Source organism: Cedecea davisae (assembly GCF_044095835.1).
GTDB lineage: Bacteria > Pseudomonadota > Gammaproteobacteria > Enterobacterales > Enterobacteriaceae > Cedecea > Cedecea davisae.
Map to the genome: position 1 here is coordinate 622,706 of NZ_CP172054.1, position 55,691 is coordinate 678,396.

The following is a 55,691-nucleotide window of genomic DNA, read 5'->3' on the forward strand; positions in this document are numbered from 1 at the left end:
CACGCCATCCCGCACGAGCGGGCCAAGCGCTGGCTTAAAAAATTCGACCACTGCGCTATCTATCTGTTGATAGCAGGAACCTATACGCCATTTTTGCTGGTAGGGCTGAATTCGCCGCTATCAAAAGGGCTGATGATTGTTATCTGGAGCCTGGCGCTGGCCGGTATTCTGTTTAAGCTCACCATAGCGCATCGTTTTAAAGTGCTGTCGCTGGTGACCTATTTATTGATGGGCTGGCTGTCGCTGGTAGTTATCTACCAGATGGTTATCAAGCTGGCACCGGGTAGCGTGACCCTGCTGGCAATTGGCGGGATAGTCTATTCTCTCGGGGTGATTTTCTACGTCTGCAAACGTATTCCGTACAACCATGCTATCTGGCACGGCTTTGTGCTCGGCGGCAGCGTCTGCCACTTCCTCGCAATCTATCTCTACATTCGCTAAATAACGGCGCCCCGCTAAAGGGGGCGCTTCGTTTTGAATTAACTCTCTTCCAGAGAATAGGGCAGCGGCTCGAGTGCGAGCTTCCCGCTTGCATCGTCGCGCACGCGCAGCACGCTATCCGGTTCCAGATCGTTGTTCATCACCACCTGCACCAGAATACGGCCGTCGTCCAGCGGGCTGGCTGCCAGCACGCTGCCGGTGCGACGCCAGTTTTCGCCCATTTGCAGCTCAAGGTCTTCTCCGGCTTCCGGCACGCGGCCTGCGTGACCCGCCAGATACCAGAGCGCACGTTTGTTTGCCCCGCGGAATTTTGCACGGGCGACCATTTCCTGCCCGGTGTAACAGCCTTTTTTAAAGCTGATGCCGCCCAGCGCCTGAATATTGGTGGCCTGGGGAATGAACTGAGCGCTGTTGGCGCTATCAATAACCGGCAAGCCGCCTTCAATATCCAGCGCCAGCCACTGCTGGCTGTCGTTTAGCTCCGCCTGGCCGCGTAGTTTCCCGCTCAGGTTCGCGGCACCTTCTTCATCGGTCACAATCAGGAAACGCTCCGCAGGCAGGTTTAGCCACAGCAAAGTGCTTGCTCCCTGTTGCACAACCGGGGTTTCTTCATCAGGCAGCGTGTCGAACACGGTTGCCAGCGCCGCGCGCGCCTGGAAACCAGCCAGGCCAAGCAGCACGCTGGCATCGTCAGCGCTGATGGTGACCTTTGAAAACACGGCATATTTTTTTAGCTCGGCCAGTTGGGCATCGCGCAGGCTGCGGCGTTCAATAAAAGCAAAGCCCTCGCCGCGATGGAACAGGCGCAGGTTGCTCCACATTTTCCCTTTTGCATCACAATGGGCGCACAGCACATGCTGGCTGGCGTCCAGTTTAGCGACATCGGCGGTGACCTGGCCCTGAAGGTATTTTTCAGCGTCTGCGCCAACGGCGGTGGCGACAGCCCAGTCATCAAGCGTCATCAGCGTCAGCGGAAGGCGAGCTGAGGCGCTGGGCTGGCGCGGAGGAAACGGATTAAAAGCCATAACAGAGATCCCGGGTTATCCAACGGTTTAATCTCTCAATGGTAAAAGAGACACAGGGCAATGCAAGCAGTTTAATGACGCCATTTGTGTGTTTGCGAGCTTCCCCGAAGGCTGTCGTGCAAACCGGCTTGTTGCATCAATTTGTGCCGGGAAAGTGCGCACAACAAAACATTCCGGTAATCCCGCTGACGAAAACACGTTACACTAATCCGGTACCCAACTTGATGGCTAAGCAGGAAAGTGCACATGGATATCAATAATAAAGCCCGAATTCACTGGGCATGCCGCCGCGGAATGCGCGAGCTGGATATTTCGATTATGCCGTTCTTTGAACACGAATATGAAACGTTGAGCGACAGCGACAAGCAGCTGTTTGTACGTCTGCTGGAAAGTGACGATCCGGACTTATTTAACTGGTTGATGAACCATGGTAAGCCGGATGATGCGGAACTTCAGCGTATGGTAGCCCTGATCCAGACTCGGAATAAAGAACGTGGTCCTGTGGCAATCTGATCTCCGTGTCTCCTGGCGAGCGCAGTGGCTCTCATTACTGGCTCACGGCCTGGTGGCGCTGTTTGTGCTGCTGATGCCGTGGCCGATGAGCTACACGCTTGTCTGGATGCTGCTGCTGTCGCTGGTGGTTTTTGACAGCGTACGCAGCCAGCGCCGCATTCACGCCCGGCAGGGAGAGGTCAAACTGCTGACGGATTTCCGTCTACGCTGGCAGGGGCATGATTGGGAAATTGTCGGCAACCCGTGGGTTACCGCGAGCGGTATTATGCTGAGGCTGCGTCGCCCGGCGAAGCATCGCTGCCAGCACTTGTGGCTGGCGTCAGACAGTATGGATGTTGGGGAATGGCGCGATTTACGCCGCCTGCTGTTGCAACAACAGGCGAGCGGGAACGGTCAGGCCTGAGGCCTGGCCGATTCAGGCAAAGCGTTCCGCCATTTCACCGAGGATCTGCTCGCACCAGTTTTGAATGCGTTCGTCGCTCAAGTCGTACTGATTGGTTTCATCCAGCGCCAGGCCTACAAACAGCTGGCCGTCGGCGATGACCGGCTTAGGGCTGGTGAACTCGTAGCCTTCGGTCGGCCAGTAGCCAATAAACTGAGCGCCGCGCGGAGCCAGCTTATCGTGCAGCATGCCGAGCGCATCCAGGAACCATTCACCGTAGCCAAGCTGGTCGCCCATACCGTACAGCGCGACGAGTTTGCCTTCCAGATTCAGGTTATCCAGCTGCGGCCAAACGGCTTCCCAGTCTTCCTGCAGTTCGCCGAAATCCCAGGTCGGGATGCCAAGGATCAGTACGTCGTACTGTTCCATTTTTGCGGGGGCATCGTCTTTCAGGTTATGCAGCGTGACCAGCTCCGGGCCAATGATGTCGCGAATTTTTTCGGCAGCCATCTCGGTGTAGCAGGTGCTGGAGCCGTAAAAAAGACCAATGTTCATAGCAATAACAACTCATTTTAATAACGTGCAGATGGCCAAGTGTACCAGATCCCGTTCGCCATCATGCATAATGGACACAATTCGCCAAAGTGGGAGCCCAGAGTGGAGCAGGACCTGGCCCGTATTGAACAATTTCTGGACGCGTTATGGCTGGAGAGAAATCTGGCTGAAAATACGCTCAGTTCTTATCGCCGCGACCTCACCATGGTGGCCGAATGGCTTCAACATCAGCAGCTGAGTTTTTTAACCGCTCAGGCTGCGGACCTGCAGGCGCTGCTTGCCGAGCGCCTCGAGGGCGGTTATAAAGCCACCAGCTCCGCGCGGCTGCTGAGCGCGATGCGGCGGATGTTCCAATATCTGTACCGCGAAAAGATGCGTGACGATGACCCCAGCGCGTTGCTCTCATCGCCCAAGTTGCCGCAGCGTTTGCCAAAGGATTTAAGCGAAGCGCAGGTCGAACGCCTCTTACAGGCCCCTTGTACCGACCAGCCGATTGAAATGCGCGATAAAGCGATGCTTGAAGTGCTGTACGCAACCGGGTTGCGCGTGTCTGAACTTGTTGGGCTGACGATGAGCGATATCAGCCTGCGTCAGGGCGTGGTGCGGGTTATCGGCAAAGGCAATAAAGAGCGGCTGGTTCCTCTGGGCGAAGAGGCGGTTTACTGGATTGAGCAATATCTGAAGTATGGCCGCCCGGAGTTGCTAAACGGGCAGTCGCTGGACGTGCTATTTCCCAGTAATCGGGCCCAACAGATGACGCGCCAGACTTTCTGGCACCGCATCAAACACTATGCGGTACTGGCCGGTATCGACAGCGAAAAGCTTTCGCCGCACGTGTTGCGTCATGCTTTTGCCACGCATCTGCTGAACCATGGCGCGGATCTCCGTGTCGTACAGATGCTGTTGGGCCATAGCGATTTGTCCACCACACAGATTTATACTCATGTAGCGACGGCGCGTTTACGCCAGCTGCATCAACAGCACCACCCTCGGGCGTGAGTGCCACAAGATAGATAAAGGAATCATCATGAAAAAAGGTTTTTGGCTGCTTCCGCTGCTGGCCGCTTCCATTTCCGGTTTTGCCCACGCGGATGACGCCGCAATTAAACAATCGCTGGCGAAGCTGGGCGTTCAGGGGGCTGACATTCAGTCTGCTCCGGTTGCAGGAATGAAGACCGTACTGACCGACAGCGGCGTGCTTTACGTTACCGAAGACGGCAAACATGTCATCCAGGGGCCGCTTTATGATGTCAGCGGCGCACAGCCGATCAACGTTACTAACCAGCTGCTAACGGGCAAACTGAACGCGCTGGAAAAAGAGATGATTATCTATAAGGCGCCGAAGGAGCAGCACGTCATTACGGTGTTTACCGACATCACCTGCGGCTATTGCCACAAGCTGCATGAAGAGATTAGCGACTACAACGCGCTCGGGATAACCGTGCGCTATCTGGCCTTCCCGCGCCAGGGGCTGCAAAGCCAGGCTGAAAGCGATATGAAGTCTATCTGGTGCGCTAAAGACCGTAATAAAGCATTTGATGCGGCCATGAAAGGCGGGAACGTCGCTCCGGCAAGCTGCGACATCAACCTTGCCAATCACTACAACCTCGGCGTGCAGTTCGGCGTTCAGGGTACGCCAGCCATTGTGCTGAGCAACGGCACCATGATCCCTGGTTACCAGGGACCGAAAGAGATGAAGCAGATGCTGGATGCCCACAAACAGCTGATGAAGACGGGTGGTTAATCGCGGGTGAAACAGCAAACGCAACTTCGCCGCCGGGCCGTGGATAGCTCGGTGGCGCTTCCGGCTTCTCTGCCGCCTTTGTTACAGCGGCTGTATGCCAGCCGCGGCATCCGCGGTGAACAGGATCTGGAGCGCGGCGTAAAAGGCATGCTGCCGTGGCAGCAGCTTAGCGGGATGGAGCAGGCGGTTGCCTTACTCTACGGCGCACTGCGTGAAGGCCTGCGTATCATGGTTGTTGGTGATTTCGATGCCGATGGGGCGACCAGCACAGCGCTTAGCGTGCTGGCGCTGCGCAGCATGGGGGGCGAGAACATTGCCTACCTTGTGCCGAACCGTTTTGAAGACGGCTACGGGCTTAGCCCGGAGGTTGTCGATCAGGCCCACGCTCGCGGCGCGCAGATGATTCTGACCGTAGATAACGGCATCTCTTCCCACTCTGGCGTAGAGCGGGCGCACCAGTTGGGTATTCCCGTGCTGGTGACCGATCACCACCTGCCGGGAGAAACCCTGCCTGCGGCTGAAGCCATTATCAACCCGAACCTGGACGACTGTGAGTTCCCGTCTAAGTCTCTGGCTGGCGTTGGCGTAGCGTTTTATCTGATGCTTGCGCTGCGCACCCACCTGCGGGACAACGGCTGGTTTGAACAGCGTGGGCTTGCCATTCCAAACCTGGCGGAACTGCTGGATTTGGTTGCGCTCGGCACCGTAGCGGACGTCGTCCCGTTGGATGCCAATAACCGTATTCTTACCTGGCAGGGGCTGAGCCGCATTCGCGCCGGTAAATGCCGTCCCGGTATTCGGGCGCTGCTTGAAGTGGCTAACCGTGAACCGCATAAAATCGCTGCCAGCGACCTCGGATTTGCGCTTGGCCCGCGTCTTAATGCCGCCGGGCGGCTGGACGATATGTCCGTCGGCGTGGCGCTGCTGCTGAGCGATAATCTCGGTGAAGCGCGCATGCTGGCTAACGAACTCGATGCTCTGAACCAGACCCGTAAAGAGATTGAGCAGGGTATGCAGGTCGAAGCCCTGACCCTGTGCGAGCAGCTGGAGCGCAGCAGCGAAGAGCTGCCTTACGGCCTGGCGATGTACCATCCCGAGTGGCATCAGGGCGTGGTCGGCATTCTGGCCTCCCGCATCAAAGAGCGTTTTCATCGCCCGGTAATTACGTTTGCTCCCGCCGGAGATGGCACCCTGAAAGGTTCGGGGCGTTCGGTACAGGGCCTGCATATGCGAGACGCGCTGGAACGCCTGGACACGCTCTACCCGGGTATGATGCTGAAGTTCGGCGGTCACGCAATGGCGGCAGGGTTGTCGCTGGAAGAGGCTCGTTTTGACGAGTTCCGTCAGCGCTTTGGCGCTCTGGTTGGTGAATGGCTGGACCCGGCGCTGTTACAGGGCGAAATCTGGTCTGATGGCCCGCTTTCCGCTCAGGAGATGACGCTGGAAGTTGCCGAGATGCTGAGAGATGCCGGTCCGTGGGGGCAAATGTTCCCGGAGCCGCTGTTTGACGGCAAATTCCGCATCCTCCAGCAGCGGCTGGTGGGCGAGCGCCACTTGAAGGTTATGGTTGAGCCGCTTGGCGGCGGGCCATTGCTGGACGGGATTGCTTTTAACATTGATACCAGCCGCTGGCCGGACCCCGGCGTGCGCGAAGTTGAGCTGGCTTACAAGCTGGATGTTAATGAGTTTCGCGGTAACCGAAGCGTGCAGCTGCTTATCGAAAATCTCTGGCCGATATAGCCTGCGTTGTGAACGCCGCTGCAACTTTAATTACTTGGCTATATGCCCGGGACAAGGCTACAAAATGTGGCGTAAATCCGGTAAACTTTCCGGTTTACGACCGCATTTCATCTTCTGAAATCAACATAAGAAATTAAGCATGTTTGAAATTAACCCGGTAAAAAGCCGCATCCAGGACCTCACAGAGCGCAGCGACGTTCTTAGGGGGTATCTTTGACTATGATGCCAAGAAAGAGCGCCTCGAAGAAGTAAACGCCGAGCTGGAACAGCCCGATGTCTGGAACGAACCTGAACGCGCACAGGCGCTGGGTAAAGAACGTTCCGCGCTGGAAGCGATTGTCGACACGCTGGACCAGATGGCTCAGGGGCTGGAAGATGTTTCCGGTTTGCTGGAACTGGCTATAGAAGCCGACGACGAAGAGACCTTTAACGAGGCCGTTGCCGAGCTGGATCAGCTGGACGCCAAATTGGCTCAGCTTGAGTTCCGCCGCATGTTCTCTGGCCAGTACGACAGCGCCGACTGCTACATCGACATTCAGGCGGGTTCCGGCGGTACGGAAGCGCAAGACTGGGCTAGCATGCTGGAGCGTATGTACCTGCGCTGGGCAGAAGCGCGTGGTTTTAAAACCGAAATTATCGAAGAGTCGGAAGGCGACGTTGCGGGGATTAAATCCGTAACTATCCGTATTCAGGGCGATTATGCCTTTGGCTGGCTGCGTACCGAAACCGGCGTTCACCGCCTGGTGCGTAAGAGTCCGTTTGACTCCGGTGGCCGCCGCCATACCTCGTTCAGCTCCGCGTTTGTTTACCCGGAAGTGGACGATGATATTGATATCGAAATCAACCCGGCGGACTTACGCATCGACGTATATCGCGCGTCCGGCGCGGGTGGTCAGCACGTTAACCGTACGGAATCTGCGGTGCGTATTACCCACATTCCAACCGGAACCGTGACCCAGTGCCAGAACGACCGTTCGCAGCATAAGAACAAAGATCAGGCCATGAAGCAGATGAAGGCGAAGCTGTACGAGCTGGAAATGCAGAAAAAGAATGCTGAGAAGCAGGCGCTGGAAGACAACAAATCGGATATCGGCTGGGGCAGCCAGATTCGTTCTTACGTCCTCGACGACTCTCGTATCAAAGATTTGCGTACCGGGGTTGAAACCCGCAACACGCAGGCGGTACTGGACGGCGATCTGGACAAATTTATCGAAGCAAGTTTGAAAGCAGGGTTATGAGGAACCAACATGTCTGAACAACAAGCACAGGGCGTAGACGCGGCAGCCGATCTTAATAATGAACTGAAAGCGCGCCGCGAGAAGCTGGCTGCTCTGCGCGAGCAGGGCATTGCCTTCCCGAACGATTTCCGTCGTGACAGCACCTCAGACCAACTGCACGCAGACTTCGACGCGAAAGAGAACGAAGAGCTGGAAGCGTTGGGCATTGAGGTCACCGTTGCTGGCCGTATGATGACCCGCCGTATCATGGGGAAAGCTTCCTTCGTGACCCTGCAGGACGTTGGCGGCCGCATTCAGCTGTACGTCTCCCGCGATGACCTGCCGGAAGGTATCTATAACGAGCAGTTTAAGAAGTGGGATCTCGGGGATATCCTGGGCGCGCGCGGTAAGCTGTTCAAAACCAAAACCGGCGAGCTGTCCATCCACTGTACCGAACTGCGCCTGCTGACTAAAGCTCTGCGCCCGCTGCCGGATAAATTCCACGGCCTGGCGGATCAGGAAACCCGCTACCGTCAGCGTTATCTGGATCTCATCTCTAACGATGAATCCCGTAACACCTTTAAAGTCCGTTCTCAGATCATGGCCGGTATCCGTAAGTTCATGGTTGGCCGTGACTTTATGGAAGTTGAAACCCCGATGATGCAGGTGATCCCTGGCGGCGCGTCCGCTCGCCCGTTCATCACCCACCACAATGCGCTGGATATCGATATGTACCTGCGTATTGCGCCGGAACTGTATCTGAAGCGTCTGGTGGTTGGCGGTTTCGATCGCGTATTCGAGATCAACCGTAACTTCCGTAACGAAGGGATCTCTCCGCGCCATAACCCAGAGTTCACCATGATGGAACTCTACATGGCGTATGCGGATTATAAAGATCTGATTGAGCTGACCGAGTCCCTGTTCCGCACCCTGGCACAGGACGTTCTGGGCACCACCGAAGTGAAATACGGTGAAGAGATCTTCGACTTCGGCAAGCCGTTCGAAAAACTCACCATGCGCGAAGCTATCAAAAAACACCGTCCTGAAACCAACATCGCCGACCTCGACGATATGGATAAAGCGGTGGCCATTGCCCAGTCTATCGGTATTAAAATCGAGAAGAGCTGGGGCCTGGGCCGCGTAGTGACCGAGATCTTCGAAGAAGTGGCTGAAAGCCATCTGATTCAGCCGACTTTCATTACCGAATACCCGGCAGAAGTCTCTCCGCTGGCACGTCGTAACGACCAGAATCCTGAAATCACCGACCGCTTTGAATTCTTCATCGGCGGCCGTGAAATCGGCAACGGCTTCTCCGAGCTGAACGATGCGGAAGACCAGGCTCAGCGCTTTGCTGACCAGGTTGCGGCGAAAGACGCGGGCGATGACGAAGCGATGTTCTTCGACGAAGACTACGTTACCGCTCTGGAGCACGGCCTGCCGCCGACTGCGGGCCTGGGCATTGGTATCGACCGTATGGTTATGCTGTTCACCAACAGCCACACCATCCGCGACGTTATCCTGTTCCCGGCTCTGCGCCCGGTTAAGTAACGCCTCTGTCCCTCCCCGTCGGGGAGGGATCTCTTCTTTGATTAACCCGACGTTCCCGAGGATTGATTTGAGCAAGGAAAGCTTCTTCAAACGCTGGCAGGCTACGGCCCTCATTTTACTGATGAGCTTCCTGCTGACGGCGTGCTCCTCGCAGAAATCAGCCAAAACCTCCCGCAACGAAGGCACCTTCAGCGGTTCCGTCTACACCGTAAAACGCGGCGACACGTTATCCAGAATCTCGCGGATGACCGGCAGCAGCGTGGGTGAGCTGGCACGGCTTAATAATATTTCTGCGCCTTACACTTTACAGGTGGGGCAGCGGGTGCGAGTCAAAGGTTCTGCATCGGCTGCGCGGCCTAAAAATACCGCTACCGCAAAAAATACCTCTACGTCTCGTAGCTCAGGCAGCGGCACTATAGCGAAAGTTGCTCCGCCTCCGGTGGGTTCCCGCTGCTGGTTATGGCCGACAAAAGGCAACATTGTTGAGCCTTTCTCAAACAGCGACGGCGGTAATAAAGGCATCGATATCTCGGGTTCACGCGGGCAGCCAATTTACGCTTCAGCGGCCGGGACGGTGGTCTACGTTGGCAACCAGCTGCGCGGTTACGGTAACCTGGTGATGATTAAGCACAGCGAAGAGTACATTACCGCCTACGCCCATAACGACACGATGCTGGTAAATACCGGAGAGAAAGTTAAGGCCGGGCAGAAGATTGCCACTATGGGAAATAGCGGCGCAGACTCGGTTCGCCTGCATTTCCAGATTCGCTATCGCGCTACCGCAATCGACCCTCAGCGCTACCTCAAACCTTCTTGTTAATGAAAAAGTGCTTGAAAAACCATCACCTGGATGCAAAGGCTCTTGCCAGCGCGGACTGAAAGTCTATAATGCCTAACGCACCTTAAAGCGGGCGTAGTTCAATGGTAGAACGAGAGCTTCCCAAGCTCTATACGAGGGTTCGATTCCCTTCGCCCGCTCCAGTTCCTCTTTCTGCTTGCCCAAAAAATCAGTCCTGCACCTCTTTTTTATCTTTTCCCAATATCACCTTAGCAATAGCAAATTAAAGTTTTTCGCAAATGGCGATATTAACGCGGACGAATTCTTCCCACGAAATAACATTCTGAAGCCGCGCGCGGTAGTAATCCTCCACCCGACAAACTAGCGGGCGAGATTCGTATATCGCGCATAGATGTGTTTCTTCGAGAAAGTTATGGCAAGTCCCGTCCCCGCGATCGAGGAACGCGGTTTCGGGGCTGGCATTGACCCTGCGACAGCATTTGCCGCAGGCGTTACACGGGAAGGGGGTTAAGGCCATTTCACTCATGAAAAGGAACGGAGTTGCGAGGCGAGTTGCTGTACTTCGAATACGGTTTCGCTGATTGCTTCATCCTGCTGAGCCGCCAGGTTCCTGGATGCCTTTACCTTGTCCAGAAGCGCTTTAAACCAGGGGTCCAGTGTTTCACTAAGTAGCTTGCCTGCGTTGGCTTCGAATTGCGCCGCGGTGGTAGAGGCAAAATCCTCGACTTCTTGCTGGAAGCGTTCCCATTCACGGCGATGCTGCTCGCTTTGTTCACGGGCTTTTTTGCTTTCACCGTCTTCGGCAAAAATATCCCATAACGAGCTAATAACGGTAATTGCAGGCCCCACGTAAGGGATCCATTTTCCGACTACTGCCGCACCCCATTTTTCCATGGTTTTTGGCCCAATACCTTTCATTACGGATGGCAGCCAGTCTTTCACAAGTTTCAAAGTGGAAACAACATGCTCTGGTTTCGCGAGTGAGCTGAGCGAGCCGATGGCCTGATTGATCGTTTCGATATTAAGGTCGCTTTTTTCCGGGCTATCGGTATTTGTATCACTGCTCTGGTCAACCGGTGCCTGCGGGAGGGCTCCAGGGGCACTGGTTTTCGACTGGCGTAAGATAGCCGCCTCGAGGGAGTCTACGTCATCCTCAAAGCGTTGGATTAGGTAACCCATTTCGTATTTTTGTACTGCTTCGATTTGCTCGCTTGCTTGAATAAACAGAGCCTCGATTTTAGGCTGTGCGTGCCCGGAGTCCTGGTGAAGTGCCGATTTGCATCCCTGATACATAACTTTGCTCTGACGCTTAATCTCATCAAAAACATTTTTACGACATGCTTGTTGTTGCTCGATGATTTTCTTAAGGAGAGAGTCATAGCTGCGAACGGTTTCGCTGGTGGTATTCCTTTCCAGCGTCAGCAGAACATGGTCGAGGAATTTACTGAGTTCTCCGCTCAGGCGAGCATAAATGTGCTGGCTATCGATGCTGTTAATAAAAGATGTCAGCCCCGCCTCTAATGCAGGGAATCCGCTTAATTGCAGGAGCTTTTCTTTATTTTCTTGTTTGGCTCGCAGTGCCGTTTCTGCGTTAACAAGCATAATGGGAATGTCACCCAGAACATCCTGCATTCCCTTCGCTTCCGCCAGGTCTTGCAGGCGGATACGTATATCATTTTTAAGGCGAGTAAAGGTATCTACATCCGCTTTGTCTTTTTCATTAAGCACCAGAAAAAGCTTCTTTTTTGCCTGTAAAATATCGACCAGAGCTTGCAGGGTTTTCTCTTCTTCTGCCGCGCCTGATGGGTTAGCGACAAAAATAACTGCATCGGCTTTAAGCAATTGCTCACGGGTCACTTTCTCATGAGCCTTCGGGGCATCCACCCCTGGCGTATCGAGGATCGTAACGTTATTCCAGCTGTAGGCATTAATGCTGTTGGTGAGAGGGATATCTCCGGTGGCCGCGACTTGCTGGCCGATAAGTGCGTTGATTAACGTACTTTTCCCGGCGTTGTAAACACCATAAACCATAATGCTGGCATCAGACTGGTTACGTTTATCATCGAACTGGCGTTGAACTGCTTTAAAGTCGGATGCTAATTCAGGATGTTTGCCAACTAGTGCTGCCGCAAGGTCATAGGTTTTAAAGAGTTCTGCTGCTGATATATCCATCATGTTAATCCACCTGGCTGATTAATTTATGTTCCGCGTTTTTTCTGAGCTCGCCCAATACCTTTTCAAAATTTCCAATTTCGTCGCTTATCGTGGCGCAGGCATTTTCCAGATCGATTAACAGGCTCTCAAATTGTGTCTGAACCTCGTCACTAATGATTTTATCTATGGCTTCGTTGTAAGTACTCAACGTCCTGGTGCGCACCTCGTTGAGGTTATCCCCTACTGCAATTTCGATGTCACGGGTATTCTGCCGGGAGCCATCGCCAGCGGCCGCCCCGATCCCTGAACCAATAATTGAACCTGCCGCTGCACCTGCGGGGCCGCCGATCAAAAAGCCGACTCCCGCACCTATTAGCCCGCCCAGACCACTGTTACGGTTCCGTGTCCCTTTGGTATAGCCGTCAGGGATCTGCTGAATAGTTTTTTCTATCGAAAAATGAGGCAGGGATAACGAGGACGAATTCCATGTGGCGGTTACGGTGGATTTAAAATTAGCCATCACATCAGCAAGAATATTTTCCAGCGCTTGACTGATAAGCATATTCAGCTGTTTATCCCACTGCGTTTTAGCCGCTTTCAACGATGCATTAATATTATCTTCGTAATCACGGCTGGCAGACAGCTCGTCGAATTTAGTCTGGATGACTGCCTGCATCGTGAATTGGGCTTCGCGTATTTCCGGTATCGTCTTTTTACTGAGGCTCTGACGGATGCTGTGCAGGTCCTTCGTGAATTTGCCTGTCAGTTCGTGATACTGAGCCACTTCTGTAATGCATAAGTAAAGGAAATTTTTGAAATTTGTCATTGGCACCGCACGTTTCATGCGCACGCCATGCTGCTGTGAAATCTGGTGTAAGGTGGTAAACAGTTGGCCCATACCGCTGTCTTTTATAGCAGCTGGATTATCTGCATTGAGTTCCGCATAACGCGCCGAGACGGACAGGATTGCCACATTTTTAACATCAATATTGGCTTCCTGAAGTTCTTTTCTTACATAGTCACGCTGCAACTGACGATCCTGCTGTGGTTTCATCACCACGCGCTCAATTTCCTCATCGGCCTCGTCGTCCCAGTCGAGTATTTTTTTGTCGCTGCCGGTGAGCAGCAGCATAAGATTTTTCTCTTTACCGCTTAACTCTACAATTTCTTTAAGATCGCTGGCCCGCCCCGGGGCATCTGATTTCATGGTATAGAGAATCAAATCTGCATGGTCGGCATGCTCTTTTGCCAGCTCGCCGTTTTGCATTCTAACCGAGTGCAGTCCCGGAGAGTCTACCCACGTCAGGCCTGGCAGGCGAAAGCTCTGTATAGAGCTGGTTGCTTCCGTGGCATCCACGCGGAATTTTTCCTGCTTTTCTGCTTCATTCTCGCCGTCGCCATTTTCGGCGTTGGAATTTTCATAAGATCTATATTGAAGTTTTGCTCCGCCGCACTGATGCTGTTCCCTTGTCGGGTCAGTATGGCCCCATGCCATATAGTTGCCGAGCGAGCTCTTTCCTGATTTAACTTTTCCATAGACATACACCAGCAGGGAGTCTTCAAAGTTCTTGCGGAAACTCAGCCCCTTGTTCTGATTTTCCAGTCGAGCTTTCCAATCTGCATCCTGCGCCGCCAGCCCGGAGATGAAAGTCGTTAGGGTTTGATTTAGCGGACTGTTTTTCGGCACTTGTGCTCGCGAGTCAGCCAGAAGTCCGGACAGGTTGGAGTGAAACTGCTTGTAGCGTTGAGTGAATTGATTATCCAGCTCTTTGGCTTCCTCCAGAGAGGAATCAAATTGCCGTTGTAGCTCTTGAAAAGAAGCGAGCAGATCCTCGCGCAACATTTCCTGGTTCATGTCTTGTTCCCGTCCGTTTTAGCGACTTAATTCCTGGCGCTTCTGCTCAAGCTTTTTGCGAGAGTCGAGTAATCTCTGCAACTGTTTCTGGTAGCCCAAAATCTCATTGATGGCGTCATTGAGTGCTTCTGACTTAGTGAGCTCAACGTCATAGCACGCTTCAAATTGATTGAGATTTTTGCGGGTGCTATCGGTTAATAAAGAGAGGCCGTGACTCTCTGAGAAGTTTTGTGCCACAACGCGTTTGTACTGTTTACCCGTCTGCAATATAGAGGCCTTGAACGGCGGAGTAGAACGATAGTGCACGTTAACCCAGCCTTGCAGCGTTATCTGGAAATCAACGCTCCGCCGTTTACCTTCTTCTTTTAAAGCCGCTTTAATCGACTGACGCTCTTCTTGTTTCTCTCGCTCATGGCGTTCGCGCTCTGCCTGTTCACGGCGGCGGCGCTCTTCGTCGTCACCGTTTCCGCCTGAATTACTGTTGTCACTGGATGAGGAGGCTATCCATGCGCCAACGCCCAACACTGCTGCGCCAATTAACCAGGGTAATGCCATTTCATTTCTCCTTATATGGCTGGAAATTTTTTCAGGTTACGTTTCATCCATACCTGGAAATCATTCATTGCTTTATCAAAAGGCCGGAAGCCTTCTCGTACTTCCGTTGTCGTTAGCAGATGCTTCTCGCGTAGCGCTAGTTCGGCCTGCTTTAAGGCCTCAATAAGCTCATCAATGGCTATCCCATGGCGCTCGCGTTTCACCGCACCGGAATCGCGCCTTAGTTGATTGAGTTTTTCTACCAGATCGTTAAGGTGGCTGGCGCGCACCAGGCCATCTTTCTTTAGCGTCATACCAGCATGAAAGCGCGAACCAGAAATGGCATAGCAGCGGGGGTTGAAACCCAGGTCATCCCTGCACTGTTCAAGCATTCTTTTTTTAATGGCCTCAATCTTTTCTTCGCTTTCAACGTCAGATTTACTGAGCACTAAAACAATATTCTCTTCGGCGTACTGTCCAAAAGACTCTTTAAGCTTATGCAAAAAGTCGATTTCGATTTTTTCAAGCTCACCCTGTGGTTGGTGAACAAATAATACAATGTCCGCTTTTGCCGCACCCTGCTGAGCTATCAAATCATCACCGGTATTCGCATCGAGACCGGGCGTGTCGAGAAAGATAAACTCGTTGGTTTCAAACTCTTTTAGCTCAGCGGTTTCACGAATATCGTTGGTACGAAAACATTCGGTTTGAATATGGTTGGTTAACATATTCAGCAGAAAGCTTTTTCCGGCATTCATTAATCCCCATGCGGCAACGACAGGTTTGCCAACGGCGATCTCCTGCCTCAATAAAGTCTCTGCCTGCTGCAATAATTTTTCGTGCAGAGGCTCGTTTGAATCAGCCATTAAGCGGTCCCTCATTCAGTTAATAGATTTGTTAAATGAGATGTCTCAGCATCTTTATGTATGTGCGCTGTAGCTACCCGGGACTGAAAGTCCTTATTAAAATCCTCTATCAGCACAGCGGGTGCCACAATGTGAATGTCCGGCAGCCAGTAGCGCAGCCAGCGGAACAGGGTGTGTTTGTCGCTGATGGCTGTTGTTAGCGTCAGGCTGCCGTCTTCGTGGGTTTGTAAGATGCGCTGTGCGGGGAAAAGCGCCCGTCGGGTGACATAGGCCGCGGCATGAGCAGAAACCCAAAGCGTGGCCTCAATACGTTTCCCAAAACGAATACCGGTGGTGGCGTTTAGCTCCTCAATCACTTCCTCATCTAACGCGAAGTGCTTATCAGACAGGCTAAAGCCTTCAATTCGTGCGAGTTCAAAGGCCTTGAGATGGCCATCTTCTACGGCGGCTAAATACCACAAGCCATATTGATTAATCAGGCGGTAGGGCTGTACGGCTCTATTTTTACCGCGGTAGGCATAATGCGTCTCCAGGCGGCCAGAAATTGCTTTATCCAGCTTGTCTATCAGGTCGCTGAATGGGCGATTCTCCCTGCTGCTCGCTCCCTGAATTGTTATGTTCTCTACCTTCTTCATACGCTTACGCAGAGACTGCCCGTCGTTATGCGGGAACAGGTGCGCTACCCCGGCAAAATTAGCGAACTCGGCGAGATGCCCGGCGTGCAGCGAGGGCAGCAGATGCTCGCTCAGTTTGTAACGCCCGTTTGATATTTCATCCAAAACGGGTGCAAGCCGCGCCAGATCGCGGTAGGCCGTTCGTTCCGTTACGCCAAATTGGGCACACAGCCAGTTTTTGTCGATGGCATTGCCTTGATAAAGCGCGCCGAAGGTTTCGCATAGCCGGTTAATAAGCAGGTCGTGTTTCTTGCTGGTGTCGTTTTTCATTTTTGTCCAGGAGCACGCGGTATTGAAAAGCTAACCACCGCAGCGGGAGAAAATTCCTGCTGCCTGATTTGTCTTAAGTGACTCTTTGAGTAGTCATTAACGGCATAAACGGTGAAAACTAAAATCTAAAACACTATCAATTTTGATAGGCCGCATAGGGCTAATGCTACTTCAGAGGTTTGACAGGTGGTGTCAGCGGAACAATCCAGACGAGTATTTCAATAGTTGCCAGGGAGAAAAAGCGTGCGAGGAGTAGACGCTGCATTGCTGCTGCCCATTAGGTTAAAGGCGGACTATTTATAGGTTTTATTGTGGCAGAGGGTAAAGTAGAGGTAATTCTTATTAATTCATTGTTTTCAATGATTATTTTTAAAAATAATGAACTGCTTGATTGTCAATATACAACCCTTCTTTTGTCATCATTTATCGTGAAAAATGCGATTTAAATCGACTTTTCATCTAAAAAGTGGGTAATTGGCAATGAATCCGCTTCGTTACTGAGTGATTTCCTAATGAACTACGCTAAAGTGTCGCTCGCCGCTAATTGTTAGCATTTTGATAAAAACGATACCTGAGTGCTGATGTCGGCGCTTTTATCAACACCGCCTCACAAAAGATAACCAATGGGAGTTCACAGATGAACCATTCTGCGACTAAAACAAAAACCTTTTTCGGGCATCCGTACCCGCTAAGTTCGCTATTCCTCACAGAAATGTGGGAGCGATTCTCCTTCTACGGCGTTCGCCCGCTGCTGATCCTGTTTATGAGCGCCGCGCTCTTACAGGGGGGGATGGGGCTGCCAATCGACCAGGCATCCGCCATTGTCGGGATTTTCGCCGGGGGCGTGTACATAACTTCTTTGCCGGGTGGATGGTTAGCCGATAACTGGCTGGGCCAGCGTCGTGCGGTCTGGTATGGCTCTTTGATCATTGCTCTTGGTCACTTGTCTATCGCCATGTCGGCATTCCTGACCAACACCTTCTTCTTTATTGGCCTGCTGCTGATAGTGCTGGGAACCGGGTTATTCAAAACCTGTATCACGGTGATGGTCGGCACGCTGTACAAAAAAGAAGATACCCGCCGCGACGGTGGTTTCTCGCTGTTTTATATGGGCATTAATATGGGATCGTTTATCGCCCCGTTAATTATCGGCCCGCTGCACGAAAAATATGGCTGGCATATGGGCTTCGGCCTTGGTGGCCTGGGCATGCTGGTCGCTCTGTTTATTTTCCGTTTCTACGCTATTCCACAGATGCGCCGCTATGACAAAGAAGTTGGCCTGGATTCGACCTGGAATCACCCGACCGTTCAGCGCAAAAACGTGGGTAAATGGGTCACGCTGGCGATGGTGCTGCTTGCCGGGCTGGTGGTACTGATTTCTAACGGTACTATTCCGTTTAACCCGACGGTTATCGCCAAAAGCTCCGCTTATATCATCTCAACCTGCGTGGGCATCTATTTTCTGTTTATGTTCTTCTTTGCGGGCTTGACCAGCAGCGAGCGTTCCCGCCTGCTGGCCTGCCTTATTCTGCTGATAGCGGCGGCATTCTTCTGGTCGGCGTTTGAGCAGAAGCCAACCTCTTTTAACATCTTTGCGCGCGATTATACCGACCGCCAGATGGGGGCGTTTGAAATCCCTACTATCTGGTTCCAGTCTATCAACGCCCTGTTTATCATCCTGTTAGCGCCTGTGTTCAGCTGGTTCTGGCCTTCTCTGGCTAAGCGCAATATGAACCCGAGTAGCATGACGAAGTTTGTCATCGGCATTCTGTTTGCCGCTGCGGGATTTGCCGTGATGATGGCGGCTGCAAACCAGGTGCTGGCTACGCAAAGCGGCGTTTCGCCGTTCTGGCTGGTGGGGAGCATCCTGCTGCTAACGCTTGGTGAGCTTTGCCTCAGCCCAATTGGGCTGGCGACCATGACCCTGCTTGCGCCGCAGAAAATGCGTGGACAGGTGATGGGGCTTTGGTTCTGTGCCAGCGCGTTGGGCAACCTTGCTGCCGGTATCATGGGGGGGCACATTAATAAAGAACAGCTAAGCTCGATGCCGGATCTGTTTTCCCATGTTTCTATGGCCCTGGTTATCTGCGCCGTTGTGCTGGCCGCTCTGATTATCCCGGTGAGAAATATGCTGAGAAATGCTGATGCGAATGAAGTGAAATAACGGTTTTTAAGCTTCTCGCCCGGTAGCCTTTGTGGGATACCGGGCTTCTTTCACTCCGCACTATCCGCCGCTATCTGTTTATGCTTCTTTTTGACGAAGACAACCGCATCGCTTACAAGCAGCAGCGCTCGCGTGCTCTCAGTACAGATACTTCTTGTCCAGAATTCGGCAGGTAATAAATGCTCCGGCGGCGCATAGCAGCGTTGGAGCAAAATAACTGTGGTCCATATGGGTAAACTCCATGACCAATGCTACGGCGGTTATCGGCATCTGCATTGATGCCGCAAGGAAGGCCGCGCCGCCAACCAGCGCAAAGCTGCCGATGTCCCCGCCGGGGAACAGCATCTGCCAGAAAATAGCCAGCAGCAAACTCAGCAGGGCGCCAACCGTTAATCCTGGCGTCAGCAGCCCGCCTTCTGCCCCCGCGCGGAGTACGGCAAGAATGACCACCAGTTTCAGGGCCAGCAGAATTGCCGCGGCGTAAAAGCCGAGGCCGTTGCTGATAGCCAGCTGCATCGGACCCTTGCCATTCCCCGGTAACTGAGGGAACCAGAGGCTTAACGCCGCCAGCAGGGAAAATGCCAGCAGGCAAAACGCCGGCATCTGCCAGTTGGTTTTGACCCGGGTCCGCACGCCCGTGGTCGCCTTGCGGAACAGCCAGGCGGCCACGCCAAGCAGCGGGCCTGCGATAATTGCCCAGCCCATAAAGGAATGAGGGAGTGCAAACGAAGTGAAATGATATTGAGATTCGTCGCCTAAACCGAGTGTGGCAACCCATGCCGCCACCGCGGAGGTAATAACCGCCGCCAGCGCTTTTTCCCAGCTAAATGAAAGCAGCAGAACTTCCAGCGTAAACAGCGCGCCCGCCAGCGGAACGTTATAAACCGCCGCCAGCCCGGCCCCGGCACCGCAGGCAATGAGCGTCCTGGCCTCGTTTTCATACAGGCCAAATTTGCGTGCCACAATTCCTGCCGCCAGGGCGCCCATTTCTCGCGGAGCGACCTCGCGCCCGAGCGGGGAGCCGAGCGCTACGGTAATAATTTGCAGCAAGGCGTGAAGGGTCGTTGTGCCAGTGGGCATGGGCGTAGAAGGAGAGGCGACCGCGGCGGTAATCGAAACGCGTTTTTTACCGTATCGCGCCAGCAGCCACCAGCCAAAACCGGCAACCGCCCCACCGCCAATAATGGCCGCCAGCCGCCGCAGATGCTGCGAGCCTGTGACGCCCTCAAGGAAAGTTTCGCTGCTGATGAGCCGATCCAGGCTGTAGCCGAAGGCCAGATGCTGAATAGCATGCAGGATCAGCGCCAGTAACATCCCCGCGATACCGGCCAGCACGCCCGTCAGCAGCACGGCAGCCAGGCGAGCGAGATAGTTTTTGCCGCCAGCCGGTTCAGTTTGCTGAGTCATTATCGGATTCCTTAACGCGGGGAAAGCTGGATGATAAGGGATAAGAATTAAACATTTAGTATAAATGTAGCATTCATCCAGCCGGCGTCATTCAGAGCTTATTTCGCTGCCTGCCGCTCGCCTGTGCACAAGGCAATCAACATGCCGACCAGCGCCGCGCCGCACAAAACGCGGAACACCGCCGCCCAGTCGGTCATAGTCGGGCCGGTGCCAAGAATAACGGAGATAGCGGCCAGCATCATCGCGCCCGCCATATACTGGCTGGTTGCCATCAGCGCGCTGGCGCGTCCCTGCTGCTGGAGCGGAACCGCCGTCAGCCCCACGGCAAACATCGCCGGGAAAATTAAACCGTGGCCCAGGCCGCTCAGGGCAATCCCCACAATAAAGATTACGGAAAGCAGATCGTTCAGCGAGATAGACAGCAACCACAATCCCAGAGCAGAGCAGGCGAAGCCAATACCCAGCACAAGCGCGTTGGAATAACTGGCACTAAGGCGGGTATACAGCGCGTTGCCCGCGACAATCAGCAGCGCCAGAGGTGTGAACATCAACCCGGTGGTGACGGGATCCAGGTGAAGCGTTTGCTGCCAAAGTAGCGTCATGGCGTAAAACTGACTGCCGACGCTTGCCATATAACAGGCGCTGCTGAGCCAGCTGCTTTGCAGGCCCGGTAATGCCCTTAGCGAGCGGGCGAGCAGCGGCCGGGGAGCATAACGCTCATGCAAAACAAAAAGCAGCAGCATGGCAACGGCAAGGCGATTGGCTGAGTAGTCAACTGCGCCGGTTTCGGCATAACGCGTCATCGCCCAAACCAGCGCCCCCGCAGCCGCGCAGCCCACCAGAGCGCCGATCCCGGTGCGGTGCGTTTCTCCGTTCTGGCTCTGCGGCAAATAGTCCCGGCGCACCAGCCACAGCGCAATTAAGCCCGGCGGAACGTTAATAAAGAAGATAGTTCTCCAGTCCAGCGCGGCCAGTAGGCCGCCCAGCATTACGCCTGCCACCAGGCCCAGCGCGCCAACCGAACTCCAGATAGCCAGGGCGCGGCGGTGAGCCTCGCCGTGGAAACGCTGCGCCATCAGCGCCAGGACCGCCGGTTGCAATATTGCGGCGGCGATCCCTTGCCCGCAGCGGGCAATCAGCAGCATCCCGCCGCTTTGTGCCAGGCCACCCAGGACGGATGAAAGCAAAAAAAGCGCCATGCCAATGCTGAAAATACGGCGCGCCCCGAGCCTGTCGCACAGGCTTCCGCCCAATAACAGCAGTGCAGCAAACGTCAAACCATAGAGGGAGACGACCCACTGCATCTCGCTGAGCGAAAGATTCAATTCGTGGGCGAGGGTAGGCAGCGCCACGTACACAATCGCGTAGTCCAGCGCGATCAGCGCCTGAGCAATGCCGGGAGCCAGCAAAGCGATATAGCGCGTGGAGGCGGGCGCTGTCATCGCATTGATTTGAGTCATCGGAGGTTCCTGTTAATCTGTATAGGATGAATAATCCTCATTGGATTATTGCCGTCAGCAACAGGCTACGCCCGGTTTGGTAGGGCAATCAAAATCATATTTTTCAGCAAAAGATGAGTTAAATTCATTCATGAAATTACGCCGATTGCCGCCGCTCTCCGCTATTCGGGCTTTTGACGCCGTTGCCCGCCACGCCAGCTTTAAAGCCGCGGCCGGGGAAATTGGCGTAACGCCAACCGCCATCAGCCACCAAATTCGCGCGCTGGAAGAATCGCTTAATCAGCGGTTGTTTGTCCGTTCCGCGCGCGGCGTGGCTTTAACCGGTGCCGGGGAGATCTTGTTTCGCGCTTCCGGGCATATATTCACTACGCTGCGCGAGGCGGTGGAGGTTATCGATCACACGGCTCTGCCGGGGGCGCTGACGCTCAGCACCACCTCTAATTTTCTCACCAACTGGCTGGTGCCGCGCCTGCCTTCTCTGCATCGCGAGCACCCTGAGCTGGAGCTGCGTTTCCACAGCAGTGTTGAGCTGGCCGACCTGCGCGGGACGATGGCAGACTGCGCGATCCGCTACAGCATGCAGGCGGACAGCGCGCTTGAAAGTACGCTGTTGCATCAGGATAAATTTGTGCTGGTAGCCAGCCCTCAGCTTAAGCTCCACAGCCCGAAGGATTTGGCCGGGCTAACGCTGTTTCATATTGAGAATCGTCATGTACCCAGCCCCGAGCCAAGCTGGCAGCACTGGAAGGAGGTCTTCGGCCCGGCGGATTTAGCCGTGCAGTCGGGGATCCGTTTTGATGATGAAACGCACGCCATCCAGGCCGCCATTGCCGGGCAGGGCGTATTGCTTGCCAGCGAGTTGTTGATTCGCCGGGCGCTGGAGCAGGGGTTGCTGCATATCGCCCTGCCGGGCGCGCTGCCCGGTGCGAATTATTACTTTGTGACCAGCCCTGAAAAAGCCGGCAGGCGGGATGTGCAGGAGTTCAAAGCATGGCTACAGCAGGCGTTTGAAACCGCCAGTTAAAGATACTCCACCCGACGTATAACGCCTCTCCGGGATATCACTGTGCCTGCGGTTTTTTCATCAACGGAACCAGCAGCGCGGCAATTAAAAAACCTATCATTATCAGATAAAAAGCATCCGAGAATGCCTGGGTTCGTGCCTCGCGTAGCGCCAGCGATGAGAGATTCTTCAGCGCCCCCGTGGCGGCGGCATCCGGCGATATCCCCTGGGTGAGCAGGTTTGCCGTACCACGCTGAACAAAATCACTCATCGCCAGGTTGGCGTTATTTAAATGATCCGCCAGGCGGCTGTAATGCAGGTTTGTTCTGTCGTTAAGTACCGTTCCGCACAGGGCGATGCCGATAGCGCCGCCCAGGTTACGCATTAAATTAAACAGGCCGGATGCCAGCTTCAGGCGGGCCGGAGGCAGGCTACCGAGCGTTAAGGTTACGGTTGGCGCGACGGCAAACTGCTGAGCCAGGCCGCGAAAAGCCTGCGGCAGCAGCAACTGATCGGCCCCCCAGTCATGGGTGATCGGCACGAAGCTGTACATTGAGAAAGCAAAGCCCACCAGCCCGGCCATCAGCAGCCAGCGTAGATCGACCCGGTTAGCCAGCCATGAGTAGAAGGGGATAGACATCACCTGGAACAAACCGGTGGAGAAGACCGCCAGGCCAATCTCAAGGGCGCTAAAACCGCGCACCGTGCCGAGATACAGAGGGGTTAAGTAAATGGTGGCAAAAATGCCGACTCCGGCCATAAACGAGAAGTAACAGCCGAGGCTGAAAGTTCTGTCCTGCAGGGCGCGCAGATCCATGACCGGCTGCGGGTGGCGCAGGGTGCGAACAATAAAGGCGATGCCGCACAGCAGCGCTATCCAGCCGGTGGTGGTCAGCGTTGCATCGTCAAACCAGCCCCAGCGCGGGCCTTCTTCAAGGGTATATTCCAGGCAGCCCAGCGAGGCGGCGAGCAGCAGAATACTGAAATAATCCGCCCCCCGCAGAAGGGAGGGATTTGGCGAGTCCACCTTTACCAGTAGCGGCACGGCGATGGCGATATAAATGCCGGGCACGACGTTAATAAAGAATAACCAGTGCCAGTTAAAATTTTCAGTGATCCAGCCGCCGACCGTCGGCCCCAGCGTTGGAGCCAGCGAAGCAAGGCCGCCAATGGTTGCGGCTGCGATCACCCGCTGCTTTCCCTGGAAAAAGGCGAAGGCGGTGGTAAAAACCAGCGGGATCATTGAGCCGCCAGCCAGCCCTTGTAATGCGCGGAAGGCTATCATGCTTTGGATATTCCACGCCCAGCCGCACAGCAGGCTCATCAGGGTAAAGCCCGCGGCCGAAGCGGCAAACAGCCAGCGAGTCGACATCACCCGCGCCAGCCAGCCCGAAAGCGGAATAATAATGATCTCGGCGATCAGGTAGCTGGTTTGCACCCAGACGGTTTCATCGTCGCCTGCTGACAGGCCGCCGCCGATGTCCCGTAGCGAAGCGGAGACAATCTGGATGTCGATAAGCGCAATAAACATCCCCATGCACATACTGGCGAAGGCGAAGATCTTTTTCCCCATCGGCATAGATATGCCCTGAGGCAGCGGAACGGCCTGGGTGCTACTCATCGGGTGCTCTTTTGATCGACTGTGACAATGACCGACAGCCCCGGACGCAGCACGTCAAGTTTCGCCCCATCGCCTTCCAGAGCGATGCGAACCGGCACGCGCTGAACGATTTTGGTGAAGTTGCCGGTGGCGTTTTCAGCCGGAAGAATGCTGAAGCGCGAGCCGGTAGCCGGTGCAAGGCTTGCAATATGGCCTTTAAAAGTGTGGTCTGGCAGCACGTCCGCAACCACGGTTACCGGCTGCCCGGCGCGCATGTGCGCCAGCTGGTTTTCCTTAAAGTTAGCGTCAATCCACAGCCCCCCGGAGGGGACCAGCGAAAGTAATTGCGTGCCGCTGCTGACAAAAGAGCCTGACCAGGCGCGGCGGTTGCCGATTACGCCATCAAACGGGGCGCGGATCTCGGTGTAGCTGAGATTAAGTTTTGCCAGCGCCAGATTAGCCTGTGCCTGCTCCAGCGCGGCCTGGGTTTGTTTTTCGCGAGCGTCGAGCACCGCCAGCTGGCGTTCGGCTACAGCTTTATCCGCCAGGGCTTTGCTTTGTTCGGCTCTGGCGCGGCGGTAATCGGCGGAGGCATTGTCGCGTGTCTGGGCTGAAATAGCGCTCGTCGCCTCCAGCGCGCCGTAGCGGCGGTTATCATTTGCCGATTTCTCCGTTGCCGCTGTTGCTGCTGCAAGCGAAGCAGAAGAACCCATAATTGTGGCCTGCTGTAACTGCCTTGTTGCTGCGATATCCGCCAGCGCTGCCTGTTGGGCCGCAACCTCGCCACGGGCTTTTGCCAGCGCGGCCTGATAATCACGATCGTCAATACGAATCAGCAGGTCGCCTTTTTTCACCGCCATATTGTCCTGCACGGCTAGCTGCTGAATGTACCCAGAAACCTTGGTGGATATGGCGCTGATATCGCCGCCAACGTAGGCATCGTCGGTAGACTGCATATAGCGCCCGGCGTGCCACCAGTGGGCACCATAACCTGCCGCCGCCAGAATCGCCGCGCCGAGTACGGCCAGCGTGAGCATTTTTTTCTTACTGGCCGGATTCATTGTTGGCGTCTCTGTAAGGTTCAGGTTGGAATTTCTGCCCGACTTCGCCCGCGCGCTTGCGCAGCAGGTATTCGTGGCGGTATTTCATCATCGGCGAAGCGGCAGGGCCGGGAACCATGGTGTACTTGCCCGGAACGATAGCCTCCCCGGTTTGCTTATCGACCATTACCGGCTCTACCGGACGCTGGGTTTCATTTTCCACCAGCTGCATCTGGCGGCCTTCCGGTGAGAAGTGGCGGCTACCCCATTCGGCCAGCGCCAGCAGGACTATGCGGAAGTCGCGGCCGCTTTGCGTCAGGTGGTATTCATAGCGAGGCGGCGTGCTGCTGTAGCAGACTTTTTCCAGCAGCCCGTCGTCTACTAACTCCTTCAGGCGGCGCGACAGAATGTTTGGCGCGACGTTGCTGCTCTTCTGGAACTCATCGAAGCGGGTAAATCCGGCGAAGGCATCACGCAGGATCATGATGCTCCAGCTATCACCGATGCGGCCGAGGCTGCGGGCGATGGGGCAGGGAGCGTTGCACAGCGGTTCATTTTTCATGGTCTGGCCTGAGGGCGAATGTCATTTGCCCTCAAATTGACATGGTAACTATCAAAATGCAAGTCACTAATCAGTCGGCTTGTGTACGCGCTCTTGCGTCGGTGGAGAGGCTTTGGATATATTGATAAAGGCGGCGTTCTTAATCTAAAAGTGCGGATTAAAAATCCTTCAAGTTGGCTTACGGAAGCATATAACTTCAATCTTTTTTGGGCGATGGCTTTTCTATCAATCCAGGTAATAAATAATATACCCCCCCGTGCAAGTCACAGGATTACTTATGCTTAAGAATGCCAGCGTTCGCAGCGTTATTTTCTTCTTTTTAGCGATATCGTTTTTAGTCATCGATTTATTGGCGTTCAGTTTATCTGCGAATCTTTATGTTCTGATAATGTTAAATATTGCCTGGGCAATATTGCTGACCTCGCTCTGGACGTATATGACGATATATCTTGTACGGCCGATTAATAACGTTAAAAGAAGCATAGATGAGATAAACTCCGGGAACTTGTCGGTGCATATTCCTGAGTTTGGTAATAATTGCGCCGGGCGCTTAATTCCCGGTATAAATACGCTTTCGGCCGAAATTACTACCCTGGTAATGGATATTCGTAAATCTTCCCAGTCTGCCAATACATTATCTGAAAATCTGGCGCACCAAAGCGCGACGCTGTCGGTGAAAACCGAGCAGCAGTCGGCGATGCTTATCCAGACCGCTGCCAGCATGGAGCAGATTTCGGCGGGTACCAAAAATAATGCTGAAAGCACCCGCCAGCTCAGCGGTATCACCAGCGGAGCGCACCGTTCGGCTAACCACGGCAGCGACCTGATGCAGAAGCTGACCAGCAATATGACCTCGATTACCGACTGCGCCAATAAGATGACGGAAATCATTACCATCATCGACAGCATTGCCTTCCAGACCAATATCCTGGCGCTGAATGCCGCAGTTGAAGCGGCGCGTGCCGGCGAGCATGGAAAAGGTTTTGCGGTGGTAGCGGGCGAAGTAAGAAACCTGGCGCATAAAAGCTCTGAGTCCGCCAAGAATATTAAATCACTGATTGATATTACTAATCAAAACGTATTACAGGGCGCAAGTCTGGTGTCCGAAGCGGAAAAAAATATGAAGGATATTGTTTCCGGGTCGGAAAATATTGATGCGCTAATGGGGCATATATTTATCTCAACAAACGAGCAGGAAAAAGGGATTCAGCAAATTACCAGCGCGCTGTCCGAACTGGAAAAAGCCACCCAGACAAATGTTGCGGTGGTTGAAGAACTGGCCGGTTCTTCCGAAGTGTTGAATAAACAGGTATTTGAGCTGGAAAAAAGAACCAGCACATTACGCCTCGGCGATAATGATGAAGCTAAAATTGTACAATCGGCCCGGCCCGTGCCGCGCAGGGTGCCAAAAAGAGAAGAAGAGGGGCACTGGCAAACATTCTAAAATGCCGTGTCGGATACAATAAAGCCCTGAGTCTCAACACTTCGGGCTTTATTGTTTTATCTGCTGCTTGAGTGTGGCCAGATCGCGCTACAAACGCTTCCTGGCGCAATATGCTGCTTTATCGAACGCTCCCCCCTGGTTTTTCCCTTGCCCATCAGAAAAAATTCTGTCTGTATCGGACTGATAAAACTCATTTTAAATCGCCCCTCCGACTGCCGGGCGAATAAATTTCACCGTCATGTATTGCAAATAAAATCGCCAATCTTATAATTGAGTGAGTGGTCAGTCATTTATTGGTTGGCCGTAATACACCGCACAAAAGCCTTACCGGCAGCGTGCAGCGCCTGATAACTAAGGGGAAAAAGATGACGTCTAAAACTGAAAAGTGGTTTATCACCGGTGCTTCCGGCGGCCTTGGCCTGGCGCTGACCCGTCGCGTACTGGAAGCCGGGCACGCCGTAGTTGCCGCCGTACGTAATCCGGCAGCTCTGGCAGAGCTGAGCCAGCAATTCTCCTCGCAGCTTGTTGTTGAGAAGCTGGACGTAACGGATTTTGCCAGCTTGCCGGAAATCGCTAAAAAGCACGCCGACAGCGAAATTATTGTGAACAACGCGGGCGGCGCGATTATTGGCGCAATGGAAGAGTTTAGCGAGCAGGAAATCGAGCATCAATTTGCTTTAAACCTGCTCTCCCCGGTACACATTACGCGTGCTTTCCTTCCGGCTCTGCGGGCTAAGAAACAGGGACGCCTGATTTACGTTTCCAGCATGGGCGGGCGCGTTGCTTTCCCCGGCGGTGCGTTTTATCACGCGGCTAAATATGGTCTTGAAGGTTTTGCCGAGACAGTTGCCCAGGAGGTTGCTGAATTTAATATCAAGGTGCAAATCATCGAACCTGGCTCGATTAAAACCAACTTCCAGGCCAACGTGCGCTGGACCGAAGAAACCGCGGCCTACAAAGACGGCACCGTGGGTCAACTACGCCGCTGGATTGCCGAGCACGGTGAAGAAAGTAACTCAGGTGACCCGGTTAAAATGGCGAACGCCATCTATACCCTGAGCCAGCAGCCGGAACCGGAATTGCGTACCGTTCTGGGCGCGGACGCCTTCCAGATCCTTAAAGGCAGCTACCAAAAAAGCCTGCAATCTCTGGAGTCGCAGCAGGAGATTTCCGTCTCCGTCGCTATTGAAGGCAAAACCGGGTTTATTCCCGAGTAACACCGTTCCTCCCGCAAACGGCGGGAGGAAAGCAAAGCTAAAATCCAGGCGGCTAAATCTATTACACTGTGCTCACTGAATTTACCGGCCCCGGAGGCGTAATAATGGCAAGACCACTAAGCCCGCAAAAACATGCGGCACTTCTTGAAGCGGCGGTGCAGACGGTTGCCGAAAGTGGTTTATCGGCCACGACGGCCAGCATTGCTAAACGTGCCGGTGTGGCGGTAGGAACGCTGTTTACCTACTTTCCGACCAAAGAGCAGCTGCTTAATGAAGTGTATTTGATGCTGAAGCAGGATATGTCCGACCTGCTGGTCGCCGGTTACCCGAAGGATGCCGAATTTCGCACTCAGATATTGCATATCTGGCGGGGCTACACCGAATGGTCGCTGAGAAATCCTGAAGGGAAGCGGGTGCTCAGGTTGTTGACGGTGTCAGAGCTGCTAACGTCGGAAACCATCGCCAGCACGCCGGAGGCGCTAAACCAGGCGGATAAAATGTTTGATAACGCAATTAAGCAGTCGCTGTTCGTCACCGAAAGCAAAGCGTTTATCTACGCCGTTATCCAGAATATTTCCGATGCTACCAGCGAGCAAATTGCAAAACACCCAGCGGATAAAGAAGCGCTGCTGGAACTGGGCTTTGGAATGATGTGGCGTGCTATTTCTGCCTGACTCTACTTTTTAACAGGTACTGCTGATGAAAATTGTGATTGTTGGTTCTGGCGGCATGGTCGGGCAGGGCGTGCTGCGGGCAAGCCTGGCGGCGAAAGACGTTAGCGAGATTATTTTGCTGGTCAGGAACGAGCCTGAAGGCGTTGCTGACCCGCGTGTGCGCTATATCGTAAATAAAGATCTGCTGACCTTTGATGCATCAGACCCGCTGTTCAGCGACGTTGATGGCTGCTTCTTCTGCGCCGGGATCAGCTCATCCGGCGTCAGCGAAGAGGTTTATCGCCGGGTCACTTACGATATGACGCTGCGCGTTGCGGAACAGCTCAAGGCCAGCAGCCCGCAGATGAAGTTTATTTATGTATCCGGCGCGGGGGCTGACGCCAGCGGCAAGAGTTCACAGATGTGGGCTCGGGTGCGCGGCGAAGTGGAAAACAAGCTACAGGCGTTGTTTACTGGCAATGTCGCCATTTTCCGCCCGGCGTTTATTCTGCCGACGCCGGATGTCCAGTCCCGCACTCCGGCTTATCGGCTGTTATATATCGTCATCGCACCGATAATGCGGCTTATCAGCGCGGTTACCGGGAAGCGCTTTTTATCCATTATCGACATCGGCAACGCGATGCTGAACATTACGCGCTACGGGACCGATAAAGTCATTATGAGCAAGCCGGACATCGTGACCTGCGCCGACAAACACAGCGCGACCTGACTACAGGCGCTGCGGCTGCTCCGCCTGCCTGCTTCTGGTGCCGAGCAGCACCAGCGGCACCGCGACGGCGTACACCACAATCACTGATAACCAGATAGCGCCGGGCCACTGCTTTTGCACCACAAAGTAGAAGCTGGAAAAGCCCAGCGGAGCAATTATCGACGCCAGGCTAACCGACGACGCGAGAATGCCCTGTAATTGCCCCTGGCTGCCGGAATCTACCTTGCGGGTAGCTAAAGCCTGTAGCGCCGGGGTGCCTACTCCGCCGAGGGCAAACAGCGGCATAATCACAAACACCAGCCAGCCTTGCTGAGTAAAAGCCAGCATCGCCAACGCCGCGCAGGAGCTGGCAATCCCGAACAGCACCGCACCCCGCTCGCCCAGCACCCGGGTTACCGGGCCGGGAAGTAGCGCCTGGGTCAGCGTCTGGCAAATGCCGTAAGCCCCCAGCGAAAGCCCAATCCACAGGCCGTTCCAGCCGAAAGTATCAAATCCCCACAGCGCCCAGCAGGTGCCGTAGACCTCGCCGGTGGCGCTTAAAATGAAAAATACCAGCGCAATCGGGATAAGCCCCTTCATGGCGAAAATTTTACGCAGTGGCAGCAGCGGGTTGAGCGTGGCCAGCCTGAAAGGCTGGCGTTCCGGCTGGCGTTCTGGCTGGCGTTCCGGCTGGCGTGATTCCGGCAGCATAAATAGCGCCATCAGCAGATTGCAGCCGTTGAGGACGGCGGCGGCGATAAACGGCAGGCGTACCCAGTAATCCCCAAGCAGCCCACCCAACACCGGGCCGATAATAAAGCCCGCGCCAAACATAGCGTTAAACAGCCCGAAACGGCGAGCGCGTTTATCCTCCGGGGTAACATCGGTGATATAGGCCATCGCGACCGAAACGTTGGCGCTGGTTAGCCCGGCTATGGCGCGGCCGAGCAGCAGCATCCACAGCTGAGGGGCAAAGGCCATAATCAGATAGTTAATGGCCGCACCTGCCAGCGAAATCAGCAGCACCGGGCGGCGACCATAATTGTCGCTTAATGCACCCAGCAAAGGGGCAAAGACAAACTGCATCAGCGCATAAAGCGCGGTCATGATGCCTATCCAGTGGGCAATGTCCTGACTCTGCGTGACCTGTTCCAGCAGCCTGGGAAGGATAGGAAACACCAGACCGATACCAACGGCATCAAGGCAGATGGCGGAGAAAATAACCACAAGGGCTTTGTTCATGGTTTACCTGTACTAAGTACCAATATATACTCAGTACATAATTATCCATCAGCAAGGATTCTGTCAATGTCATCCGATCGTCGAACGCTTAATCGCCTGGCCACCCGGCAAAGAATCTCTAACGTTGCCACCCGGCTGTTTCTGGAAAATGGTTTTGAGCAGGTGACGATTGATGAAATTGCCGCCGAGGCCGGCGTGGGGCGTATGACGGTGTTTAACCATTTCCCGCGTAAAGAAGACATGTTTTTTGACCGTGAAGAAGAGGGGCTGGAGATGCTGCGTAGCGCGCTTAGCCTGCGGGATACGGGCATTGGCCCGGTTGAAGCATTGCGCCGTTTTGCCCATCAACTAGTGGAGCAGGGCAGCCCGCTGGTTGCTTTCTCGGTGGCGGGCCAGGGGTTTGTTTCCACCATCGAAAATAGCGAAGCGCTGAAGGCGCGTGCCAGAGCAATCCGCGATGAATTCACTCAGGCGCTTGCGTGCGAGCTGGCTGGGGGATATTTCCAGAATCCAGAGACCCAGCTTGCAGCCTCTCTGCTGCTGGCTACGTGGAGCGCAGCGCTTATCCAGGCTCATCGCCACTTCAGTAAAAACCAGGATAATGCCGCTGCGGCGAGCGTATTTCTGAACCTGATTGATAGAGGCTCTGCGGGCGTGCTGGCGGCAATGAGCGGCACTGCGTATGGCTGAGTTGTTGGCAGTGGCTTTGTATCACAGCATGCCCGGCGTTTGCCCGGTCAGGCTGCGGTAAAAGTAGATAAAGGCGCTGTCGCTTGAGAAGCCCAGCGCTCCGGCTACGGCGGATATCCGCTCCCCGCTTGCCAACATTTCAACCGCTTTCATCAGCCGCCACTGCTGGCGCCATTGTTGATAAGACAGGCCGGTTTCGCGGCGAAAAATACGGCCGATGGTTCGCTCGCTTGCGCCAGTCACGGCGGCAAGTTCGTGCAACTGCGGTGGCAGCTCATCGCCGCTGAGATGGCGCAGCCGTTTATCCTGCACGAAACGCAGAGTCATCGGCTCTTCTCGGGCGGCCTCAAGCTCGGCGACACAAAGTGCTGCCATGTGCTGAGCGGCTCCCTGCTCCCAGTTTGTTTCCCACGGGCTGGCTGACATTCTCTCCAGCAGTTCGTGAAGCAGCGGCGTAGCGTTGAGCACGATTGCTGCGGCGGGAAGCGTGGGGTAGCGCTCCGGGTCAAACCAGATGGAGCGGTAAGCCACGCTATTTTTCATTTCAGCGCGGTGGCTCACGCCGCCGGGAAGCCAGGCGACTTTACCGGGCGGCAGCAAAGACAGCACCTGGCCTTCATGTATCGTCAGCTTTACGCAGCCTTCACGGGTGAACAGCAACTGGCCCATACGGTGCCGGTGCAGGCCGGAGTCATGGTTACCCAGCTCGGCCTGCACGCCAATGACGCTTTGATTCAGCTCGTCAGGGTTAAATTCGGCGTTCGCGTTCAGCCAGCTCATAATGTCCGATTTCCGCTATAAAATGTCCTGATGTTTATAATGTTCCATTTCGGGTTTGCCTACAATAGCGCCTCTTTTTCAGGAGGACTGAGGGTGAAAACACATCCCGGAATGGCGCTGTTGACCGCGCTGCTGATGTTTCCACAAATTGTGGAAACCCTTTATAGCCCGGCTTTAACCGATATCGCCCGGCACTTTTCCGTAACCGCTCAGGACGCGGCCTGGACGCTCTCGCTCTATTTTGTTGGCTTTGCCGCAGGCGTGCTGTTCTGGGGGCGAGTCAGTGATTTACTCGGACGTAAACCGGCGCTGCTACTGGGGCTGCTTTGCTACGCGGCTGGTGCGGTGGCCGCTTTATTGACCTCGCATTTTTCACTGCTACTTGCGGCCCGAATGCTGGCCGCTTTTGGGGCGGCAACCGGCTCCGTGGTGACCCAAACCGTGCTGCGCGACCGCTACAGCGGCCCGGATCTGGCGAGGATCTTCTCGTTTATGGGCATCGCGCTGGCGGCAAGCCCGGCGCTTGGCCTGTGGTTTGGCGGGCTGATTGTCTCTTTTGGCGGATATCAGGCCGTGTTTTACTCGCTCGCCGGGCTGGCCGCTGCTTTGCTGCTCTGGTGCGCATGGCTGCTGGACGAAACCCGGCCTGAACAGCATCAATGTCCGGCTTTGAGGCAGGTTTCAGGCCGCATGCTGCGGGATATCAAAATCTGGCGGGCAACCGGGCTGGTGGCGTTCTTTAATATTGGGCTGTTCAGCTACTACAGCCAGGCGCCGTTTTTGTTCCAGCAGTTTGGCCTGAAGCCGGCCTCATTCGGGCTGACGGGCGTAGTGCTGGCGTTGGGTTCTCTTGCTGGAGCGCGGCTAAATCATCGGCTGATAAAGCGTGGAGTCGCGGCCAGAATGCTGCTGCTGGTGGCCAGTATCTGCGGTCTTGCGGGAAGTGCGGGCGTTTATTTCATGGAGCACAGTATCTGGTTTCTTGCGCCGATGTTTATGGTGATGGTGGCGTTTTCAATGGCTATTCCGGTGGTGCTCGGCACCGCGCTAAGCGAGTACGGAGACTGCCGTGGAACCGCCGGGGCGCTATTTGGCTTCGCCTACTATTTGCTGATTGGCATTGGGCTGCTGGTTTCGGGCTGCTATCAACAACTGGGCGTCACGCTGGTGCTCAGCGCTGTGGGGATCTGCGTTATCGGGCGTGGCTATCTGCGGAAATAACAAACCCTCTCAGTACTGGATCGAATGATGATCCGCAATGAGCTGCGCGACGGGCTGCTGGTGCCGATGGCTGAACTGGAACTGCAAAGCGGCAACGGCTACTTGCTGGAGATCCCGCAGGGCAAAAGAGACTTGCCGAGGGTGGGTTATTTTCGCGACAAAGTGATGTTTTGTCTTTTGAGGATAAAATAATTGCTGTTCAACCCTGAGAACATCATTCTCTGGATTATAGCCACTTAATGATTGGTATTTCCTATCTGTTTTTTTTGGTGTCTTTTGGTAATTATAGTGATTATCGCTCCAGTAATTTCCCACTATTGACCGCCCCTCTTTGTTTCTCCAGTAATGATGAAAAAACGTGTTTCTAAAAAAATAAACTACAACATTGAGTGGTTGTTTTTAGGAATATTCTTGGGATAATGCCTGGATTATCAGGAATTATCTTAATTTTGCGCGAGGAAATGAGTGCGCAATGTTGAATTTCTGTAATGAAATCGTTTTGTTTAATCGCGCTCATTCATTTGTTTCATGCCCGTGTCTATACCCTGGCAACCATCACGAGTTAGCTAATATGTCCGCAATAGAAATAAAATCTGCACAAAGAGACGATATTCATGCCTTTCCTGTGGTTCCTGAGCTCCACCGGGAAATCGATTTAATCGACTTGATGAGTACCCTTTATTCGGCAAAAAAAACCATTATTGTCGCGACGCTTGCCGCTGCATTCGCAGGGCTGGTGATTAGCTTTATTCTGCCTCAGAAGTGGACCAGTCAGGCTATTGTTACCCCGCCAGAGGCCGCTCAGTTGATTGAACTTCGCCGCGCAATGGTTGAACTAACGGCTCTGGATGCGGCTCCTAAAATAGATGCAGAGCACGTTTACCAAAATTTCCTGAAGGATTTTGATTCTCAGGCGCTTCGGGAAGAGTATCTGGCAAAGTCAGATTATGTGAAGCAACTCATCGGTGCTACTGATAGTGTCGATCAGGTCAAATTACGCAGAGCCATTCAGTTGATTTCAGATAAATTTATGGCGGTGAATAAGGCTGATACCAAAGGTAGCGATTCGACGCCTTATACAGCATGGATGTTAAGCTTTACCGGCCCAAATCCTGAAGAGGCTCAGGATGTCCTGAACGGTTATATTCAGTTCATTGGGCAGCGAGCGACTCAGGATGTATTACAAAATTTACGCTATGCCGTTGAGTTAAAATTCGCCGTTGAGAAAGACAAACTGCAGCTAGATCGAATCAATCTTGAAAATCAGCATAAGGTGAATATTCAACGTCTGGGCTACTCGCTGGATGTTGCGAATGCCGCCGGTATTAAAAAGCCGGTGTACAGCAATGGGCAGGCAGTAAAAGACGATCCTGATTATTCCGTTGCGCTGGGTGCAGATGGCCTGGCAGAAAAGTTGAAAATTGAATCCTCCCTAAAAGATGTCGCAGAGTTAAATGCCAGCGTACAGAACCGCCAGTACTATCTTTCTAAGCTACAACAGGTAAAAGTAAACGACGTCGACTTCCAGCCTTTCCGCTATCAGATGAACCCGTCTCTGCCGATGAAAAAAGACGGTCCGGGGAAATCTCTCATTGTGACTCTGGCAGCATTGATGGGTCTTATTGGCGCCTGCGGTGCGGTACTGTTGAAAAATGCCGTTTCTGGCAGAAAGAAAAATATCGAAATTGTTTAAGCCGCCTGAGTGAAGAAGCCTCCATCCGGAGGCTTTTTTATTGCCCGGAACCGGGGTATAACCGGAGGTTAAACGAAAAAAGGGGCGACGATGAAAACCATTGGATTACTGGGCGGAATGAGCTGGGAATCGACGATCCCTTATTACCGCTTAATTAATGAAGGGATCAAACAGCGGCTCGGCGGCCTGCATTCGGCCAAAATCGTGCTGCACAGCGTGGATTTTCATGAAATAGAGGCCTGCCAGTCCGCAGGCGAGTGGGATAAAGCCGGCGATATGCTGGCGGATGCCGCGCTGGGACTGCAAAAAGCGGGAGCCGAGGGCATCGTTCTTTGTACCAACACGATGCATAAAGTCGCCGGGCAAATAGAAGCCCGCTGCTCGCTGCCGTTCCTGCATATCGCCGATGCGACCGGGCGTGCGATTGCCGCTCAGGGCGTGAGCCAGGTTGCGCTGCTGGGTACGCGCTACACCATGGAGCAGGATTTTTATCGCGGTCGCCTGAAGCAGCAGTTCGCCATTCGTTCGATTATCCCGAATGAGGCTCAGCGCCAGCGCATTAACCAGATCATCTTCGACGAGCTGTGCCTCGGCGTTATCAACCCGGAGTCAAAAAGCTACTACCAGCAGGTGATTGGCGAGCTTCAGGCGCAGGGGGCAGAGGGCGTTATTTTTGGCTGCACCGAGATTGGGCTGCTGCTGGGCCAGCAGGACTGCCCGCTGCCGGTGTTTGATACCGCCGCTATTCACGCTGCCGATGCAGTTCGCTTTATGTGCGCCTAAGTTTGATGGCTTTATTTTATCTATCAATGTATTAAGCAAGGCAACGACTTTACCCTCACGCCACGCCGGGTCATGCCCGGCGACTTCTGTGTTATAAATTTGTTATGCAGCGCACACTATTTTAAAAAGCTGCACCTCTGAAATCCTCATTTTCAGGCGGCCGCCGGGCGCGGCCAGCCGTCCATCATTTTGCAACCGGGAGTAATACAATGCCTGTTTCCTTGCTGGCGCTGGCGATGAGTGCGTTCGCCATCGGCACGACGGAGTTCGTGATCATGGGGCTGTTGCCCGAAGTGGCGGGAGATCTTCATATATCGATTCCTTCTGCCGGATGGTTAATCAGCGGCTACGCTCTGGGCGTCGCCATCGGGGCGCCGATTATGGCGCTGCTTACCGCTCGCCTGCCGCGCAAGATGTCGCTGGTTTTGCTGATGGTGATTTTTATCATCGGGAATTTGCTGTGTGCCATCGCGCTTAATTATCAGTTCCTGATGCTGGCGCGGGTCATTACCGCTTTGTGTCACGGCGCCTTCTTCGGTATTGGTGCTGTTGTGGCGGCAAGCTTGGTTCCCGCCGGGCGCAAGGCTTCTGCGGTTGCACTGATGTTCACTGGCCTGACGCTGGCAAACGTGCTGGGCGTGCCGATTGGCACATGGTTCGGCCAGCTTTACGGTTGGCGAGCCACTTTCTGGGGCGTGGCGGTTATCGGCGTGATTGCGTTTATCGCGCTTATCGTCAGCCTGCCGTCGCAGAAAGATGAAGCTCCGGCCGATTTGAAAAGTGAAATCAAAGCGCTGGGCAACGGCAAGCTGTGGCTCTCTCTGTCCATGACGGTATTTTTTGCCGCCGCGATGTTCGCCCTGTTTAGCTACGTTGCGCCTCTGCTGCTGCAAATCACCGGCATTACGCCTGAGGGCGTTAGCTGGACGCTGTTCCTGATTGGCGCTGGCCTGACGGTGGGCAACATTCTTGGCGGAAGGCTGGCGGACTGGCGCGTGTCGGTTAGCCTTATCCTGAGCTTTAGCCTGATTGCCGTGTTCTCTCTGCTGTTCCGCTGGACCAGCCACGGTGCCTGGCTGGCTGAGATTACGCTGTTCCTGTGGGCGATGGCGGCTTTCTCTCTGGTTCCCGCGCTGCAAATCAACGTTGTGCTGCACGGGAAAGAGGCGCCAAACCTTGTCTCGACGCTAAATATCGCGGCCTTTAACGTCGGTAATGCGCTGGGGGCATGGGTTGGCGGCACGGTAATTGAGCGTGGTTACGGCCTGACGGCGGTGCCGGTTGCCGCAGCTGCGCTGGCGGTTATCGGGCTGGTTATCTGCCTGATTAATTTTAGCGGCGGCACCGGGCATCCGCAGCCGGTTACCGAATAGTCTATTACGTGTTTAGCAGGGCGTTCAGCGGGTCACTGTACAGATGCATACTGCTCTGCAGATGCTCGCTGAACGCGCTCACCAGCGCAGAGGCAGGGCGGTGCAGCGGCCGAATCAGGCTGACGGTAAAAGGCACCGCTACGCTAAACCGGCGCACAACCACCCCTCGCCCGTGATAATCCAGCGCGGTAAGCGGATTGACGATAGAAACGCCTGCCCCCGCCTGAACCATTGCGCATACGGAAGCCGCGCTGTGGGTTTCAACGACCATTCTTCGTTTAACGTCATGTTCCTGAAATAGCGAGTCCAGCAGCTGCCGGTAGCTGTCGGTGCGCGACAGGCTGATGTAATTTTCCCCCGCAAAATCGTGAGGTGTAAGCTCTGGCTTTCCCGCGAGCCCGTGTCCGGCAGGCAGGACGCAGACTTCATTTAGCGTCAGCAGCGTCTGGCGTTCGGTGCCTGCGGGCGTGGAGATATTTTCCGTCAGCCCGAGATCGTGACGCTGGGCGGAGAGCCACTCTTCGAGCAGCGGCGACTCCTGCGGAACAATGTTCAGGCTAAGATCCGGGTAGCGGGCAAGGAACGGCTGCAAAAGTCGCGGCAGGAAGGATTGCGAGAAGACCGGCAGGCAGGCGATGGACAGCTCGCCCTGGCGAAACTCGCGCAGGCTTTCCGCCGCGCTGACTATCCTGTCCAGCCCGTACCATGAACGCTGAACCTCCTCAAATAGCCGCAGCCCCTGAACCGTAGGGTAGAGGCGGCCCCGGCTGCGTTCAAACAGCTGTAGCCCAATCAACTTCTCAAAGCGCGCCAGCTCCCGGCTGACGGTTGGCTGCGAGGTATGCAGCAACCCGGCGGCCTCGGTGAGGTTGCCGGTGGTCATCACGGCGTGAAAAATCTCTATCTGGCGCAGGTTGATGGCTGGCATGTCTGTTGACCGTTACGTTGAATGTTTGTCTTCATCCATATCATATTTGAATAGACTCGAGAGAAAACGATATTTTTTATCCTTTCTGGAGTATGGCGTAATAATCAAAATGATTTTTACCCGGAGTTCGCCATGCCACGCTCGCTTACCGACACCACCACCGCGCTAAACGCGCAAAAGCTGCTGACTTTACCAGCCGAATTCGGCTGCCCGGTTTGGGTTTATGATGCCGACATCATCCGCCAGCAGATTGCCCAGCTGCGCCAGTTCGATGTGATTCGTTTCGCCCAGAAGGCGTGCTCGAATATTCATATTCTGAAGCTGATGCGCGAGCAGGGCGTGAAGGTGGATTCTGTGTCGCAGGGTGAGATTGAGCGTGCTCTGGCGGCGGGGTACAAGCCGCTGGAAAATCCGGACGATATCGTATTCACGGCAGACGTTATTGATAACGCCACGCTGGCGCTGGTGGCTGAGCAGAAAATTCCGGTTAACATTGGCTCGGTGGATATGCTTCACCAGTTGGGTGAAGTCTCTCCGGGGCACCGCGTCTGGCTGCGTATTAACCCGGGCTTTGGTCACGGGCATAGTCAAAAAACCAATACCGGCGGCGAGAACAGCAAGCACGGTATCTGGCTGAGTGATATGCCGCAGGCGCTGGAAGCTATGCAGCGCTATGGCATCCATCTGGTTGGCATTCATATGCACATTGGCTCGGGCGTGGATTACGCTCACCTGGAACAGGTGTGCGGTGCGATGGTGCAGCAGGTTATCGACTTCGGTCAGGATCTGGAGGCGATTTCCGCCGGTGGCGGCCTGTCTATTCCTTACCGTGAGGGGGAAGAGACTATTAATACCGACCACTATTACGGGCTGTGGAACGCCGCGCGCGAGAAGATTGCCGCTCACCTGGGTCACCCGGTGAAACTGGAAATTGAACCGGGGCGTTTCCTGGTAGCCGAGTCTGGCGTGCTGGTCGCTCAGGTAAGGGCGGTGAAGGATATGGGCTCTCGCCACTTCGTGCTGATCGATGCCGGTTTTAACGATCTGATGCGCCCTTCAATGTACGGCAGCTATCACCATATTTCTGCCATTGCGGGGGATTGCCGCGAGCTGGCTTCGCTGCCGCCGCTGGAGACCGTGGTGGCCGGGCCGCTGTGCGAGTCCGGTGATGTATTTACCCAGCAGGAAGGCGGCAAGGTTGAAACTCGCCTGCTGCCGCCGGTGAAAACCGGGGACTATCTGGTGCTGCACGACACCGGCGCTTACGGGGCTTCTATGTCGTCAAACTACAATAGTCGCCCGCTGCTGCCGGAAGTGCTGTTTGATAACGGCAGCGCACGCCTGATTCGCCGCCGCCAGACTATTCAGGAACTGCTGGCCCTCGAACTACTTTGACACCTTTCTTCCGGCCTCAAACCAGGGGCCGGGAGCCACGGAATCCCGTAATACCAGGGTCCCGACAAACGGCGGGATCGGCTCCAGCGGCTCTCCGCTCGCCAGCTTAATGGCCTGATCGATAGCGGTAATTATCATGTTATCAATAGGCAAATAGACCGAGGAGAGCGCCGGTTCCAGCCACTGCGCGCTTGGCGCATCGTCGAAACCAAATAGCGAAATATCCTGCGGAATGCGGATCCCCGCCTGGTGCAGGGCCTTGGATGCGCCCAGCGCCATATCGTCGTTGCAGGAAAACAGAGCGCTAAAGGTGACGCCGCTTGCCAGCAGCTCCTGACAAAGGTGGTGCCCCTCAGTCATGCTGGAGTCGCCGTATTTCACCCGCCCTTCATCCCACGCAATGCCATGTTTTTGCAGCGCTTTACGGTAGCCCATAAGCCGTGCTTTGCCGGTCGGCGTGGAAATAGGTACGGTAATGCAGGCTATTTCCCGATGTCCCTGCTGGATGAGGTATTCGGTCGCCTGAAACGCGGCATCCTGCTGCTCGAAGAACACGCAGCGCTCCCGCGCCAGGGTCACGTCCCGGTTGATGACTACCAGCGGAACCTGAATGGCGTTCATCAGCGACATAAGCGCCCGCTCGCTCATAAAGCGGGTATACAGCACGATGGCGTCGCAGTGCCGGTCCGCCAGCATTTGCACGGCGTCCAGCTCTTTCTCAGGCGTGTCGTGGCCGTCGGTGACTATTAGCTGTTTACCGTAAAATTCGGTGCGGCGCGAGGCCTGCTGGAGCAGGCGGCCGAAGTAAAAACCGTCAAAAGTGGAGACTACCAGCCCGATGCTGTTACTGCTGCGGTTTGCCAGCGAGCGCGCCAGAAAGTTAGGCTTATAGCCCAGCTCTTCCATAGCCTTAAATACCTGTTCGCGGGTACTTGCTTTAACCTGTCCGGTGCCGTTTAACACGCGAGATACCGTCGCTTTGGAAACCCCTGCGCGTAACGAGACATCTAACATTGTTACCATTGTTTCCTTCCCGATCTGGACGCTGTCGCGATTGGGCAGCAGTTTATCACAGGTGCCTGATGCGCAATCGGCGTTGCCGTTTCGCCGTGCAAATTGTCGTACCAGATCACGCTTTCTAAATTTGATGAGAATTTTTAAGAGGATGTCGTTGTGAAAATCGTTCCGTTATACCAGGCCCCTCAGCACGCTGAACAGGTTACCGACTGGCTGTGGCAGGCGTTCGGTAGCGAGGACAGCCACGACTTTTTTTCTTCTATTGTCGCCAGCAGCCAGCGTGAAGGTGAAATGCCTCTGACCTTTGTCGCGCTGGAGGGGGAGAAGCTTTTAGGTACCGTTGGCCTGTGGCGTTGCGATCTGATTAGCCGCCAGGATCTCTGGCCGTGGCTGGCTGCGTTATATGTAGATGAAGAGCAGCGCGGGCGGGGACTGGGTGAGCGGCTCCAACGCCATGTTGTAGAGTATGCCAGCAGCCTTGGTTTTGAGTCTTTGTATCTCTATTCTGCCTGTAAGGCCTATTATGAGCGCTTTGGCTGGCAGTATATTGGCGACGGGCTGGATTACCCTGCCCGGCCGGTTCATCTTTATCAGCTTAAGCTACCGTTACCTCTCTCCCGGTGAGACGACCGAATGGCGACGTACCAGGGTAGGGCTAAACATGTTGGTAATTTCCGGCGCGGCCAGGTTATCCGCCAGCGCCAGCGCAAGCTCTGCTGCCTGAGTTGCCATGGTGACTATCGGGTAGCGAACGGTGGTCAAACGCGGGCGAACGTAGCGTGAAATCAGAATATCATCGAAGCCAATCAGGGAAATTTCGCCGGGAACGTCAATTCCGTTGTCGCTCAGCACGCCCATTGCGCCCGCGGCCATTGAGTCGTTGTAGCAGGCCACGGCGGTAAAGTTTTTGCCCCGGCCCAGAAGCTCGGTCAGCGCCTGTTCGCCGCCGCTTTCGTCCGGCTCGCCGAAGGTCACCAGACGCTCGTTGAGTGGGATATCGTGCTCACGAAGCGCATCGTAATAGCCCTGTAACCTGTCATCTGCGTCAGAAATCTGGTGGTTTGAACAGAGATAGCCGATTTTAGTATGGCCCTGTTGAATCAGATGGCGGGTGGCAAGCCAGGCACCGTAGCGGTCATCAAGCGCTACACAGCGCTGTTCGAAACCCGGTAGGGTTCGGTTGATTAATACCATGCCAGGGATCTGCTTCATTAAGCCGGCCAGTTCGTCATCAGGCAGTTTTTTTGCATGTACCACCAGAGCCGCACAGCGGTGGCGAATCAGCTGTTCAATCGCCTGGCGTTCTTTTTGCTCGCTGTGGTAGCCGTTGCCGATAAGCAGGAAATTCCCGGTGCGGTAGGCAACCTGTTCGACGGCCTTAACCATCGCGCCGAAGAACGGGTCAGAGACGTCACCCACGACCAGGCCCATGGTTTCCGTGGTTTGCTGGGCAAGCGCCCGGGCGTTTGCGTTGGGATGGTAGTTTAACGATTCCATCGCGCTGTTAACCGCCAGCCTGGATGCCTCGCTGGCTTTAGGGGAGTTGTTAATCACGCGGGATACCGTGGCGACAGACACACCAGCAAGCCGAGCCACATCCTTAATTGTCGCCATCAATAACCTTCCTGTAAGGGGTAATCGTTTACACAACGTTTAGTGTTGCGGAAAACCCTTGCCACTGCAAGGCGGCATCTGCTGCATACTTCGCAAAGTTAAGCAAAATCAACGCGAAGCGGTGTAACCGTTACACGGCCTTGCTGTTTCCGTAGCCTGGCCTGGCATGTCACGGATTTTTAAACGTTTCTGACCAAATCTTTGCTTACATTTTGCAGTCTGCTGTTGCGATTTCCACATGGCGGAAGTGAATGTGCCGCTGCTACATTTGTCATCCCAGAGGTATTGATAGGTGAAGTCAGCGACTAATGCTGATCCTATGAATTACACCAACCTGCGCGGATGCGCAGGTTTTTTTTTGCCTGAATCCCGCCGCCTGTAACAAGAACTGAGAATTTAAACACCTGGTTGCACTTGGGTTCATTCCCTTGCTTTTTGCCGCTGGTTTCCTCATCGGTGGCGCGAGACAATTCAGATCCCAGAGGTATTGATTGGTGAGAATTCCTGGTACTCTGCTGAGTACAATTCTTTTGCACCAACCTGCGCAGATGCGCAGGTTTTTTTTTGCTTTTTTTTGAGCCACTTCCCGCACTTCCCGCAACTGGTGTACTCTGCGTCTCTACACTTAACTCTTGCCGACCCACGACAAAGAGAATTGCTATGCTTTTTGCTTTTTTCCGTGCGCTATTCCGAATTCTGTTCCGTGTCACCCTGTCCGGGGATACTAAAGCCCTGGCCCTGCAACGCGTGCTTATTGTTCCGAACCATGTGTCGTTTCTCGATGGGATTCTGGTGGCACTATTCTTGCCGGTTCGACCGGTATTTGCGGTCTATTCGTCAATAAGCCAGCAATGGTATATGCGCTGGCTCAAACCGCTGATTGATTTTGTTCCGCTGGAACCGACCAAGCCGATGTCGATTAAACATCTGGTACGGCTGGTAGAGCAGGGGCGGCCGGTGGTCATCTTCCCGGAAGGGCGCATTAGCGTTACCGGCTCGCTGATGAAAATCTACGACGGGGCTGGGTTTGTGGCGGCGAAGGCCAATGCCACTATAGTGCCTCTGCGCATTGATGGCGCCGAGCTGACCTTCTTCAGCCGGTTGAAGGGCCTGGTAAAACAGCGACTGTTCCCGCGCATTAGCCTGCATCTGTTACCGCCGACCTCTATTCCGATGCCGGAAGCGCCCCGCGCTCGTGACCGGCGTAAAATGGCCGGGGAAATGCTGCATCAGATTATGATGGAGGCGCGTATGGCGGTGCGCCCGCGTGAGACGCTGTTTGAGGCGCTGCTGGCGGCGAAAGATCGCTACGGTTCACGTAAAAACTGCATCGAAGATATTAATTTCAAGCCTGATACTTATCGCTCTTTGTTGACCAAAACGCTGTTTGTTGGCCGTATTCTTGATAAATACAGCGAGCAGGGTGAAACCATCGGCCTGATGCTGCCGAACGCAGCCATCAGCGCGGCGGTTATTTTTGGTGCGTCGTCCCGCGGGCGAGTCCCGGCGATGATGAACTACACGGCTGGCGTCAAAGGGCTGACCAGCGCGATTACCGCCGCTCAAATCAAAACCGTGTTTACCTCGCGCCAGTTCCTGGAGAAGGGCAAACTGCTGCATCTGCCTGAGCAGCTTACTCAGGTGCGCTGGGTCTATCTTGAGGATTTAAAATCTACGGTCACGGCCAGGGACAAACTGTGGATTTTTGCCCACTTACTTGCTCCGCAGCTCGCCCAGGTGAAACAGCAGCCGGAAGATGCCGCTATGGTGCTGTTTACCTCCGGCTCTGAAGGTAACCCGAAGGGTGTTGTTCACAGCCATAAAAGCCTGCTGGCCAACGTCGAGCAAATTCGCACTATCGCCGACTTTACCGCGGACGACCGCTTTATGTCCGCGCTGCCGCTGTTCCACTCTTTCGGCCTGACGGTTGGCCTGCTGACACCGCTGCTGACCGGCGCGGAAGTCTTCCTCTACCCAAGCCCGCTGCACTACCGGGTCGTGCCGGAACTTATTTACGACCGCAACTGCACCGTAGTATTCGGCACTTCCACTTTCCTTGGGAATTATGGCCGCTTTGCCAATCCTTATGATTTCTTCCGCCTGCGCTACGTGGTGGCCGGGGCTGAAAAACTCCAGGAAAGCACCAGGCAGTTGTGGCAGGACAAATTCGGCCTGCGCATCCTTGAAGGTTATGGCGTGACCGAGTGCGCTCCGGTGGTTTCCATCAACGTGCCAATGGCGGCAAAACCGGGAACCGTCGGGCGGATTTTACCTGCAATGGACGCCCGTCTGCTGGCGGTGCCGGGCATTGAACAGGGCGGCAGGCTGCAACTCAAAGGCCCGAACATCATGAACGGCTACCTGCGAGTTGAAAATCCCGGCGTTCTTGAGCTACCGGAGGCAGAAAACGCTGCGGGCGAGATGGAAAAAGGCTGGTATGACACCGGCGATATAGTGACTTTTGATGAGCAGGGTTTCTGCGTGATCCAGGGGCGAGCAAAACGCTTTGCCAAGATTGCCGGAGAAATGGTGTCGCTGGAAATGGTTGAGCAGGTGGCCATCTCTATCTCCCCGGACAAGCTACATGCCACGGTAATTAAACATGATGCGGCGAAAGGCGAGGCGCTGGTCTTGTTCACCACCGACAGCGAACTGAACCGCGAAAAACTGTTACGTTATGCACGCGAGCACGGCGTGCCGGAGCTGGCTGTACCGCGCGATATTCGCTATCTCAAACAGCTGCCGGTGCTCGGCAGCGGTAAACCAGATTTTGTTACCCTCGAGGCACAAATAGACGAAGCGGAGAAAGTTCATGTCTGAACAGGCTAACGGCAGCGGTTCGCTATGGTCACGCGGCATGCTGGCGGTGACCGCGGCGCAGTTTTTATCTGCGTTTGGTGATAATGCCCTGCTGTTTGCCACCCTCGCGGTGCTCAAGCAGCAATTTTATCCCGACTGGAGCCAGCCGGTGCTGCAAATGGTCTTCGTTGGTGCCTATATTCTCTTTGCCCCGTTTGTGGGCCAGGTTGCCGACAGCTTTGCCAAAGGGCGCGTCATGATGATGGCTAACAGCCTGAAGCTGATTGGCGCGTTGGTGATTGCTTTTGGGCTTAATCCGTTTGTTGGTTATATGCTGGTGGGCGTTGGCGCCGCGGCATATTCACCGGCTAAGTACGGTATTCTTGGCGAGCTGACAACCGGTGACCGTCTGGTCAAAGCGAATGGGCTGATGGAATCATCGACTATTGCTGCCATCTTACTGGGCTCGGTTGCCGGCGGCGTGCTGGCGGACTGGAGCCTGCTTGCGGCGCTTATTGTCTGTGCTCTGGTTTACGCTGCGGCGGTTATCGCAAACCTGTTTATTCCCAAACTGGCTCCGGCACGGCCCGGACAGTCATGGCGTTTCAGGCCAATGACGCAAAGCTTCTTTGCCGCCTGCCGCGTTCTGTGGCGCAGCGGTGAAACTCGATTCTCGCTGGTTGGTACCAGCCTGTTCTGGGGAGCTGGCGTTACGCTACGCTTCCTGCTGGTGCTGTGGGTGCCCGTCGCGCTGGGGATCGCTGATAACGCCACGCCAACTTATCTTAATGCGATGGTTGCTGTTGGGATTGTTATCGGCGCGGGCGCAGCGGCTAAACTGGTTACTCTTGAAACGGTCGCTCGCTGCATGCCTGCCGGGATATTGATTGGCGTCGGAGTCGCTATTTTTGCTTTCCAGCACGCTCTGCTGCCTTCTTATGCCCTGCTTATGCTGATCGGTATTCTTGGCGGGTTCTTTGTCGTGCCTCTTAATGCGCTGCTGCAGGATCGCGGCAAGCACACCGTCGGCGCGGGAAATGCCATCGCGGTTCAGAATCTTGGAGAGAACACGGCAATGCTGCTGATGCTTGGCTTGTTCTCGCTGGCGGTGAAAACCGGGGCACCAATCGTCGGCGTAGGTATCGGCTTCGGCGTGGTGTTTGCGCTGGCGATTAGCGCCCTGTGGCTGTGGCAGATTAAGCAGAAAAGTTAAAAAAATGGCCTCCTGGGTTACCCAGGGGGCCACCATTCCTTTACGGTGCCGGGTAGGTATAAACGCGATGCACCGCCTCAATTTCCTCAATAACCTCTTCGCTTAAGGTCAGGTTCAGGCTTTCAAGGTTGGTTTTTAGCTGGTCCATCGTCGTAGCGCCCAGCAAGGTGCTGGCAACGAACGGCTGGCGGCGGACAAAGGCCAGTGCCATTTGCGACGGGTCCAGGTTATGACGTTTGGCGATTTCGACGTAGGCGGCAACGGCTTTTTGTGACTGTTCGCCGCTGTAGCGGGTAAAACGGCTGAATAAAGTATTACGCGCTCCGGCCGGTTGTGCGCCGTTAAGGTATTTGCCCGAGAGCACGCCAAACGCAAGGCAGGAGTACGCAAGCAGCTCGACACCTTCGTGCTGGCTCACTTCAGATAAACCAACCTCGAAGCTGCGGTTCAGCAGGCTATACGGATTCTGAATGGTAACGATACGCGGCAGGTCGTGTTTTTCGGCAAGCTGCAAATAGCGCATTACCCCCCAGGCCGTTTCATTCGAGACGCCAATATAGCGAATTTTCCCGGCACGCTGGCACTCCGTCAGCGCTTCAAGGGTTTCCAGCAGCGTTACCGGCAGCGAAGTCGTGTCGCTCCAGGTGTAGCCTAGCTTGCCGAAGGTATTGGTTGGGCGCTGCGGCCAGTGTACCTGATACAGATCGAGGTAGTCGGTTTGCAGGCGCTTCAGGCTGGCATCCAGCGCTTCACGAATGTTTTTACGGTCGAGGATCTGATTTGGACGGATACCTGCATCATTATTACGCGTTGGGCCGGTTACCTTAGAGGCAATAACCAGCTTCTCACGGTTACCGCGAGCCTTCAGCCAGCTACCCACGTAACTTTCTGTTAACCCCTGAGTTTCCGGGCGCGGAGGTACCGGATACATTTCTGCGACGTCAATCAGGTTTACGCCCTGGCTTACGGCGTAGTCGAGCTGCTGGTGGGCGTCGGCTTCGCTGTTTTGCTCACCAAAGGTCATGGTTCCCAAGCCCAGCGTGCTGATTTCAAGTGAACTGTGGGGAATACGGTGATAATGCATAGCTGGATTCCTGGTGTTCTTTTGACTACGTCAGGCTTAGCTACCCGACAAAAAGGTCTATAAACATGGCAGAGGCGGAGGGAAAGCGAAAGAGGGGAGAAAAGAAAAGTCGTCAGGCCAGCCGGCGGGCTGACCCTGATAAATTAGCGTTCGATAATTTGGGAAACGTCGTTACGGTTGATCTGCATTTCGTTGCCCTGCTGATCGCGATAGCTTACCAGCCCGGTATCTTCATCGACCTTAGGTTTGCCTTCGGTCAAAATCATTCGTCCATCTTTGGTTGCCATTACGTAGTCACTGCTGCAGCCTGAAACGGCGAAGGCAAGGCCAATGGCGGAAATTGCTACTGCCCATTTAGTCATCATTATTTTCCTCGTCAGGAAGGATCCAGTTAATAAGCTTAGTAATAACCTGATGAATGGGGGAATAAAAGAGGCAAATTCTTAATGGGGGAAAGTTAATGTAACATTCCCCTGCCTGCGCTGACAGAAACATGGATTCGTTATGCCGCTGGCATTAGAGCGAAAAGTGGCGCGCCAGAAGCGCTGCGGTGAAGGTTTTCTTTAGATAAAAACCGCGGGGTAAGGTGAGTATCGGCGAGCCGTCGGCGCCTATTGCCTCCGTCAAAGCCTTGCTGTTAGCCGCTTTAGGGCGGAGTTGAAGTACCTCTCCGTGGCGAGCGGTAATGCGCTCAACCTGCCCCAGCACTATCAAATCCATCAGCTCTTCCCAGTCAAGCTGGAGCTGCCGTTCTTCTTCCTCTGAAGGACTCCAGAGTAGCGGTGAGCCAACGTGGCGCTCGGCAAGCGGGATCTGTCTATCGCCTTCGACCGGGATCCACAGCACACGTTTCAGCTTGTGGCGAACATGGCTGGTTTCCCACACGACACCGCTATTGCCGGTCAGCGGAGCTACGCAGACAAAGGTGGTTTCCAGCGGGCGACCTTCACTATCTACAGGAATGGTTTTTAGCTCAATACCGAGTGCTGCAAAGTCTTGTTCAGGCTTGCTTCCGGCGCTGGCACCCAGCCATTGTTCCAGCAAAATACCAATCCAGCCTTTATCGCGCTTCAGGTTTTCAGGGGCCTTCAGCCCGGCCAGCGCGGCCAGTTCACCCAGAGTATAACCCGCGACCAGACTCGCCTGCCGGAGCAGGTCTGTTTCACTTTTTGGGGGCGAGGTTAAAGGTCGTATTGGTTGCATAACTCGTTGATGTTTTGTGGTTAAAAAATGAACGCTATTTACTCACAGCGAACGGTTAGTTTAACCGTCTGAGGATAAGAATAACAATCTAATGATTTATAATGGTTTTTTTTAGACTTTGGCTGCCCAGCGAAGCGGGGAAAAAAGCTTTTCCAATTCTGGTCACTGACAATGAACAGGATCTTACACCATGTTATCCACAGAAAAATGGGATAACTGGGAATAAGCGTCACTACTGGTTCCATTTACAGCCTTGACGAGGCGGGAAAATACAATTTATCGGCGATTTGTGACTAACTTGTTTGCATAATCTGTGGATAAAAACGACATTGCTCGATCTTTCATCAGTCGACGATCCTTGTATGTGATGATCGTCACATTATGAAGCTTTTATGTCATTTTTTATCTGTTATCGTTATGATATATAATGTGTTTTTAAAATTATCAGATTGCTCCTGTTTTTACTTGTCCCAAGTTGTCCCGATGTAATTCGGTAGTTCTTCACAGTTATATCCACAGAAAAAGTGAATAAAGCCGAGGGTTTTCACCGTCCCTGTTTATAACCCGGCACTCTTTTGTGAGTTATTCAAATGTTATTCCACGCAAACGCCGCCAATAGAGTGGTTTACCGCCTGACACTTGTATGAAACAATCGCTGTAATCTAAGTTTGTTTTGAGGTAGTCCGGTGATCGATGATGATGGCTACCGCCCCAACGTTGGGATCGTAATATGCAATCGGCAGGGACAGGTAATGTGGGCCCGGCGTTTCGGTCAACATTCCTGGCAATTTCCTCAGGGGGGCATCAATCCTGGCGAGTCAGCTGAACAGGCAATGTACCGGGAGCTTTTCGAAGAAGTCGGTTTACAGAGAAAAGATGTTCGCATTCTTGCCTCGACCCGAAACTGGTTGCGTTACAAATTACCTAAACGTTTGGTGCGTTGGGACACAAAGCCGGTTTGTATCGGCCAGAAACAAAAATGGTTTCTTTTGCAGTTGCTGGGCAGCGACACCGAGATCAATATGCAAACCAGCAGCACGCCGGAGTTCGACGGCTGGCGCTGGGTAAGCTACTGGTACCCGGTTCGCCAGGTTGTTTCATTTAAGCGTGATGTTTATCGCCGCGTAATGAAAGAGTTTGCCAGCGTGGTTATGCCGCTGCAGGAAGTTACGCCACCACGTAATAACTCGCCGGCCTGGCGACGTAAAAGAGGTTAAGTCACGCGAAAAATGCTCACCCGTCTGCGAGAAATAGTCGAAAAGGTTGCCAGCGCCCCGCGCCTCAATGAGGCGCTGGATATTCTGGTTACCGACATCTGCCTTGCGATGGATACCGAGGTTTGCTCGGTTTATCTCGCCGATCATGAGCGCCGCTGCTTTTATTTAATGGCAACGCGTGGGTTAAAAAAACCACGCGGCCGCACGGTTACGCTTGCCTTCGATGAAGGCATCGTCGGCCTTGTCGGGCGGCTTGCGGAACCTATTAACCTTGCCGATGCGCAAAAACACCCCAGCTTTAAATACGTTCCTGCGGTAAAAGAGGAGCGCTTCCGGGCCTTCCTTGGGGTGCCTATCATCCAGCGGCGTCAGCTGCTGGGCGTGCTGGTAGTGCAGCAGCGTGAGCACCGGCAGTATGATGAAAGCGAAGAGTCTTTCCTTGTTACGCTGGCCACGCAAATGGCCGCTATTTTATCTCAATCTCAGTTAACTGCTCTGTTCGGCCAATATCGCCAGACCCGCATTCGCGCGCTGCCTGCTTCGCCGGGCGTAGCCATTGCCGAAGGCTGGATGGATACGACGCTGCCGCTGATGGAGCAGGTCTTTGAGGCTTCAACGCTGGATACCGCGCTGGAGCGTGAGCGTCTTACCGCCGCGCTGGAAGAAGCCTCCGGTGAATTCCGGCGCTACAGCAAGCGCTTTGCCGCCGGTGCTCAGAAAGAGACGGCGGCAATCTTTGATCTCTACTCGCACCTGCTGACCGATGCCCGGCTGCGTCGCGAACTGTTTGCCGAAGTTGATAAAGGCTCGGTGGCGGAATGGGCGGTTAAAACGGTTGTCGAAAAATTTGCCGAACAATTTGCCAGCCTCTCTGATAGTTATCTGAAAGAGCGGGCAGGCGACCTGAAAGCCCTCGGGCAGCGCCTGCTGTTCCACCTCGATGACACAATTCAAAGCCCGAATACCTGGCCCGAGCGCTTCGTGCTGGTTGCCGATGAGCTTTCCGCTACCACGCTTGCGGAACTGCCGCAGAACCGCCTTGCGGGCGTGGTGGTGCGTGATGGTGCGGCAAACTCTCACGCCGCTATTATGGTTCGCGCGCTTGGCATCCCAACGGTTATGGGGGCAGACATTCAGCCTTCGGTGCTGCATCGCCGCATGCTGGTGGTCGACGGTTACCGTGGCGAGCTGCTGGTTGACCCTGAGCAGGTGCTGCTGCAGGAATACCAGCGCCTGGTCAGCGAAGAAAACGAGCTTAGCCGCCTGGCGGAAGACGATGTTGACCAGCCCGCAGCGCTGAAAAGCGGAGAGCGAGTTCAGGTCATGCTTAATGCGGGCCTCAGCCCGGAGCATGAAGAACAGCTTGGCAGTCGTGTCGACGGCATTGGTCTCTACCGCACAGAAATTCCGTTTATGCTGCAAAGCGGCTTCCCGTCTGAAGAGGAGCAGGTTGCGCAGTATCAGGGCATGTTGCAAATGTTTAACGACAAGCCCGTCACCCTGCGTACGCTGGATGTGGGTGCCGATAAGCAACTGCCGTATATGCCGATCAGCGAAGAGAACCCCTGCCTCGGCTGGCGTGGGATCCGCATTACGCTCGATCAGCCGGAGATCTTCCTGATCCAGGTCCGTGCGATGCTGCGCGCTAATGCCGCTACCGGCAATCTCAGCATCCTGCTGCCGATGATCACCAGCATCGATGAAATAGACGATGCACGTAGATTGATCGATCGTGCCGGACGCGAAGTCGAAGAAGAGCTGGGCTACCCGCTTCCACAACTTCGGCTTGGCGTAATGGTTGAGGTTCCTTCGATGGTGTTTATGCTGGGGCATCTGGCCGGGCGCATCGATTTTATCTCCGTTGGGACCAATGACCTTACCCAGTATCTGCTGGCGGTTGACCGAAACAATACCCGCGTGGCGAGCCTTTATGACAGCCTGCACCCGGCCATGCTGAGAACCCTGAGCCTGATTGCCAGCGAGGCGGAACGCTACAATATCGACCTCTGTCTGTGCGGTGAAATGGCCGGAGACCCGATGTGCGTCGCGCTTCTGGTTGGCATGGGCTATCGCCACCTGTCGATGAACGGCCGCTCCGTTGCCCGCATTAAGTATCTTCTACGCCACATCCAACTGGAAGAAGCGCAGCACCTGGCACAGCGCAGCCTGGAGGCGCAAATGGCTACCGAGGTGCGCCACCAGGTGGCGGCGTTTATGGAGCGACGCGGAATGGGCGGCTTGATCCGCGGTGGTCGCTAAGTCATATCAATGTCCCGCCGCAACCGGGACATTACACATCTTTTACAACTTCCATAATCAATCAGTCCGGTCGTTTGTGCTATGATCCGCTGCTTTCGGAGCGCATCGATAGCGGTGCGTATTTGCAACCCGCCTCTCTTTTTTGGTGGGGTAACAATGGCTTGTGGTGACAGATGAATAGTGGCTATCTGCATTTCCCTGAATTTGACCCGGTGCTTTTCTCCATCGGGCCGGTTTCCCTGCACTGGTACGGACTTATGTACCTGGTCGGGTTCGTGTTCGCCATGTGGCTGGCCGGGCGTCGCGCCAGCCGTCCTGGCAGCGGCTGGACTAAAAATGAAGTAGAAAATCTGCTGTATGCTGGTTTCCTCGGCGTGTTCCTTGGCGGCCGTCTTGGCTATGTGTTTTTCTACAACCTACCGGTGTTCCTTGCCGATCCGCTGTATCTTTTCAAGGTCTGGGACGGAGGAATGTCCTTCCACGGCGGCCTGATCGGCGTTATCTGCGTGATGATTTGGTTTGCACGCCGCACTAAGCGCACCTTCTTCCAGGTCTCAGACTTTATTGCTCCGCTGATTCCGTTCGGACTCGGTGCCGGTCGTCTCGGTAACTTTATCAACGGCGAACTGTGGGGGCGTGTCGATCCAAACTTCCGCTTCGCAATGCTGTTCCCTGGTTCCCGCAGCGAGGATGTCGGCCTGCTGGCAACCCACCCGGAATGGCAGTCTCTGTTCAACACTTACGGCGTGCTGCCGCGCCATCCGTCACAGCTGTATGAGCTGGCGCTGGAAGGTATTGTGCTGTTCATCATTCTGAACCTCTATATTCGCAAGCCGCGCCCTATGGGGTCGGTATCGGGCCTGTTCCTGATTGGGTATGGCGCGTTTCGCATCATCGTTGAGTTCTTCCGCCAGCCGGATGCTCAGTTTACCGGTACCTGGGTGCAGTACATCAGCATGGGGCAGATCCTGTCGATTCCGATGATTGTTGCCGGTGTTATTATGATGGTTTGGGCTTACCGCCGTCCGCAGCAGCAACTTTCGTGAGGTGACATGAAACAGTATCTTGATTTGATGAAAAAAGTGCTCGAAGAGGGCACGCCAAAAGATGACCGTACCGGAACCGGCACGCTGTCGATTTTTGGTCATCAAATGCGCTTTAACCTGCAGGAAGGCTTCCCGCTGGTTACCACTAAAAAATGTCACCTGCGTTCTATCATTCATGAGCTTCTGTGGTTCCTGAACGGCGATACCAATATCGCTTATCTGAAAGAGAACAAAGTCACCATCTGGGACGAGTGGGCTGATGAAAACGGCGATCTTGGTCCGGTGTATGGCAAGCAGTGGCGTTCATGGGCCGCGCCTGATGGCCGCTATATCGATCAGCTGACTACGGTGCTGAACCAGCTGAAAAACGACCCTGATTCACGCCGTATTATTGTTTCGGCCTGGAACGTGGGCGAGCTGGATAAGATGGCTCTGGCGCCTTGCCATGCTTTCTTCCAGTTCTATGTTGCCGACGGCAAGCTCTCCTGCCAGCTTTACCAGCGCTCCTGCGATATCTTCCTTGGGCTGCCGTTTAACATCGCCAGCTATGCGCTGTTGGTGCATATGATGGCCCAGCAGTGCAATCTGGAAGTGGGTGATTTTGTCTGGACCGGGGGGGACACTCACCTGTACAGCAACCACCTTGAGCAGACTCGCCTACAGCTGACGCGCGAGCCGCGCGCTCTGCCTAAGCTCATCATCAAGCGCAAACCAGAGTCTCTGTTTGACTATCGGTTTGAAGACTTCGAAATCGAAGGCTACGATCCGCATCCTGCAATTAAAGCCCCAGTGGCCATATAACAGGCTGAAAGCGTGACAGAACCGGTGCCCTTGTGCGCCGGTTTTTTTTATCCTGGTTTCTATTCTTCGAGGAGCACTCCAGCCGCTGTGAACGTTTGTGCAACCGCGCAAATATTTTCCGAGGCCTGTCGTAGCCTCGTGTTTTTCCACTGGTAGATTTATCCCCCGCCGCCAAACTCACTCGCATGAACAGAACTCAAAGTGGTTTTAGCCTGGTTGAAATGATGGTGGTGATGGCAATCATTGCCGTACTGAGCGCCGGAGGCTTTCACGGCTGGCAGCAGTGGCAACAGCGCCAGCGCCTGTGGCAAACCGCGCAGCAGCTGCGGCATTTTCTTGCCCACTTACGTAATGACGCAAATTGGCATAACCGAACTCATCTTTTAAAGCTGGAGCAGAATGGCGAAAACTGGATCCTGACGAGCAGTCAGCATTTGGCGGGCCGGGCTGAGGGGGACGCACGGCTGCAATTTTCGCCTGAATTTAAAGGTATCTCTGTTGAAGATATCAGCGGTGGCCTGGGCTTTTATGGGGTGCGTAATACCGCATGGCCGGGCCATATTGTGCTGAAGAGCCCGGCGGGAAAATGGAAAGTGACCTTATCGGTTTGGGGGCGAACCCGCCTGTGTGAGGTTGCAGAGGGCAAGCTATGTTAAGCGCTCAGCGGGGTTTTACGTTGCTGGAAACGCTGATTGCTATGGCACTGAGTAGCGTGGTGTTACTTGGTGCATCCCGATTGTTTCCCGTTTTACAGATGGAAATCATGCGTGAGTATCAATATGTCGCGAAGCAGGAGGCAATGTGGCAACTGGCATTTAGCGTTGGCAAAAACCTGCGGCGTGCGGGCTATTGCCGGGGCGTTTGCCAGGGGGACGGTTTGAGAATACTCAACGGCGGGAGCTGTGTGCTGGTGCAATGGGACGCCAACGGTAATGGGAAATGGGATGTTTCCCCGGAAGGCCAGAGCGAACTAACCGGGTACCGGTTGCGTAACGAGAGCCTGGAAACCCAGAAGGGGGCGAAGAGCTGCGAGGGAAATGGGTGGGAGAAAATGTCTGACCCGGAACTGATGAGTTTGCAGCATTTTTCCGTAACCCGGCAGAACCGTAAAGAGGCGAAGCCTTTGCTAAGCCTCAGGCTGGCCGCCAGCCTGGGTAACCGTAGCCGAATCAGTGAAATAAACTATATCGTTAGCGGAGAGAATTTATGAATTATCGGCAAGAGCAGGGGAGCAGCTCTCTGTTAATGGTACTGATGCTGTTTGCTTTGGGATCCCTGATGCTTGATGGCTTATCGCGCCAGCTCAGGGCGCAGCGTTTTGAGATTGCCGGTGAGGTTCAGTTTATTAAAAATGATACTGCCGCAAGGTCAGCGCTGGCATGGGGAGAAAGGCAAAACTGGCCGCAGCAGAGCACCTGGCAGTGCCTGAGCGAGCAAAGTCATGCCTGGCGTGCGTGCCTCTATCAAACGGAAAAGGGTGAGGCCCTGCTTGCAGCGGCAGGTGCCGGAAGCAGCCAGGCTTTACCCCTCACGCTATGGCGGTGGGGCATGTTGCAGGAAGGTAAGCTGGTGGCTTCGGCACACGGCTGGCTGGATTTTTGCCCGCTGATGGATAAAGACTTATGCGACCTGCCGCGCTAGCGCATCGAGAAAGGGGGTTCAGCCTGCCGGAAGTTTTGTGCGCGCTGGCGCTTTTTGCCATTGTTGTGACGGCGCTGCTGGGCTATCACCGGGTATTGCAGCAGGGGTTTATCAGC

General features: G+C 54.5%; 54 protein-coding genes and 1 tRNA gene (2 of these 55 running past the window's edge). 34 read left to right on the forward strand and 21 right to left on the reverse strand.

From position 1 onward, the window contains the following. On the forward strand, nucleotides 1-441 hold the 3' portion of the coding sequence (locus ACG1VR_RS03460) for a hemolysin III family protein (RefSeq protein ID WP_016538099.1). The gene continues 213 nt to the left of window position 1, outside the view; the window shows 441 of its 654 coding nt (coding positions 214-654); its start codon lies off the left edge, out of view; the stop codon is at nucleotides 439-441. 38 nt (nucleotides 442-479) lie between these two features. On the opposite strand, the gene ygfZ is transcribed toward ACG1VR_RS03460, so the two are convergent. After that, on the reverse strand, nucleotides 480-1,466 hold the full coding sequence (gene ygfZ / locus ACG1VR_RS03465; RefSeq protein WP_395490212.1) for a tRNA-modifying protein YgfZ: 987 nt from the start codon (nucleotides 1,464-1,466) through the stop codon (nucleotides 480-482). A gap of 246 nt (nucleotides 1,467-1,712) precedes the next feature. Here ygfZ and sdhE point away from each other — a divergent pair, with 246 nt between their 5' ends. Further along, nucleotides 1,713-1,979, forward strand: coding sequence for an FAD assembly factor SdhE (gene sdhE, locus ACG1VR_RS03470; protein WP_016538097.1), 267 nt, complete (start codon nucleotides 1,713-1,715; stop codon nucleotides 1,977-1,979). After that, the gene (locus ACG1VR_RS03475; protein ID WP_016538096.1) at nucleotides 1,960-2,382 is read left to right on the forward strand and encodes a protein YgfX; all 423 of its coding nucleotides are present in this window, start codon (nucleotides 1,960-1,962) and stop codon (nucleotides 2,380-2,382) included. The genes sdhE and ACG1VR_RS03475 overlap by 20 nt, the downstream gene beginning before the upstream one ends. Nucleotides 2,383-2,394: 12 nt before the next feature. Here ACG1VR_RS03475 and fldB read toward each other — a convergent pair whose 3' ends face one another. Then, on the reverse strand, nucleotides 2,395-2,916 hold the full coding sequence (gene fldB / locus ACG1VR_RS03480) for a flavodoxin FldB (protein ID WP_395490213.1): 522 nt from the start codon (nucleotides 2,914-2,916) through the stop codon (nucleotides 2,395-2,397). Between the two features lie 102 nt (nucleotides 2,917-3,018). On the opposite strand from fldB, the gene xerD reads away from it, so the two are divergent. The 7 genes from xerD (at nucleotide 3,019) to ACG1VR_RS03515 (ending at nucleotide 10,146) form a co-directional block, all read left to right on the forward strand. Next, the gene (xerD, locus tag ACG1VR_RS03485) at nucleotides 3,019-3,915 is read left to right on the forward strand and encodes a site-specific tyrosine recombinase XerD (RefSeq protein ID WP_039898799.1); all 897 of its coding nucleotides are present in this window, start codon (nucleotides 3,019-3,021) and stop codon (nucleotides 3,913-3,915) included. 28 nt (nucleotides 3,916-3,943) lie between these two features. Further along, nucleotides 3,944-4,660, forward strand: coding sequence for a bifunctional protein-disulfide isomerase/oxidoreductase DsbC (gene dsbC / locus ACG1VR_RS03490; protein WP_016538093.1), 717 nt, complete (start codon nucleotides 3,944-3,946; stop codon nucleotides 4,658-4,660). A 6-nt stretch (nucleotides 4,661-4,666) separates the two neighbouring features. Continuing rightward, nucleotides 4,667-6,400, forward strand: a complete 1,734-nt coding sequence (gene recJ / locus ACG1VR_RS03495; protein WP_395490214.1) for a single-stranded-DNA-specific exonuclease RecJ — start codon at nucleotides 4,667-4,669, stop codon at nucleotides 6,398-6,400. A 139-nt stretch (nucleotides 6,401-6,539) separates the two neighbouring features. Continuing rightward, nucleotides 6,540-7,638, forward strand: a protein-coding gene (gene prfB, locus ACG1VR_RS03500; RefSeq protein WP_115586332.1) for a peptide chain release factor 2 whose coding sequence is annotated in 2 segments (ribosomal slippage) — nucleotides 6,540-6,614 and nucleotides 6,616-7,638 — 1,098 coding nt in all. Because the reading frame shifts where the segments join, the coding sequence is not laid out codon by codon here. Between the two features lie 9 nt (nucleotides 7,639-7,647). Beyond that, nucleotides 7,648-9,165: a lysine--tRNA ligase gene (gene lysS, locus ACG1VR_RS03505; RefSeq protein WP_172569041.1), complete on the forward strand. Its 1,518-nt coding sequence runs from the start codon at nucleotides 7,648-7,650 to the stop codon at nucleotides 9,163-9,165. 121 nt (nucleotides 9,166-9,286) lie between these two features. Continuing rightward, nucleotides 9,287-9,985, forward strand: a complete 699-nt coding sequence (gene actS / locus ACG1VR_RS03510) for an amidase activator ActS (RefSeq protein ID WP_395491053.1) — start codon at nucleotides 9,287-9,289, stop codon at nucleotides 9,983-9,985. 87 nt (nucleotides 9,986-10,072) lie between these two features. Further along, nucleotides 10,073-10,146 (forward strand) — tRNA-Gly (locus ACG1VR_RS03515). A gap of 80 nt (nucleotides 10,147-10,226) precedes the next feature. Here ACG1VR_RS03515 and ACG1VR_RS03520 read toward each other — a convergent pair. Genes ACG1VR_RS03520 through ACG1VR_RS03545 form a run of 6 tightly spaced genes read right to left on the reverse strand, consistent with a single transcriptional unit; the run spans nucleotide 10,227 to nucleotide 16,317 of the window. Next, a complete protein-coding gene (locus ACG1VR_RS03520) occupies nucleotides 10,227-10,490 on the reverse strand; it encodes a YkgJ family cysteine cluster protein (RefSeq protein ID WP_395490215.1) in 264 nt (87 codons plus the stop codon). Beyond that, complete coding sequence (locus ACG1VR_RS03525) at nucleotides 10,487-12,139, reverse strand: dynamin family protein (protein WP_395490216.1); 1,653 nt, start codon at nucleotides 12,137-12,139, stop codon at nucleotides 10,487-10,489. The genes ACG1VR_RS03520 and ACG1VR_RS03525 overlap by 4 nt, the downstream gene beginning before the upstream one ends. 1 nt (nucleotide 12,140) lies before the next feature. Further along, a complete protein-coding gene (locus ACG1VR_RS03530; protein ID WP_395490217.1) occupies nucleotides 12,141-13,973 on the reverse strand; it encodes a dynamin family protein in 1,833 nt (610 codons plus the stop codon). Between the two features lie 18 nt (nucleotides 13,974-13,991). Next, a complete protein-coding gene (locus tag ACG1VR_RS03535) occupies nucleotides 13,992-14,528 on the reverse strand; it encodes a hypothetical protein (RefSeq protein ID WP_395490218.1) in 537 nt (178 codons plus the stop codon). Between the two features lie 11 nt (nucleotides 14,529-14,539). After that, the gene (locus tag ACG1VR_RS03540) at nucleotides 14,540-15,337 is read right to left on the reverse strand and encodes a GTPase (protein WP_395490219.1); all 798 of its coding nucleotides are present in this window, start codon (nucleotides 15,335-15,337) and stop codon (nucleotides 14,540-14,542) included. A gap of 47 nt (nucleotides 15,338-15,384) precedes the next feature. After that, nucleotides 15,385-16,317, reverse strand: a complete 933-nt coding sequence (locus tag ACG1VR_RS03545) for a WYL domain-containing protein (protein ID WP_395490220.1) — start codon at nucleotides 16,315-16,317, stop codon at nucleotides 15,385-15,387. Between the two features lie 637 nt (nucleotides 16,318-16,954). Between ACG1VR_RS03545 and ACG1VR_RS03550 the strand changes: the two genes are divergently transcribed. Then, nucleotides 16,955-18,481, forward strand: a complete 1,527-nt coding sequence (locus ACG1VR_RS03550) for a peptide MFS transporter (protein WP_172569047.1) — start codon at nucleotides 16,955-16,957, stop codon at nucleotides 18,479-18,481. A 138-nt stretch (nucleotides 18,482-18,619) separates the two neighbouring features. On the opposite strand, the gene ACG1VR_RS03555 is transcribed toward ACG1VR_RS03550, so the two are convergent. Together ACG1VR_RS03555 and ACG1VR_RS03560 are read right to left on the reverse strand one after the other, a co-directional pair. Further along, a complete protein-coding gene (locus tag ACG1VR_RS03555) occupies nucleotides 18,620-19,888 on the reverse strand; it encodes a chloride channel protein (RefSeq protein ID WP_395490221.1) in 1,269 nt (422 codons plus the stop codon). A gap of 98 nt (nucleotides 19,889-19,986) precedes the next feature. After that, nucleotides 19,987-21,348: an MFS transporter gene (locus tag ACG1VR_RS03560; protein WP_395490222.1), complete on the reverse strand. Its 1,362-nt coding sequence runs from the start codon at nucleotides 21,346-21,348 to the stop codon at nucleotides 19,987-19,989. A gap of 130 nt (nucleotides 21,349-21,478) precedes the next feature. On the opposite strand from ACG1VR_RS03560, the gene ACG1VR_RS03565 reads away from it, so the two are divergent. Continuing rightward, on the forward strand, nucleotides 21,479-22,372 hold the full coding sequence (locus ACG1VR_RS03565; RefSeq protein WP_395490223.1) for a LysR substrate-binding domain-containing protein: 894 nt from the start codon (nucleotides 21,479-21,481) through the stop codon (nucleotides 22,370-22,372). Nucleotides 22,373-22,409: 37 nt separating this feature from the next. Here ACG1VR_RS03565 and ACG1VR_RS03570 read toward each other — a convergent pair whose 3' ends face one another. From ACG1VR_RS03570 to ACG1VR_RS03580, 3 genes are read right to left on the reverse strand one after another with little or no spacing between them, the layout of a single operon-like run. Continuing rightward, nucleotides 22,410-23,972 (reverse strand): DHA2 family efflux MFS transporter permease subunit, encoded by a 1,563-nt coding sequence (locus ACG1VR_RS03570; RefSeq protein WP_395490224.1) that lies wholly within the window; start codon nucleotides 23,970-23,972, stop codon nucleotides 22,410-22,412. Continuing rightward, nucleotides 23,969-25,012: an HlyD family secretion protein gene (locus tag ACG1VR_RS03575; RefSeq protein ID WP_395490225.1), complete on the reverse strand. Its 1,044-nt coding sequence runs from the start codon at nucleotides 25,010-25,012 to the stop codon at nucleotides 23,969-23,971. Before ACG1VR_RS03575 ends, ACG1VR_RS03570 begins: the two co-directional genes overlap by 4 nt. Further along, nucleotides 24,996-25,553 (reverse strand): winged helix-turn-helix transcriptional regulator, encoded by a 558-nt coding sequence (locus ACG1VR_RS03580; protein ID WP_395490226.1) that lies wholly within the window; start codon nucleotides 25,551-25,553, stop codon nucleotides 24,996-24,998. The genes ACG1VR_RS03575 and ACG1VR_RS03580 overlap by 17 nt, the downstream gene beginning before the upstream one ends. Before the next feature lie 277 nt (nucleotides 25,554-25,830). On the opposite strand from ACG1VR_RS03580, the gene ACG1VR_RS03585 reads away from it, so the two are divergent. From ACG1VR_RS03585 to ACG1VR_RS03600, 4 genes are all read left to right on the forward strand, one after another. After that, nucleotides 25,831-26,997 (forward strand): methyl-accepting chemotaxis protein, encoded by a 1,167-nt coding sequence (locus ACG1VR_RS03585; protein WP_395490227.1) that lies wholly within the window; start codon nucleotides 25,831-25,833, stop codon nucleotides 26,995-26,997. A gap of 365 nt (nucleotides 26,998-27,362) precedes the next feature. Beyond that, entirely contained in the window at nucleotides 27,363-28,214 is an 852-nt protein-coding gene (locus ACG1VR_RS03590; RefSeq protein WP_395490228.1) for an SDR family NAD(P)-dependent oxidoreductase, read from the forward strand. Between the two features lie 104 nt (nucleotides 28,215-28,318). Then, nucleotides 28,319-28,888 carry a TetR/AcrR family transcriptional regulator gene (locus tag ACG1VR_RS03595; RefSeq protein WP_395490229.1) on the forward strand — a complete coding sequence of 190 codons (570 nt, stop codon included), beginning with the start codon at nucleotides 28,319-28,321 and terminating at the stop codon, nucleotides 28,886-28,888. A gap of 25 nt (nucleotides 28,889-28,913) precedes the next feature. Then, nucleotides 28,914-29,597 carry an NAD-dependent epimerase/dehydratase family protein gene (locus ACG1VR_RS03600; protein WP_395490230.1) on the forward strand — a complete coding sequence of 228 codons (684 nt, stop codon included), beginning with the start codon at nucleotides 28,914-28,916 and terminating at the stop codon, nucleotides 29,595-29,597. Here the strand turns inward: ACG1VR_RS03600 and ACG1VR_RS03605 are convergent, their stop codons facing one another. Then, the gene (locus tag ACG1VR_RS03605; RefSeq protein WP_395490231.1) at nucleotides 29,598-30,818 is read right to left on the reverse strand and encodes a TCR/Tet family MFS transporter; all 1,221 of its coding nucleotides are present in this window, start codon (nucleotides 30,816-30,818) and stop codon (nucleotides 29,598-29,600) included. A gap of 66 nt (nucleotides 30,819-30,884) precedes the next feature. Between ACG1VR_RS03605 and ACG1VR_RS03610 the strand changes: the two genes are divergently transcribed. Then, a complete protein-coding gene (locus ACG1VR_RS03610) occupies nucleotides 30,885-31,508 on the forward strand; it encodes a TetR/AcrR family transcriptional regulator (protein WP_395490232.1) in 624 nt (207 codons plus the stop codon). Nucleotides 31,509-31,529: 21 nt separating this feature from the next. Here ACG1VR_RS03610 and ACG1VR_RS03615 read toward each other — a convergent pair whose 3' ends face one another. Continuing rightward, a complete protein-coding gene (locus tag ACG1VR_RS03615; protein ID WP_395490233.1) occupies nucleotides 31,530-32,288 on the reverse strand; it encodes an AraC family transcriptional regulator in 759 nt (252 codons plus the stop codon). A gap of 111 nt (nucleotides 32,289-32,399) precedes the next feature. Between ACG1VR_RS03615 and ACG1VR_RS03620 the strand changes: the two genes are divergently transcribed. The 5 genes from ACG1VR_RS03620 to ACG1VR_RS03640 all read left to right on the forward strand — a co-directional run bounded on the left by ACG1VR_RS03620 (nucleotide 32,400) and on the right by ACG1VR_RS03640 (nucleotide 37,358). Continuing rightward, entirely contained in the window at nucleotides 32,400-33,509 is a 1,110-nt protein-coding gene (locus tag ACG1VR_RS03620) for a multidrug effflux MFS transporter (RefSeq protein WP_395491054.1), read from the forward strand. Nucleotides 33,510-33,533: 24 nt separating this feature from the next. Beyond that, the gene (locus ACG1VR_RS03625) at nucleotides 33,534-33,701 is read left to right on the forward strand and encodes a hypothetical protein (protein WP_395490234.1); all 168 of its coding nucleotides are present in this window, start codon (nucleotides 33,534-33,536) and stop codon (nucleotides 33,699-33,701) included. Between the two features lie 379 nt (nucleotides 33,702-34,080). After that, entirely contained in the window at nucleotides 34,081-35,202 is a 1,122-nt protein-coding gene (gene wzz(fepE) / locus ACG1VR_RS03630; protein ID WP_395490235.1) for an LPS O-antigen length regulator Wzz(fepE), read from the forward strand. A gap of 90 nt (nucleotides 35,203-35,292) precedes the next feature. Then, complete coding sequence (locus ACG1VR_RS03635; protein WP_395490236.1) at nucleotides 35,293-35,985, forward strand: aspartate/glutamate racemase; 693 nt, start codon at nucleotides 35,293-35,295, stop codon at nucleotides 35,983-35,985. Nucleotides 35,986-36,194: 209 nt separating this feature from the next. Continuing rightward, nucleotides 36,195-37,358, forward strand: a complete 1,164-nt coding sequence (locus ACG1VR_RS03640) for an MFS transporter (protein WP_016538062.1) — start codon at nucleotides 36,195-36,197, stop codon at nucleotides 37,356-37,358. Between the two features lie 4 nt (nucleotides 37,359-37,362). On the opposite strand, the gene ACG1VR_RS03645 is transcribed toward ACG1VR_RS03640, so the two are convergent. Beyond that, nucleotides 37,363-38,286, reverse strand: a complete 924-nt coding sequence (locus ACG1VR_RS03645; protein ID WP_395490237.1) for a LysR family transcriptional regulator — start codon at nucleotides 38,284-38,286, stop codon at nucleotides 37,363-37,365. A gap of 132 nt (nucleotides 38,287-38,418) precedes the next feature. Here ACG1VR_RS03645 and lysA point away from each other — a divergent pair, with 132 nt between their 5' ends. Beyond that, entirely contained in the window at nucleotides 38,419-39,681 is a 1,263-nt protein-coding gene (lysA, locus tag ACG1VR_RS03650; protein WP_395490238.1) for a diaminopimelate decarboxylase, read from the forward strand. Here lysA and ACG1VR_RS03655 read toward each other — a convergent pair. Beyond that, on the reverse strand, nucleotides 39,673-40,704 hold the full coding sequence (locus tag ACG1VR_RS03655; RefSeq protein WP_016538059.1) for a LacI family DNA-binding transcriptional regulator: 1,032 nt from the start codon (nucleotides 40,702-40,704) through the stop codon (nucleotides 39,673-39,675). The two genes, lysA and ACG1VR_RS03655, sit on opposite strands and share 9 nt — an antisense overlap. Nucleotides 40,705-40,854: 150 nt before the next feature. Between ACG1VR_RS03655 and ACG1VR_RS03660 the strand changes: the two genes are divergently transcribed. Further along, nucleotides 40,855-41,322, forward strand: a complete 468-nt coding sequence (locus ACG1VR_RS03660) for a GNAT family N-acetyltransferase (RefSeq protein ID WP_395490239.1) — start codon at nucleotides 40,855-40,857, stop codon at nucleotides 41,320-41,322. Here the strand turns inward: ACG1VR_RS03660 and galR are convergent. Then, entirely contained in the window at nucleotides 41,305-42,312 is a 1,008-nt protein-coding gene (gene galR / locus ACG1VR_RS03665) for an HTH-type transcriptional regulator GalR (protein WP_016538057.1), read from the reverse strand. The two genes, ACG1VR_RS03660 and galR, sit on opposite strands and share 18 nt — an antisense overlap. Before the next feature lie 660 nt (nucleotides 42,313-42,972). On the opposite strand from galR, the gene aas reads away from it, so the two are divergent. Then, a complete protein-coding gene (aas, locus tag ACG1VR_RS03670) occupies nucleotides 42,973-45,132 on the forward strand; it encodes a bifunctional acyl-ACP--phospholipid O-acyltransferase/long-chain-fatty-acid--ACP ligase (RefSeq protein WP_395490240.1) in 2,160 nt (719 codons plus the stop codon). After that, a complete protein-coding gene (lplT, locus tag ACG1VR_RS03675; RefSeq protein WP_016538055.1) occupies nucleotides 45,125-46,324 on the forward strand; it encodes a lysophospholipid transporter LplT in 1,200 nt (399 codons plus the stop codon). Before aas ends, lplT begins: the two co-directional genes overlap by 8 nt. 40 nt (nucleotides 46,325-46,364) lie before the next feature. On the opposite strand, the gene ACG1VR_RS03680 is transcribed toward lplT, so the two are convergent. From ACG1VR_RS03680 to mutH, 3 genes are all read right to left on the reverse strand, one after another. Next, nucleotides 46,365-47,408, reverse strand: coding sequence for an NADP(H)-dependent aldo-keto reductase (locus ACG1VR_RS03680; RefSeq protein WP_039898766.1), 1,044 nt, complete (start codon nucleotides 47,406-47,408; stop codon nucleotides 46,365-46,367). A 143-nt stretch (nucleotides 47,409-47,551) separates the two neighbouring features. Then, nucleotides 47,552-47,770, reverse strand: a complete 219-nt coding sequence (locus tag ACG1VR_RS03685; RefSeq protein ID WP_008458470.1) for a YgdI/YgdR family lipoprotein — start codon at nucleotides 47,768-47,770, stop codon at nucleotides 47,552-47,554. 154 nt (nucleotides 47,771-47,924) lie between these two features. Continuing rightward, nucleotides 47,925-48,611 carry a DNA mismatch repair endonuclease MutH gene (mutH, locus tag ACG1VR_RS03690; RefSeq protein WP_395490241.1) on the reverse strand — a complete coding sequence of 229 codons (687 nt, stop codon included), beginning with the start codon at nucleotides 48,609-48,611 and terminating at the stop codon, nucleotides 47,925-47,927. A gap of 686 nt (nucleotides 48,612-49,297) precedes the next feature. Here mutH and rppH point away from each other — a divergent pair. From rppH to ACG1VR_RS03730, 8 genes are all read left to right on the forward strand, one after another. Further along, nucleotides 49,298-49,828 (forward strand): RNA pyrophosphohydrolase, encoded by a 531-nt coding sequence (rppH, locus tag ACG1VR_RS03695; protein ID WP_016538051.1) that lies wholly within the window; start codon nucleotides 49,298-49,300, stop codon nucleotides 49,826-49,828. 12 nt (nucleotides 49,829-49,840) lie between these two features. Further along, on the forward strand, nucleotides 49,841-52,087 hold the full coding sequence (gene ptsP / locus ACG1VR_RS03700) for a phosphoenolpyruvate--protein phosphotransferase (RefSeq protein ID WP_172569064.1): 2,247 nt from the start codon (nucleotides 49,841-49,843) through the stop codon (nucleotides 52,085-52,087). Nucleotides 52,088-52,260: 173 nt separating this feature from the next. Continuing rightward, the gene (gene lgt / locus ACG1VR_RS03705; protein WP_016538049.1) at nucleotides 52,261-53,133 is read left to right on the forward strand and encodes a prolipoprotein diacylglyceryl transferase; all 873 of its coding nucleotides are present in this window, start codon (nucleotides 52,261-52,263) and stop codon (nucleotides 53,131-53,133) included. Nucleotides 53,134-53,139: 6 nt separating this feature from the next. Then, nucleotides 53,140-53,934, forward strand: a complete 795-nt coding sequence (thyA, locus tag ACG1VR_RS03710) for a thymidylate synthase (RefSeq protein WP_016538048.1) — start codon at nucleotides 53,140-53,142, stop codon at nucleotides 53,932-53,934. A gap of 185 nt (nucleotides 53,935-54,119) precedes the next feature. Further along, a complete protein-coding gene (locus ACG1VR_RS03715; RefSeq protein WP_016538047.1) occupies nucleotides 54,120-54,590 on the forward strand; it encodes a prepilin peptidase-dependent protein in 471 nt (156 codons plus the stop codon). After that, nucleotides 54,584-55,144 (forward strand): prepilin peptidase-dependent protein, encoded by a 561-nt coding sequence (locus ACG1VR_RS03720; protein WP_395490242.1) that lies wholly within the window; start codon nucleotides 54,584-54,586, stop codon nucleotides 55,142-55,144. The genes ACG1VR_RS03715 and ACG1VR_RS03720 overlap by 7 nt, the downstream gene beginning before the upstream one ends. After that, entirely contained in the window at nucleotides 55,141-55,575 is a 435-nt protein-coding gene (locus ACG1VR_RS03725; protein ID WP_172569066.1) for a DUF2509 family protein, read from the forward strand. The genes ACG1VR_RS03720 and ACG1VR_RS03725 overlap by 4 nt, the downstream gene beginning before the upstream one ends. Next, nucleotides 55,557-55,691, forward strand: the 5' portion of a protein-coding gene (locus ACG1VR_RS03730) for a prepilin-type N-terminal cleavage/methylation domain-containing protein (RefSeq protein WP_016538044.1). The gene runs 207 nt beyond the window's last position; 135 of the gene's 342 nt are visible here — the first part of the coding sequence; the start codon lies at nucleotides 55,557-55,559; its stop codon lies off the right edge, out of view. Before ACG1VR_RS03725 ends, ACG1VR_RS03730 begins: the two co-directional genes overlap by 19 nt.

What these genes read in the sequence shown, in the direction of transcription:
- ygfZ (WP_395490212.1), bottom strand. Translation starts at nt 1,466, where the DNA reads ATGGCTTTTAATCCGTTTCCTCCGCGCCAGCCCAGCGCCTCAGCTCGC.
- sdhE (WP_016538097.1), top strand. Translation starts at nt 1,713, where the DNA reads ATGGATATCAATAATAAAGCCCGAATTCACTGGGCATGCCGCCGCGGA.
- fldB (WP_395490213.1), bottom strand. Translation starts at nt 2,916, where the DNA reads ATGAACATTGGTCTTTTTTACGGCTCCAGCACCTGCTACACCGAGATG.
- dsbC (WP_016538093.1), top strand. Translation starts at nt 3,944, where the DNA reads ATGAAAAAAGGTTTTTGGCTGCTTCCGCTGCTGGCCGCTTCCATTTCC.
- lysS (WP_172569041.1), top strand. Translation starts at nt 7,648, where the DNA reads ATGTCTGAACAACAAGCACAGGGCGTAGACGCGGCAGCCGATCTTAAT.
- actS (WP_395491053.1), top strand. Translation starts at nt 9,287, where the DNA reads ATGAGCTTCCTGCTGACGGCGTGCTCCTCGCAGAAATCAGCCAAAACC.
- ACG1VR_RS03520 (WP_395490215.1), bottom strand. Translation starts at nt 10,490, where the DNA reads ATGAGTGAAATGGCCTTAACCCCCTTCCCGTGTAACGCCTGCGGCAAA.
- ACG1VR_RS03525 (WP_395490216.1), bottom strand. Translation starts at nt 12,139, where the DNA reads ATGATGGATATATCAGCAGCAGAACTCTTTAAAACCTATGACCTTGCG.
- ACG1VR_RS03530 (WP_395490217.1), bottom strand. Translation starts at nt 13,973, where the DNA reads ATGAACCAGGAAATGTTGCGCGAGGATCTGCTCGCTTCTTTTCAAGAG.
- ACG1VR_RS03535 (WP_395490218.1), bottom strand. Translation starts at nt 14,528, where the DNA reads ATGGCATTACCCTGGTTAATTGGCGCAGCAGTGTTGGGCGTTGGCGCA.
- ACG1VR_RS03545 (WP_395490220.1), bottom strand. Translation starts at nt 16,317, where the DNA reads ATGAAAAACGACACCAGCAAGAAACACGACCTGCTTATTAACCGGCTA.
- ACG1VR_RS03550 (WP_172569047.1), top strand. Translation starts at nt 16,955, where the DNA reads ATGAACCATTCTGCGACTAAAACAAAAACCTTTTTCGGGCATCCGTAC.
- ACG1VR_RS03555 (WP_395490221.1), bottom strand. Translation starts at nt 19,888, where the DNA reads ATGACTCAGCAAACTGAACCGGCTGGCGGCAAAAACTATCTCGCTCGC.
- ACG1VR_RS03560 (WP_395490222.1), bottom strand. Translation starts at nt 21,348, where the DNA reads ATGACTCAAATCAATGCGATGACAGCGCCCGCCTCCACGCGCTATATC.
- ACG1VR_RS03565 (WP_395490223.1), top strand. Translation starts at nt 21,479, where the DNA reads ATGAAATTACGCCGATTGCCGCCGCTCTCCGCTATTCGGGCTTTTGAC.
- ACG1VR_RS03570 (WP_395490224.1), bottom strand. Translation starts at nt 23,972, where the DNA reads ATGAGTAGCACCCAGGCCGTTCCGCTGCCTCAGGGCATATCTATGCCG.
- ACG1VR_RS03575 (WP_395490225.1), bottom strand. Translation starts at nt 25,012, where the DNA reads ATGAATCCGGCCAGTAAGAAAAAAATGCTCACGCTGGCCGTACTCGGC.
- ACG1VR_RS03580 (WP_395490226.1), bottom strand. Translation starts at nt 25,553, where the DNA reads ATGAAAAATGAACCGCTGTGCAACGCTCCCTGCCCCATCGCCCGCAGC.
- ACG1VR_RS03585 (WP_395490227.1), top strand. Translation starts at nt 25,831, where the DNA reads ATGCTTAAGAATGCCAGCGTTCGCAGCGTTATTTTCTTCTTTTTAGCG.
- ACG1VR_RS03590 (WP_395490228.1), top strand. Translation starts at nt 27,363, where the DNA reads ATGACGTCTAAAACTGAAAAGTGGTTTATCACCGGTGCTTCCGGCGGC.
- ACG1VR_RS03595 (WP_395490229.1), top strand. Translation starts at nt 28,319, where the DNA reads ATGGCAAGACCACTAAGCCCGCAAAAACATGCGGCACTTCTTGAAGCG.
- ACG1VR_RS03600 (WP_395490230.1), top strand. Translation starts at nt 28,914, where the DNA reads ATGAAAATTGTGATTGTTGGTTCTGGCGGCATGGTCGGGCAGGGCGTG.
- ACG1VR_RS03605 (WP_395490231.1), bottom strand. Translation starts at nt 30,818, where the DNA reads ATGAACAAAGCCCTTGTGGTTATTTTCTCCGCCATCTGCCTTGATGCC.
- ACG1VR_RS03610 (WP_395490232.1), top strand. Translation starts at nt 30,885, where the DNA reads ATGTCATCCGATCGTCGAACGCTTAATCGCCTGGCCACCCGGCAAAGA.
- ACG1VR_RS03615 (WP_395490233.1), bottom strand. Translation starts at nt 32,288, where the DNA reads ATGAGCTGGCTGAACGCGAACGCCGAATTTAACCCTGACGAGCTGAAT.
- ACG1VR_RS03620 (WP_395491054.1), top strand. Translation starts at nt 32,400, where the DNA reads ATGGCGCTGTTGACCGCGCTGCTGATGTTTCCACAAATTGTGGAAACC.
- ACG1VR_RS03625 (WP_395490234.1), top strand. Translation starts at nt 33,534, where the DNA reads ATGATGATCCGCAATGAGCTGCGCGACGGGCTGCTGGTGCCGATGGCT.
- ACG1VR_RS03635 (WP_395490236.1), top strand. Translation starts at nt 35,293, where the DNA reads ATGAAAACCATTGGATTACTGGGCGGAATGAGCTGGGAATCGACGATC.
- ACG1VR_RS03640 (WP_016538062.1), top strand. Translation starts at nt 36,195, where the DNA reads ATGCCTGTTTCCTTGCTGGCGCTGGCGATGAGTGCGTTCGCCATCGGC.
- ACG1VR_RS03645 (WP_395490237.1), bottom strand. Translation starts at nt 38,286, where the DNA reads ATGCCAGCCATCAACCTGCGCCAGATAGAGATTTTTCACGCCGTGATG.
- lysA (WP_395490238.1), top strand. Translation starts at nt 38,419, where the DNA reads ATGCCACGCTCGCTTACCGACACCACCACCGCGCTAAACGCGCAAAAG.
- ACG1VR_RS03655 (WP_016538059.1), bottom strand. Translation starts at nt 40,704, where the DNA reads ATGGTAACAATGTTAGATGTCTCGTTACGCGCAGGGGTTTCCAAAGCG.
- galR (WP_016538057.1), bottom strand. Translation starts at nt 42,312, where the DNA reads ATGGCGACAATTAAGGATGTGGCTCGGCTTGCTGGTGTGTCTGTCGCC.
- aas (WP_395490240.1), top strand. Translation starts at nt 42,973, where the DNA reads ATGCTTTTTGCTTTTTTCCGTGCGCTATTCCGAATTCTGTTCCGTGTC.
- lplT (WP_016538055.1), top strand. Translation starts at nt 45,125, where the DNA reads ATGTCTGAACAGGCTAACGGCAGCGGTTCGCTATGGTCACGCGGCATG.
- ACG1VR_RS03680 (WP_039898766.1), bottom strand. Translation starts at nt 47,408, where the DNA reads ATGCATTATCACCGTATTCCCCACAGTTCACTTGAAATCAGCACGCTG.
- ACG1VR_RS03685 (WP_008458470.1), bottom strand. Translation starts at nt 47,770, where the DNA reads ATGACTAAATGGGCAGTAGCAATTTCCGCCATTGGCCTTGCCTTCGCC.
- mutH (WP_395490241.1), bottom strand. Translation starts at nt 48,611, where the DNA reads ATGCAACCAATACGACCTTTAACCTCGCCCCCAAAAAGTGAAACAGAC.
- ptsP (WP_172569064.1), top strand. Translation starts at nt 49,841, where the DNA reads ATGCTCACCCGTCTGCGAGAAATAGTCGAAAAGGTTGCCAGCGCCCCG.
- lgt (WP_016538049.1), top strand. Translation starts at nt 52,261, where the DNA reads ATGAATAGTGGCTATCTGCATTTCCCTGAATTTGACCCGGTGCTTTTC.
- thyA (WP_016538048.1), top strand. Translation starts at nt 53,140, where the DNA reads ATGAAACAGTATCTTGATTTGATGAAAAAAGTGCTCGAAGAGGGCACG.
- ACG1VR_RS03715 (WP_016538047.1), top strand. Translation starts at nt 54,120, where the DNA reads ATGAACAGAACTCAAAGTGGTTTTAGCCTGGTTGAAATGATGGTGGTG.
- ACG1VR_RS03720 (WP_395490242.1), top strand. Translation starts at nt 54,584, where the DNA reads ATGTTAAGCGCTCAGCGGGGTTTTACGTTGCTGGAAACGCTGATTGCT.
- ACG1VR_RS03725 (WP_172569066.1), top strand. Translation starts at nt 55,141, where the DNA reads ATGAATTATCGGCAAGAGCAGGGGAGCAGCTCTCTGTTAATGGTACTG.